The 57,036-nt window shown below is 58.2% G+C and carries 50 protein-coding genes and 10 tRNA genes (1 of these 60 cut by a window edge); 49 read left to right on the forward strand and 11 right to left on the reverse strand.

What is annotated here, in order from left to right; translation table 11 throughout:
- The 7 genes from alaS to QRN22_RS08220 all read left to right on the forward strand — a co-directional run.
- A protein-coding gene (gene alaS / locus QRN22_RS08190) for an alanine--tRNA ligase (protein WP_042553123.1) crosses the window boundary here: on the forward strand, positions 1 to 913 show its 3' end. It extends 1,712 nt beyond the left edge of the window; only the last 913 of its 2,625 coding nucleotides appear in the window; the start codon falls outside the window, past its left edge; the stop codon is at positions 911 to 913.
- Between the two features lie 111 nt (positions 914 to 1,024).
- A complete protein-coding gene (locus tag QRN22_RS08195) occupies positions 1,025 to 2,263 on the forward strand; it encodes an aspartate kinase (RefSeq protein WP_042553122.1) in 1,239 nt (412 codons plus the stop codon).
- A 181-nt stretch (positions 2,264 to 2,444) separates the two neighbouring features.
- Positions 2,445 to 2,630 (forward strand): carbon storage regulator CsrA, encoded by a 186-nt coding sequence (gene csrA, locus QRN22_RS08200; RefSeq protein WP_013792214.1) that lies wholly within the window; start codon positions 2,445 to 2,447, stop codon positions 2,628 to 2,630.
- A gap of 61 nt (positions 2,631 to 2,691) precedes the next feature.
- Positions 2,692 to 2,782 (forward strand) — tRNA-Ser (locus QRN22_RS08205).
- Positions 2,783 to 2,852: 70 nt separating this feature from the next.
- Positions 2,853 to 2,929 (forward strand) — tRNA-Arg (locus tag QRN22_RS08210).
- Between the two features lie 110 nt (positions 2,930 to 3,039).
- Positions 3,040 to 3,116, forward strand: a tRNA-Arg gene (locus QRN22_RS08215).
- A gap of 108 nt (positions 3,117 to 3,224) precedes the next feature.
- A tRNA-Arg gene (locus QRN22_RS08220) sits at positions 3,225 to 3,301 on the forward strand.
- Positions 3,302 to 3,343: 42 nt separating this feature from the next.
- Here QRN22_RS08220 and bamE read toward each other — a convergent pair.
- Positions 3,344 to 3,835 (reverse strand): outer membrane protein assembly factor BamE domain-containing protein, encoded by a 492-nt coding sequence (gene bamE, locus QRN22_RS08225; protein WP_042553121.1) that lies wholly within the window; start codon positions 3,833 to 3,835, stop codon positions 3,344 to 3,346.
- Between the two features lie 320 nt (positions 3,836 to 4,155).
- Here bamE and mgtE point away from each other — a divergent pair, with 320 nt between their 5' ends.
- A complete protein-coding gene (gene mgtE, locus QRN22_RS08230) occupies positions 4,156 to 5,604 on the forward strand; it encodes a magnesium transporter (protein WP_042553120.1) in 1,449 nt (482 codons plus the stop codon).
- A 66-nt stretch (positions 5,605 to 5,670) separates the two neighbouring features.
- On the opposite strand, the gene QRN22_RS08235 is transcribed toward mgtE, so the two are convergent.
- Entirely contained in the window at positions 5,671 to 6,000 is a 330-nt protein-coding gene (locus QRN22_RS08235; RefSeq protein ID WP_042553119.1) for an Arc family DNA-binding protein, read from the reverse strand.
- 471 nt (positions 6,001 to 6,471) lie between these two features.
- On the opposite strand from QRN22_RS08235, the gene phnN reads away from it, so the two are divergent.
- A complete protein-coding gene (gene phnN, locus QRN22_RS08240; RefSeq protein ID WP_042553118.1) occupies positions 6,472 to 7,029 on the forward strand; it encodes a phosphonate metabolism protein/1,5-bisphosphokinase (PRPP-forming) PhnN in 558 nt (185 codons plus the stop codon).
- Positions 7,030 to 7,065: 36 nt separating this feature from the next.
- On the opposite strand, the gene QRN22_RS08245 is transcribed toward phnN, so the two are convergent.
- From QRN22_RS08245 to QRN22_RS08255, 3 genes are all read right to left on the reverse strand, one after another.
- The gene (locus QRN22_RS08245; protein ID WP_042553117.1) at positions 7,066 to 7,251 is read right to left on the reverse strand and encodes a PA3371 family protein; all 186 of its coding nucleotides are present in this window, start codon (positions 7,249 to 7,251) and stop codon (positions 7,066 to 7,068) included.
- A 187-nt stretch (positions 7,252 to 7,438) separates the two neighbouring features.
- On the reverse strand, positions 7,439 to 7,675 hold the full coding sequence (locus tag QRN22_RS08250) for a hypothetical protein (RefSeq protein ID WP_042553116.1): 237 nt from the start codon (positions 7,673 to 7,675) through the stop codon (positions 7,439 to 7,441).
- A 177-nt stretch (positions 7,676 to 7,852) separates the two neighbouring features.
- Positions 7,853 to 8,320, reverse strand: coding sequence for an Lrp/AsnC family transcriptional regulator (locus tag QRN22_RS08255; RefSeq protein WP_042553115.1), 468 nt, complete (start codon positions 8,318 to 8,320; stop codon positions 7,853 to 7,855).
- 202 nt (positions 8,321 to 8,522) lie between these two features.
- Between QRN22_RS08255 and QRN22_RS08260 the strand changes: the two genes are divergently transcribed.
- The 4 genes from QRN22_RS08260 (at position 8,523) to QRN22_RS08275 (ending at position 14,716) form a co-directional block, all read left to right on the forward strand.
- Positions 8,523 to 11,990 (forward strand): indolepyruvate ferredoxin oxidoreductase family protein, encoded by a 3,468-nt coding sequence (locus tag QRN22_RS08260; RefSeq protein ID WP_042553114.1) that lies wholly within the window; start codon positions 8,523 to 8,525, stop codon positions 11,988 to 11,990.
- A gap of 88 nt (positions 11,991 to 12,078) precedes the next feature.
- Positions 12,079 to 12,153: transfer RNA gene (locus QRN22_RS08265), tRNA-Arg, on the forward strand.
- 376 nt (positions 12,154 to 12,529) lie between these two features.
- Entirely contained in the window at positions 12,530 to 13,189 is a 660-nt protein-coding gene (locus tag QRN22_RS08270; protein WP_042553113.1) for a YceH family protein, read from the forward strand.
- A 195-nt stretch (positions 13,190 to 13,384) separates the two neighbouring features.
- Complete coding sequence (locus QRN22_RS08275) at positions 13,385 to 14,716, forward strand: MFS transporter (protein ID WP_042553112.1); 1,332 nt, start codon at positions 13,385 to 13,387, stop codon at positions 14,714 to 14,716.
- A gap of 2 nt (positions 14,717 to 14,718) precedes the next feature.
- On the opposite strand, the gene QRN22_RS08280 is transcribed toward QRN22_RS08275, so the two are convergent.
- The 4 genes from QRN22_RS08280 to flgA all read right to left on the reverse strand — a co-directional run bounded on the left by QRN22_RS08280 (position 14,719) and on the right by flgA (position 17,382).
- Positions 14,719 to 15,468, reverse strand: a complete 750-nt coding sequence (locus tag QRN22_RS08280) for a flagellar brake protein (RefSeq protein WP_042553111.1) — start codon at positions 15,466 to 15,468, stop codon at positions 14,719 to 14,721.
- Between the two features lie 80 nt (positions 15,469 to 15,548).
- Positions 15,549 to 16,016, reverse strand: a complete 468-nt coding sequence (locus QRN22_RS08285) for a flagella synthesis protein FlgN (protein ID WP_042553110.1) — start codon at positions 16,014 to 16,016, stop codon at positions 15,549 to 15,551.
- A gap of 106 nt (positions 16,017 to 16,122) precedes the next feature.
- Entirely contained in the window at positions 16,123 to 16,458 is a 336-nt protein-coding gene (gene flgM, locus QRN22_RS08290; protein WP_042553109.1) for a flagellar biosynthesis anti-sigma factor FlgM, read from the reverse strand.
- A 165-nt stretch (positions 16,459 to 16,623) separates the two neighbouring features.
- Entirely contained in the window at positions 16,624 to 17,382 is a 759-nt protein-coding gene (gene flgA, locus QRN22_RS08295; RefSeq protein WP_042553108.1) for a flagellar basal body P-ring formation chaperone FlgA, read from the reverse strand.
- Between the two features lie 79 nt (positions 17,383 to 17,461).
- On the opposite strand from flgA, the gene QRN22_RS08300 reads away from it, so the two are divergent.
- The 28 genes from QRN22_RS08300 to QRN22_RS08435 all read left to right on the forward strand — a co-directional run bounded on the left by QRN22_RS08300 (position 17,462) and on the right by QRN22_RS08435 (position 48,687).
- Positions 17,462 to 18,397, forward strand: coding sequence for a chemotaxis protein CheV (locus QRN22_RS08300; protein ID WP_042553107.1), 936 nt, complete (start codon positions 17,462 to 17,464; stop codon positions 18,395 to 18,397).
- 106 nt (positions 18,398 to 18,503) lie between these two features.
- On the forward strand, positions 18,504 to 19,331 hold the full coding sequence (gene cheR, locus QRN22_RS08305) for a protein-glutamate O-methyltransferase CheR (protein ID WP_042553174.1): 828 nt from the start codon (positions 18,504 to 18,506) through the stop codon (positions 19,329 to 19,331).
- A gap of 284 nt (positions 19,332 to 19,615) precedes the next feature.
- A complete protein-coding gene (gene flgB / locus QRN22_RS08310) occupies positions 19,616 to 20,026 on the forward strand; it encodes a flagellar basal body rod protein FlgB (protein WP_042553106.1) in 411 nt (136 codons plus the stop codon).
- An 11-nt stretch (positions 20,027 to 20,037) separates the two neighbouring features.
- Complete coding sequence (flgC, locus tag QRN22_RS08315; RefSeq protein WP_042553105.1) at positions 20,038 to 20,481, forward strand: flagellar basal body rod protein FlgC; 444 nt, start codon at positions 20,038 to 20,040, stop codon at positions 20,479 to 20,481.
- 14 nt (positions 20,482 to 20,495) lie between these two features.
- Positions 20,496 to 21,170 carry a flagellar hook assembly protein FlgD gene (gene flgD / locus QRN22_RS08320; protein ID WP_042553104.1) on the forward strand — a complete coding sequence of 225 codons (675 nt, stop codon included), beginning with the start codon at positions 20,496 to 20,498 and terminating at the stop codon, positions 21,168 to 21,170.
- Between the two features lie 43 nt (positions 21,171 to 21,213).
- Positions 21,214 to 22,695 (forward strand): flagellar hook protein FlgE, encoded by a 1,482-nt coding sequence (locus QRN22_RS08325; RefSeq protein ID WP_042553103.1) that lies wholly within the window; start codon positions 21,214 to 21,216, stop codon positions 22,693 to 22,695.
- Positions 22,696 to 22,891: 196 nt separating this feature from the next.
- Complete coding sequence (locus QRN22_RS08330; protein WP_042553102.1) at positions 22,892 to 23,632, forward strand: flagellar basal body rod protein FlgF; 741 nt, start codon at positions 22,892 to 22,894, stop codon at positions 23,630 to 23,632.
- Between the two features lie 47 nt (positions 23,633 to 23,679).
- Positions 23,680 to 24,465, forward strand: coding sequence for a flagellar basal-body rod protein FlgG (flgG, locus tag QRN22_RS08335; RefSeq protein ID WP_042553101.1), 786 nt, complete (start codon positions 23,680 to 23,682; stop codon positions 24,463 to 24,465).
- Between the two features lie 62 nt (positions 24,466 to 24,527).
- A complete protein-coding gene (gene flgH / locus QRN22_RS08340) occupies positions 24,528 to 25,241 on the forward strand; it encodes a flagellar basal body L-ring protein FlgH (RefSeq protein WP_042553100.1) in 714 nt (237 codons plus the stop codon).
- An 11-nt stretch (positions 25,242 to 25,252) separates the two neighbouring features.
- Positions 25,253 to 26,350 carry a flagellar basal body P-ring protein FlgI gene (locus tag QRN22_RS08345; protein ID WP_042553173.1) on the forward strand — a complete coding sequence of 366 codons (1,098 nt, stop codon included), beginning with the start codon at positions 25,253 to 25,255 and terminating at the stop codon, positions 26,348 to 26,350.
- 12 nt (positions 26,351 to 26,362) lie between these two features.
- Positions 26,363 to 27,580 carry a flagellar assembly peptidoglycan hydrolase FlgJ gene (flgJ, locus tag QRN22_RS08350; protein ID WP_042553099.1) on the forward strand — a complete coding sequence of 406 codons (1,218 nt, stop codon included), beginning with the start codon at positions 26,363 to 26,365 and terminating at the stop codon, positions 27,578 to 27,580.
- Between the two features lie 6 nt (positions 27,581 to 27,586).
- Positions 27,587 to 29,626, forward strand: a complete 2,040-nt coding sequence (gene flgK / locus QRN22_RS08355; protein ID WP_042553098.1) for a flagellar hook-associated protein FlgK — start codon at positions 27,587 to 27,589, stop codon at positions 29,624 to 29,626.
- A 150-nt stretch (positions 29,627 to 29,776) separates the two neighbouring features.
- Positions 29,777 to 31,021: a flagellar hook-associated protein FlgL gene (flgL, locus tag QRN22_RS08360; protein WP_042553097.1), complete on the forward strand. Its 1,245-nt coding sequence runs from the start codon at positions 29,777 to 29,779 to the stop codon at positions 31,019 to 31,021.
- Between the two features lie 76 nt (positions 31,022 to 31,097).
- Positions 31,098 to 32,015 carry a GNAT family N-acetyltransferase gene (locus QRN22_RS08365; protein WP_179538696.1) on the forward strand — a complete coding sequence of 306 codons (918 nt, stop codon included), beginning with the start codon at positions 31,098 to 31,100 and terminating at the stop codon, positions 32,013 to 32,015.
- Complete coding sequence (locus tag QRN22_RS08370; protein ID WP_042553095.1) at positions 32,005 to 32,742, forward strand: class I SAM-dependent methyltransferase; 738 nt, start codon at positions 32,005 to 32,007, stop codon at positions 32,740 to 32,742. Before QRN22_RS08365 ends, QRN22_RS08370 begins: the two co-directional genes overlap by 11 nt.
- The gene (locus tag QRN22_RS08375; protein WP_156152676.1) at positions 32,723 to 34,111 is read left to right on the forward strand and encodes a hypothetical protein; all 1,389 of its coding nucleotides are present in this window, start codon (positions 32,723 to 32,725) and stop codon (positions 34,109 to 34,111) included. Before QRN22_RS08370 ends, QRN22_RS08375 begins: the two co-directional genes overlap by 20 nt.
- 36 nt (positions 34,112 to 34,147) lie before the next feature.
- On the forward strand, positions 34,148 to 35,275 hold the full coding sequence (locus QRN22_RS08380; RefSeq protein ID WP_082045752.1) for a DegT/DnrJ/EryC1/StrS family aminotransferase: 1,128 nt from the start codon (positions 34,148 to 34,150) through the stop codon (positions 35,273 to 35,275).
- Between the two features lie 24 nt (positions 35,276 to 35,299).
- Positions 35,300 to 35,719 (forward strand): sugar 3,4-ketoisomerase, encoded by a 420-nt coding sequence (locus tag QRN22_RS08385; protein WP_082045750.1) that lies wholly within the window; start codon positions 35,300 to 35,302, stop codon positions 35,717 to 35,719.
- Positions 35,712 to 39,431 carry a glycosyltransferase gene (locus tag QRN22_RS08390; RefSeq protein ID WP_197076986.1) on the forward strand — a complete coding sequence of 1,240 codons (3,720 nt, stop codon included), beginning with the start codon at positions 35,712 to 35,714 and terminating at the stop codon, positions 39,429 to 39,431. Before QRN22_RS08385 ends, QRN22_RS08390 begins: the two co-directional genes overlap by 8 nt.
- Positions 39,432 to 39,684: 253 nt before the next feature.
- Positions 39,685 to 40,845 (forward strand): flagellin, encoded by a 1,161-nt coding sequence (locus tag QRN22_RS08395; protein WP_042553091.1) that lies wholly within the window; start codon positions 39,685 to 39,687, stop codon positions 40,843 to 40,845.
- Between the two features lie 80 nt (positions 40,846 to 40,925).
- The gene (locus tag QRN22_RS08400) at positions 40,926 to 41,306 is read left to right on the forward strand and encodes a flagellar protein FlaG (RefSeq protein ID WP_042553090.1); all 381 of its coding nucleotides are present in this window, start codon (positions 40,926 to 40,928) and stop codon (positions 41,304 to 41,306) included.
- A gap of 78 nt (positions 41,307 to 41,384) precedes the next feature.
- On the forward strand, positions 41,385 to 42,803 hold the full coding sequence (gene fliD / locus QRN22_RS08405; RefSeq protein ID WP_042553089.1) for a flagellar filament capping protein FliD: 1,419 nt from the start codon (positions 41,385 to 41,387) through the stop codon (positions 42,801 to 42,803).
- Positions 42,804 to 43,190, forward strand: coding sequence for a flagellar export chaperone FliS (fliS, locus tag QRN22_RS08410; RefSeq protein WP_042553088.1), 387 nt, complete (start codon positions 42,804 to 42,806; stop codon positions 43,188 to 43,190).
- A 244-nt stretch (positions 43,191 to 43,434) separates the two neighbouring features.
- Positions 43,435 to 43,815 (forward strand): flagellar export chaperone FliS, encoded by a 381-nt coding sequence (gene fliS, locus QRN22_RS08415; protein WP_042553087.1) that lies wholly within the window; start codon positions 43,435 to 43,437, stop codon positions 43,813 to 43,815.
- 26 nt (positions 43,816 to 43,841) lie between these two features.
- Positions 43,842 to 44,138, forward strand: a complete 297-nt coding sequence (locus tag QRN22_RS08420; protein ID WP_042553086.1) for a flagellar protein FliT — start codon at positions 43,842 to 43,844, stop codon at positions 44,136 to 44,138.
- Positions 44,139 to 44,373: 235 nt separating this feature from the next.
- Positions 44,374 to 45,846: a sigma-54 dependent transcriptional regulator gene (locus QRN22_RS08425; RefSeq protein ID WP_042553085.1), complete on the forward strand. Its 1,473-nt coding sequence runs from the start codon at positions 44,374 to 44,376 to the stop codon at positions 45,844 to 45,846.
- Between the two features lie 223 nt (positions 45,847 to 46,069).
- Complete coding sequence (locus QRN22_RS08430) at positions 46,070 to 47,275, forward strand: sensor histidine kinase (protein ID WP_042553084.1); 1,206 nt, start codon at positions 46,070 to 46,072, stop codon at positions 47,273 to 47,275.
- 2 nt (positions 47,276 to 47,277) lie between these two features.
- Positions 47,278 to 48,687, forward strand: a complete 1,410-nt coding sequence (locus QRN22_RS08435) for a sigma-54-dependent transcriptional regulator (protein WP_042553083.1) — start codon at positions 47,278 to 47,280, stop codon at positions 48,685 to 48,687.
- Between the two features lie 353 nt (positions 48,688 to 49,040).
- Here the strand turns inward: QRN22_RS08435 and QRN22_RS08440 are convergent.
- Together QRN22_RS08440 and QRN22_RS08445 are read right to left on the reverse strand one after the other, a co-directional pair.
- Positions 49,041 to 49,116 (reverse strand) — tRNA-Asn (locus QRN22_RS08440).
- Between the two features lie 67 nt (positions 49,117 to 49,183).
- Positions 49,184 to 50,380 (reverse strand): amino acid aminotransferase, encoded by a 1,197-nt coding sequence (locus QRN22_RS08445; protein WP_042553082.1) that lies wholly within the window; start codon positions 50,378 to 50,380, stop codon positions 49,184 to 49,186.
- Between the two features lie 187 nt (positions 50,381 to 50,567).
- On the opposite strand from QRN22_RS08445, the gene uvrB reads away from it, so the two are divergent.
- From uvrB to QRN22_RS08485, 8 genes are all read left to right on the forward strand, one after another.
- Complete coding sequence (uvrB, locus tag QRN22_RS08450; protein ID WP_042553081.1) at positions 50,568 to 52,583, forward strand: excinuclease ABC subunit UvrB; 2,016 nt, start codon at positions 50,568 to 50,570, stop codon at positions 52,581 to 52,583.
- Positions 52,580 to 53,101 carry a nucleoside 2-deoxyribosyltransferase gene (locus QRN22_RS08455; RefSeq protein WP_042553080.1) on the forward strand — a complete coding sequence of 174 codons (522 nt, stop codon included), beginning with the start codon at positions 52,580 to 52,582 and terminating at the stop codon, positions 53,099 to 53,101. Before uvrB ends, QRN22_RS08455 begins: the two co-directional genes overlap by 4 nt.
- 79 nt (positions 53,102 to 53,180) lie before the next feature.
- Positions 53,181 to 54,794, forward strand: a complete 1,614-nt coding sequence (locus QRN22_RS08460) for an FMN-binding glutamate synthase family protein (protein ID WP_042553079.1) — start codon at positions 53,181 to 53,183, stop codon at positions 54,792 to 54,794.
- A gap of 131 nt (positions 54,795 to 54,925) precedes the next feature.
- Positions 54,926 to 56,407: a glutamate--tRNA ligase gene (gltX, locus tag QRN22_RS08465; protein ID WP_042553078.1), complete on the forward strand. Its 1,482-nt coding sequence runs from the start codon at positions 54,926 to 54,928 to the stop codon at positions 56,405 to 56,407.
- A gap of 146 nt (positions 56,408 to 56,553) precedes the next feature.
- Positions 56,554 to 56,629, forward strand: a tRNA-Ala gene (locus QRN22_RS08470).
- 58 nt (positions 56,630 to 56,687) lie between these two features.
- Positions 56,688 to 56,763 (forward strand) — tRNA-Glu (locus QRN22_RS08475).
- A 49-nt stretch (positions 56,764 to 56,812) separates the two neighbouring features.
- Positions 56,813 to 56,888, forward strand: a tRNA-Ala gene (locus tag QRN22_RS08480).
- Positions 56,889 to 56,935: 47 nt separating this feature from the next.
- Positions 56,936 to 57,011 (forward strand) — tRNA-Glu (locus QRN22_RS08485).
- Positions 57,012 to 57,036: the final 25 nt, after the last annotated feature.

Genomic DNA, 57,036 nt, shown 5'->3' on the forward strand with positions numbered 1-57,036 from the left:
GTTGCGTCAGGTCCTTGGTGAGCACGTGCAGCAGAAAGGCTCGCTGGTGGACAGTCAGCGCCTGCGCTTCGACTTCAGTCACTTCGAGGCGATCAAGCCGGAGCAGCTCAGGGAGCTGGAAGAAATCGTCAACCGCGAAGTGCGCCGCAATACGCCCGTGCAGACCGAAGAGATGGATATCGAAAGCGCCAAGGCCAAGGGTGCCATGGCGCTGTTCGGTGAGAAGTACGGCGACAACGTGCGCGTGCTGACCATGGGCGATGGCTTCTCGGTCGAGCTGTGTGGCGGCATCCACGCCAGCCGTACCGGTGATATCGGTGTGTTCAAAATCGTCAGCGAAGGCGGTGTGGCGGCGGGTGTACGGCGTATCGAAGCGGTTACCGGTGCTGCCGCGTTCGCCTACCTCAATGGTGCGGAAGAGCAATTGAAGGAGGCCGCGTCGCTGGTCAAGGGCAGTCGCGACAACCTTCTCGACAAGCTCGCTGCGGTGATCGATCGCAATCGCCAGCTGGAAAAGGAGCTGGACCAGCTCAAGGCCAAGGCTGCCAGTGCAGCAGGCAGCGACCTGGCCGGTTCGGCCGTGGAGATCAAGGGCGTCAAGACGCTCAGCGCGCGCATCGATGGCCTGGATGGCAAGGGCTTGCTGGCGCTGGTCGATCAACTGAAGAACAAGCTCGGCAGCGCAGTGATCCTGCTCGGCGGCGTGCAGGACGACAAGGTCGTTCTGGTGGCCGGTGTGACGCAGGATCTGACTGGCAAGCTGAAGGCCGGTGACCTGATGAAACAGGCCGCTGCTGCCGTCGGCGGCAAAGGTGGTGGTCGGCCGGACATGGCGCAGGGTGGTGGGGTCGATGCGGCCGCACTGGACGGCGCTCTGGCGCTGATCGGCCCGTTCGTCGAGCAGGGCCTCTAAGGCCCGTAACGCAAGCGTGGCCAGATCGCCCGCCGTGCCCGGCGAGCGGTCTGGTGGTGTGCGGTGTTGTCTGTTTAATGGGCGCCCTTCATGGGCTGAGGCAGCTTTGAAATGGCTTTGATCGTACAGAAATTCGGCGGTACTTCCGTCGGCACCGTCGAGCGTATCGCGCAGGTCGCCGAGAAGGTGAAGAAATTCCGCGAAAAGGGTGACGACATCGTCGTCGTGGTATCGGCCATGAGCGGCGAGACCAATCGCCTTATCGAACTGGCCAGGCAGATCAGCGATGACCAGCCGATAGCCCGCGAGCTGGACGTGATGGTGTCCACCGGCGAGCAGGTGACCATCGCGCTGCTGGCCATGGCCCTGATCAAGCGTGGCGTGCCGGCGGTGTCCTACACCGGCAGCCAGGTACGCATCCTGACCGACAGCGCGCATACCAAGGCGCGCATCCTGAGCATCGACGACACCAATATCCGTGCCGACCTGAAAGCGGGTCGCGTGGTGGTGGTGGCCGGCTTCCAGGGCGTCGACGAGCAGGGCAACATCACCACCCTCGGGCGTGGTGGTTCCGACACCACTGGCGTCGCTCTGGCGGCGGCCCTGAAGGCCGATGAGTGCCAGATTTACACCGATGTCGATGGTGTCTACACCACCGACCCGCGGGTGGTGCCGAAAGCCCAGCGCCTCGAGAAGATCACCTTCGAAGAGATGCTGGAAATGGCCAGCCTGGGCTCGAAAGTCTTGCAAATTCGCTCGGTGGAATTCGCCGGTAAATACAACGTCCCGCTGCGCGTTCTGCACAGCTTCCAGGAGGGCCCGGGCACCCTCATTACCCTTGATGAAGAGGAATCCATGGAACAGCCGATCATCTCCGGCATCGCTTTCAATCGCGACGAAGCCAAGCTGACCATCCGTGGCGTACCTGATTTGCCGGGCGTTGCGTTCAAGATCCTTGGCCCGATCAGCTCCGCCAATATCGAAGTGGACATGATCGTGCAGAATGTCGCGCACGATAACACCACCGATTTCACCTTCACCGTGCACCGCAACGACTACCAGAGCGCCCAACAGGTGCTGGAAGCCACTGCGCGCGAGCTGGGGGCCCGTGAGGTGGTCGGTGACGTCAACATCGCCAAGGTGTCCATCGTCGGCGTCGGCATGCGCTCCCACGCCGGTGTGGCCAGCCGTATGTTCGAGGCGCTGGCCAAGGAAAACATCAATATCCAGATGATCTCCACCTCCGAGATCAAGGTCTCGGTGGTCATCGAAGAGAAATATCTGGAATTGGCGGTGCGTGCCCTGCACACTGCGTTCGAACTCGATGCTCCGGCCCGTCAAGGCGACTGAGGCATCTGCAAGAGGCGCGGTCATTCCGCGCCTTTTGCTCTTTTGGTCGGTGTTGGTGGAACTTTCTTTCCGTCCGCGCTGGTCAAAACTCGGGTGCTGGCGGTTTCGTCTTGATTCTGGCCGGTGCTTTGCAACCGCTTAAAGACTTGTTGTCCGAAATTGAATCCGTAAGGAGAAAGGAATGCTGATTCTGACTCGCCGGGTCGGAGAGACCCTGATGGTGGGTGACGAAGTCACTGTCACCGTGTTGGGCGTTAAAGGTAATCAGGTGCGGATTGGCGTCAATGCGCCTAAGGAAGTCGCCGTTCACCGTGAAGAGATTTACCAGCGCATCCAGAAAGAGAAGGGCGAAGAACCAAACCACTAATTTTTATCGAAATTTTGGTTTGCAAACGGGGAAAACATGTTTATCATGCGCCCCGTGTTGCGGAGAGGTGGCCGAGTGGCCGAAGGCGCTCCCCTGCTAAGGGAGTACACCTCAAAAGGGTGTCGGGGGTTCGAATCCCCCCTTCTCCGCCATTATTTGGCAAATCAGGCTCAGGCCGGATTGGCAAACAAACCAGAGGTGATCTGGTCTAAAAACACCAACGGACTCATAGCTCAGCTGGATAGAGTACTCGGCTACGAACCGAGCGGTCGGAGGTTCGAATCCTCCTGAGTCCGCCATCTTGAATGGCTTGTAGCAGTACGGGCCATTTTGTTTCAACCAGCGGTGATCTGGTCTAAAAGCGCCAAGGGTCGCATGAAGGCGCATTGGCTTTCAGGTGATCTGCAACGGACTCATAGCTCAGCTGGATAGAGTACTCGGCTACGAACCGAGCGGTCGGAGGTTCGAATCCTCCTGAGTCCGCCATATTGAATGGCTTGTAGCAGTACGAACCATTTTGTTTCAACCAGCGGTGATCTGGTCTAAAAGCGCCAAGGGTCGCATGAATGCAACGGCATTCAGGTGATCTGCAACGGACTCATAGCTCAGCTGGATAGAGTACTCGGCTACGAACCGAGCGGTCGGAGGTTCGAATCCTCCTGAGTCCGCCATACCCAAAAGGGCCTGCAGTGATGCAGGCCCTTTTTCTTTGTCTAGCGTTTTCCCATTACGCAGTCATTCTGGTCGAAACTGACCGTGCGCCGCTCGCTGTTGTCCTTGCTGGTGTAATGGTAGGTCGTCTGGCCGTTGCGTTGGCTGATGCGCTGCGGCTTGCCTAGCGCGCTCTCGACGTCCTTGCGGGTCATGCCGGTGCGTATCTGCTTCCTGATGATCGCTTCGCGTCTGGCGCTGCCTATGACGGCATTGCCACAGCCGTCCTGCTGCTCGCCGATCACGGTCAGCGTCTTTTCAGAGGGTTCCGTTGCGCTTTTCGGTGTGGGCTCTGGGCGCGTCAGTGGGGTGACGACGCTCCCGGGGTTGGGGTTGTGGGTGTCCTGAATTCGCTGCTGCTGACTTTCGCTGCAGCCATATTGGCTGAAGGTGATATGGCCATCGCCATGTTCGCAGCGAAACACGCTAGACGCGGGCAGTGTGGTTGGGCAGAGCAGAATGGCGTAGACGGCTGTGCAGCGTATCCATTGCATGGTGACGTCCTCCCTGACGTGTTCTGGCAAGCTTAGTCGCTGCTCTGCCCGTTGCCACGTGCCTTCTGCCTGATGACGTGCGTCGCAGTATTCGAACTCATGCGGACGGGTTCAGGAAAACGCTGCAAGCGCTTGTCTTGCCATGCCTTTGTCACGTACATGGCTGATTAGCGTGTTATTATTCGTCTGTCAGCCCCGCCGGGGCTTGTGGATCCTCACCATGGACTTACCCAGTAGTAACTCAGAATTCCAAGTGTGCAATCACGTATTGACTGATTGACCCTCGCGGGCGCGCGCCGCCGCTGGGGGCGGAGTGTGCCATGTCAGAAGTAGAAACCAAGAAGCCGCAAGAAAGCCTGCAGGACCGACTCGCTCAGGTGGTCGAGTTGCTGCAGCGGCACAGACTGGTCGAAGACCTTACCCATCGCCAGGAAGGCCACCATCAGGACCGCGTCGAAGGTCTGGTGCATCGGCAGAACCTCGCCGAGCTGCAGCGCAAGCTCGATGATCTGCACTCCGCCGACGTCGCTTACATTCTCGAAGCCCTTCCGTTGGAAGATCGTCTTGCCATCTGGCAACTGGTCAAGGCGGACCGTGACGGCGACATCCTGCTCGAAGTGTCCGACGCCGTGCGTGAGACGCTGCTCGCCGACATGGAGGATCATGAGATCCTCGCGGCGGCCAAGGAGATGGATGCCGACGAGCTGGCGGATCTGGCATCCGAACTGCCGCGTGACGTCGTCCATGAGCTGATGGAAACCCTCGACGCTCAGCAGCGCGAGCGGGTGCGTTCCGCGCTCTCCTATGAAGAGGAGCAGGTCGGTGCGCTGATGGACTTCGAGATGGTCACCATCCGCGAGGACGTCAGCCTGGAGGTGGTGTTGCGCTACCTGCGTCGCCTCAAGGAGCTGCCGGGGCATACCGACAAGCTGTTCGTGGTCGACTACGACGGGGTGCTCAAGGGCGTGCTGTCGATCAAGCGTCTGCTGGTCAACGACCCGGAGAAGCAGGTTGCCGAGGTCATGGCCAATGACCCGGTCAGCTTTCATCCCGATGAGGACGCCTATGACGCTGCTCAGGCTTTCGAGCGTTACGACCTGATCTCTGCGCCGGTAGTCGACAAGAACGGCAAGCTCATTGGCCGCCTGACCATCGACGAGATGGTCGACCTGATCCGTGAGGAAAGCGAAAGCGAAGTCCTCAACATGGCGGGTCTGCGTGAAGAGGAAGATATTTTCGCATCGGTCTGGAAGTCGGTGCGCAACCGCTGGGCCTGGCTGGCCGTCAACCTGATCACTGCGTTCATGGCCTCGCGTGTCATCGGCCTGTTCGAGGGCTCCATCGAGAAGCTGGTGGCACTGGCGGCCTTGATGCCGATCGTGGCGGGTATCGGTGGTAATTCGGGCAATCAGACCATCACCATGATCGTCCGCGCGATGGCGCTCGATCAGGTCAGTACCGGCAACGGCAATACATCGCGGCTTATTCGCAAGGAACTGGGCGTTGCATTGATCAATGGCCTGGTCTGGGGTGGGGTGATCGGGGTGGTGGCCTACGGTCTGTACGACAGCTGGTCGCTGGGCGTGGTGATGACTGCGGCAATGACGCTCAACCTGCTGTTGGCTGCGCTGATGGGGGTGCTGATCCCCATGACGCTGATGCGCTTGGGGCGTGACCCGGCGATGGGCGCCAGTGTGATGATCACTGCGGTAACCGACAGCGGTGGTTTTTTCATCTTTCTCGGGCTGGCTACGCTGTTTCTCCTCTGATGGGGAAACAGCTTTTCTGAAGCAACAAAAAAACCGGCCTGGAGCCGGTTTTTTGTTTTCGCAGATTCAGTCGTCGTTGCCGGCGGCCATCTCAGCGTCGTGCGCGATCAGTGCGACGAGTGCATTTTGCTGGCGACGCGATAGCTGGCGGAAGCGCTGCAGCAGTTCCCGCTCGTGCAGGGAAAGCTCCGGGCTGTCCAGGCGCACATCGGCCTCGTCGTCCAGTACGCCTTCCTGAAGCATGCTCTGCTCCAGGCGGGCGATGATCTCGGAGTTCATGCTGCGGTGGTGTTGGCGGGCGACATCAGCGATGCGCTCGCGCATGCCGTCGGGCAACCGAACGACGAACTTGTCAGCCGTACGGCTGGAGTAGATAGCCTGTTTCATAGGGCGCATACATCAACCAATTAGTTCAAGGAAACGAAGCCGTAATGGCATATAGCTACGAGATTGTCGTTACTTCGACCATCCCAAGCGGCAGCCGTTCAACCGCGGCCAGCATTTTGTCTGGTGATCGTGCTTCTTGTCAGCAAATAATTGACGCCAATTACGTGTCGTATTCTGGCCTGGGTAAAGGCTTTTTGCCAGCACCAATTATCGAAATTATTTTCAAATGCGCTGTAAGTCCCATTTAGCGGGCCTCAATTGTCAAATCACGGATACGCCATGATGGCTTTGGCCAGAGTGAAACAGCGGTTTTGCGGGGGAACGTATATGTGTATGTATGTGACGGGCGACGAGTCCGCGGCAAACCAGCTGGCTTGCAAGACCGGGCGCATCATAGCGCCCCATCTGGTTCATGCAGTGAACTACTTCGCTATGATGGGAGATTGTCTGCAGTGACAGATGCTACGGAGGTCGTTGCGAATGGCGGGTAGGCTGATCTATCTCATGGGGCCTTCGGGGGCGGGCAAGGACAGTGTGCTCGACGCCGCGCGGGGAGTGCTCGACGCTCGAGGCTGCAAAGTGGTCAGGCGGGTGATCACGCGCTCCGCCGAGGCTGTCGGGGAGGATGCTATCGCCGTTTCACCCGAAGCGTTCACGGCACGTCTGCAGTCCGGTGACTTTGCCATGAGCTGGCGAGCCAATGGATTGTGGTATGGCATCTCAAAGGAAATCGACGTCTGGCTGTCCGCCGGCCATCAGGTACTGGTCAACGGTTCTCGTGGGTATTGGGAGGAGGCTCGGCAGCGTTATCCGCAACTGTTGGCCATCCTGTTGGAGGTTGACCCCGACGTACTGCGCTCGAGGCTGCTGCGTCGTGGTCGAGAAACGCTGGATGAGATCGAAGCCAGGTTGGCGCGCAATGCCAGGTTCGTTGGTGGTGGGCATGGCGCGATTGTTCTGGATAACTCGGGCCCCATAGAGCAGACGGTTGCCAGGTTGGTGCAACTGATCGATACGCCAATCCAATTGCCCGAGTAGCGCGCATCCAACGGCTTCGCGGTGGAGGGTTGGCGGCTAGCGAAGGATCGGATCGAACTTGACCCGTTTGCCGATCAGCAAGGCGACCGTCAGTGATACCACACTGATCGGTAGCGCGATCCGTGCGGCTGCAGTCAGCCATTCGGCTTGGCCAGGGGCCATCCACAGCAGGCTTGCCGATACCACTGCCATCAGCAGAAACAACAGGGCTGGTTTGGACATCATGCTCTCCTCGCGTTCTGCGGTTGGCATTCAGAAAAATGGGTCATGGGGGCCATTCTGGTCATCTCTGGAGATCTGCGGCGGAATGCGATCGGAAAGTCCGTCGATCAGCCAGATTGCCACACAGGCGATAGTGGCCAGCAGCAATACGAAACCTGGGAAAAATACGCTCCACATGGCCCGGCACTCAGAAGGTGAAACGCTGTTGCGGGCGGGGTTGCCACTCGCTGTTGGTCAGGGGCTTGGCCTCGAACTGGCCAGGCTCCACCTTGGTCGCGTGCTGAAACTGTACGGGTGTGGCGCGCATTTGCTGGACCAGCTGCATAGCCGTGGCCTGCTGCTGATTATTTTGAAAGTTGGCGAATGCGGCGCCTGCTAGCAGGGTCAGAGCGATGGCGGTGGCCAGGGCGATGAAGCTGTTCATGGTGGGGTTCTCGCATTCGGATTCTATGCGAGTAAAAGAGCAGTTCCCGTGCCAATCTTTTTAAATAAAAAAATACTTATAAATCAATCACTTAAATAGCTATTTACGGCTTGTTGCCGTGCATGTTGCAAGGTCGCTCGACTGCCGCATTGCAAAATGCATGAACGTCGCCAGGCGTCAGTCCAGGGGCAGCTCCGTCGTGCGCTTCACTTCGCTCATCGCAATGCCTGAATGCGCCTCCTGAACGTGTGGTCGCTGCAGGAGTTGGTCGCGCAAAAAGCGCTCATAGCTGGCGATATCCCGTGCCACCACTTTGAGCAGATAGTCAGAGCTGCCCGCCATGGTGTAGCACTCCAGAACCTGCGGATAGCCGGTTATCGCCTGCTCGAATTCGTCGAGATTGCTGCGTCCGTGTGCCGACAATTTGATGCTGACGAAAACGGTGATGTTGAAACCTAGCCGTTTATGGCTGAGCAGTGCGACCTTGCGTTCGATGAAGCCTTCCTCCTGCAGGCGGTTGATGCGTCGCCAGCAGGGGGACTGGGACAGCTCCACTTTCTTGGCTATCTCGGCGGCGCTCAGGTCGGCATTGCGTTGCATCAGGCGCAGGATGCGGCGGTCGATGGCGCTCAATGGCTCGTGCATGTTCGTTTCCGGTTAGTCGTTTTTATTGGAACGTTCATGCTCAGTATTGGCATTGGCGGCGCAAATGAGAAAGAAAAAATCGCTGCGCTCCGGTCTATGCTTAAGGTAGCCATCCATACAGTGATCCTGATGGATGTGGACAGGTGGTACCTACCGTTGCCACTTGAAAAGGTCGCCATAAAAACAACAGGAGCGCCGCCCTATGTCTTTGGCCGAAATCCGCCTGGACGACAAGTACCGTCTCGCCACGGGTCATCTGTACCTCACCGGCACCCAGGCGCTGACTCGCCTGCCCATGTTGCAGAAACAGCGTGATTGCGCTGCGGGCCTGAATACGGCCTGCTTCATTTCCGGTTATCGCGGATCGCCGCTGGGTGGGTTGGACAAGAGCCTCTGGGAGGCTCGCGAGTTTCTGCAGCAGAACGCCATCCACTTTCAGCCCGGCGTCAACGAAGAGCTCGGTGCTACCGCGGTCTGGGGTAGCCAGCAGACCAACCTGTTTCCTGGCGCCCGCTACGATGGGGTATTCGCCATGTGGTATGGCAAGGGCCCGGGTGTCGACCGCAGTGGCGATGTGTTCAAGCACGGCAACTCGGCGGGTGTCTCGCCCCATGGCGGTGTGTTGCTGTTGGCGGGTGACGACCACGGCTGCAAGTCGTCGACCATCGCACACCAGAGCGAGCATGCCTTCATTGCCGCTTCGATTCCGGTGCTCAACCCCGCCAACGTTCAGGAAATCCTCGATTACGGCATCATCGGCTGGGAGCTTTCGCGCTACAGCGGCTGTTGGGTCGCACTGAAAACCATCGCCGAGAACGTCGACTCGTCTGCCGTGGTGGATGTCGACCCGCAGCGGGTCAAGGTCAGCCTGCCCGATGATTTCGAGCTGCCGGAAGAGGGCGTGCACATTCGCTGGCCGGACCCGCCACTGGCCCAGGAAAAACGTCTCAACGTCTACAAGATCTACGCGGCCCGCGCTTTCGCCCGCGCCAACGGCCTGAACAGGGTCATGCTCGACTCACCCAACCCGCGGCTGGGGATCATCACCACGGGCAAATCCTATCTGGACGTACGCCAGGCCCTGGAGGATCTGGGGCTGGATGACGCGCTCTGTTCGCGGATCGGCTTGCGGGTGCTCAAGGTCGGCATGAGCTGGCCGCTGGAGCCGGTGTCCGTGCACGACTTCGCCGATGGGCTTGATGAGATTCTGGTGGTCGAGGAAAAACGCAGCATCATCGAGGATCAATTGACCGGTCAGCTCTACAACTGGCCTGTCGGCAAACGGCCGAGGGTGGTGGGCGAGTTCGACGAACAGGGCCAGTCGCTGTTGCCCAACCTGGGTGAGCTGACGCCAGCGATGATCGCTCGGGTCATCGCCCGGCGGCTGTCTCCCATCTACACCAGTGATGTCATCGAAGCGCGACTCGGCTTTCTCGATGCCAAGGAAAAGGCCCTGGCGGCGCGCAGCTACAGCACCGTACGTACCCCGCATTTCTGTTCGGGTTGCCCGCACAACAGCTCTACCAAGGTGCCGGAAGGCAGCCGAGCCATGGGCGGCATCGGCTGCCATTACATGACCCAGTGGATGAATCGCAGCACCGAGACCTTCACGCAGATGGGCGGAGAAGGGGTGACCTGGATCGGTCAGGCGCCGTTCACCGATACGCCACACGTGTTCCAGAACCTGGGTGACGGCACCTATTTCCACTCAGGGCATCTGGCCGTGCGCGCTGCCGTCGCGGCAGGCGTCAACATCACCTACAAGATTCTCTACAACGATGCGGTGGCCATGACGGGTGGTCAGCCGGTGGACGGCGAGTTGCGCGTCGATCAACTGAGCCAGCAGGTATTCGCCGAGGGTGTGAAGCGCATCGCGGTGGTCAGCGACGAGCCGGACAAGTACCCGAGTCGCTCGACCTTCGCGTCGATCACCACCTTTCATCACCGTCGCGAGCTGGATGCCGTGCAGCGTGAAATGCGCGAGTGCAAGGGGGTTTCGGTGATCATCTACGATCAGACCTGTGCGACCGAGAAGCGCCGCCGGCGCAAGCGCGGCAAACTGGTCGATCCGGCACGGCGGGCTTTCATCAACTCCGCCGTATGCGAGGGCTGTGGCGACTGCAGCGTGAAATCCAATTGCCTGTCGGTGCTGCCGCTGGAGACGGAACTGGGGCGCAAGCGGGAGATCGACCAGAACGCCTGCAACAAGGATTTCAGTTGCCTGGACGGCTTCTGCCCCAGTTTCGTGACCGTGCACGGCGGGCAGTTGCGCCAGCCGCAGGCGGTCGGCGCGGGGGCGTTGTTCGTGGCGCTACCGGAACCGCGCCTGCCGTCGTTGCAGCGGCCCTGGAGCATTCTGCTGCCCGGTGTCGGCGGCAGCGGAGTGACCACCGTGGGGGCATTGCTGGGCATGGCGGCGCACCTGGAAGGCATGGGCTGTACCGTGCTCGATCAGGCGGGCCTGGCGCAGAAGTTCGGCCCGGTGAATACCCATGTGCGCATCGCCGCCCATCAGGATGATATCTATGCGGTGCGTATCGCCGCCGGTGAGGCGGATCTGCTGATCGGCTGCGACCTGGTCGTGGCGGCGGGTGAGGATGCCCTCGCCAAGCTCAACGAGCAGGTGTCCCACGCGGTCATCAACAGCCACGAGGCGGCCACGGCCGAATTCACCCGCAACCCCGATGCTCAGGTTCCGGGGCAGGCCATGCGCCAGGCGCTGAGCGATGCCGTTGGTGCGAGCAAGACCTGGTTCGTCGATGCCACTCATCTGGCGACTCGGCTGTTGGGCGATAGCATCGCCACCAACCTGTTCATGCTCGGTTATGCCTACCAGAAGGGCCTGATGCCAATCAGCGCCGAGGCCATCGACAAGGCCATCGAACTCAACAACGTGGCGGTCGCATTCAATCAGCAGGCATTTCTCTGGGGACGGCGCGCGGCGCATGACGCCGCAGCCGTCGAGCGACTGGTGCGGCCAGCGATTGCAGAGGCCCCGCGTTGCGAAACGCTGGAGGCCATCATCGAGGATCGGGTCACGCGTCTGACCGCTTATCAGAATGCGGCCTACGCCGAGCGCTACCGGCAGTTGGTGATGCGCGTTGGCGAGCGTGACAGCGATCCTCAGCGGCGCCTGAGTCGGGCCGTGGCGCGTTACTACTTCAAGCTTCTGGCCTACAAGGACGAATATGAAGTCGCACGCCTGTATAGCGACAGCGCTTTCAGCGAGGCATTGCGGGCGCAGTTCGAGGGTGATTTCCGCCTGCAGTTTCATCTGGCGCCTTCCTGGCTGAGCCAGACCGACAAGGTGACGGGCGAGCCTCGCAAGCGCAGCTTCGGGCCATGGATGCTGAGGGCATTCAAGGTGCTGTCGACACTGCGCTTTGTGCGCGGTACCTGGCTGGATCCTTTCGCACGCAGCGAGGAGCGCCAGCTGGAGCGCAGCCTGATCGACGATTACGAGCGCAGCGTGGGCAAGCTGCTGGAGGCGCTGAGCTCCACCAATTACCCGACGGCGCTGATGATCGCCGAGCTTCCAGAGCAGATTCGCGGCTACGGGCATGTCAAGGAGAAGGCGGTGCTAAGCGTGCGTGAGCAGGAGCGGCAGTTGCAGATACGCATGAAGGCGGGCGAGATTGCGGTAGTGAGGCTGTTCGAACCGGCGGCCTGATGAGCGATGGCATGTCAACGGCATGACAAATCTCGTCGTGATGGTTAACATGCCGGCCGGCTGCTGTAATGGGCGGTGGGTCGAACGGGTCTCCTTAGTTCAACGGATAGAATAAGCCCCTCCTAAGGGCTAGATGCTGGTTCGATTCCAGCAGGGGACGCCATGATCCGGCGCCGAGGATGGAGATGTGCCATCGCGGTTCAGCCATACCAGTTTGCGTTAGCCTGATAAAAATCAAAAAAAAGACCCGGCAAAAAGCCGGGTCAATAACCGTGATTAGCCTGATGAGGAGATAAACTGGAGCTTCCGACTGGATGCATTCAGATTATCAAGCCAGCTTCGCAGCTGACGAATTAGATAATAATGATTCTCGATCATTAGTCAATAGAAATACTTCTCATTTCTGATCCTGATTTTTCCTGGGCCATTTTTGCTCAGGAAAATCAGCGATTTGCACGCTGCTAAATTCTTTCGCAAGCGTGTCATCTTGCCGCCTTGCAGGCTACGCTAGGGGTCTTTCCCTCAGCCAGGTATGCGACATGTCCGATGAGCCTAACGATGTGCCCCGCCCAGAGCCGCTGACCAGCGCCGAGGCCCGGGTATTGGGTTGTCTGATCGAGAAGCAGGCCACGACCCCTGAAGCCTACCCCCTGACCCTGAATGCGCTGGTGCTGGCCTGCAACCAGAAGACCAGCCGCGACCCGTTGATGAACCTCACCCCTGGCGCTGTCGGTCAGGCCTCGCGAAGCCTGGAAGAGCGCGGTTTTGCGCGGTTGGTCATGGGCAGTCGCGCCGATCGCTGGGAGCAGCGGGTCGACAAGGCGCTGGAGTTGGTGGCGCCACAAGTGACCCTGATAGGCTTGCTGCTGTTGCGTGGGCCGCAGACGGTCAGCGAGCTGCTCACTCGCAGCAACCGCCTGCATGATTTCGACGATGCCGATCAGGTGCAGCACCACTTGGAGCGTCTGATCGGGCGAGACCTGGTCAGCCTGGTGGGGCGGCAGCCGGGGCAGCGCGAGGATCGCTATGCCCATCTGCTGGGGGATCCGGCTGAGCTGCAGGCGCAGTTGCACGAGCGTGCGGCGCAGGGGGAGCGATCGGTCACGGGATCTTCCGCGGATCGCCTGGAGGCACTCGAGGCGCGTATTGCCGAGCTCGAAGCCCGGCTGGCGGTGCTTGAAGGCAATGCTGCCGTTTGAGTGGCAATGCTGGTCGGGCGGTACCTGCAGGGGCTGCGATTCAGGCGGCGGAATAATGAACTGTTGCGGGTCACGCATTATCCATATGGCACTGCGACCGTCGGCTCCGGCCTGGATGGCTGCTTGTCCATCGGGTGTCGTTGATCGAGGTTGAGTCTCCTGCGGGAGCTGGTTACAAGGAGTCGTTGCAGTCCAATGCGTTTGATCTGGAAGTCTTTCAGTTCGCTGTACATCGCCACTGTCCTGATGCTGCTCGGCTCGGGCCTGCTGAGTACCTATCTGGCGCTTCGGCTGGCCGAGTCCGGGGAGGGCGTGTGGGCCGGTGCACTGATGGCGGCCAACTATTTCGGGCTGGTACTCGGTGGCAAGATCGGCCACCGGCTGATCGCCCGGGTCGGGCATATTCGCGCCTACGTCGCTTGTGCTGGTGTGGTCACTGCCGCGGTGCTGGGGCATGGCCTGCTCGACTGGCTGCCGGCCTGGCTGGTGCTGCGTGTGCTCGTCGGGCTGGGGATGATGTGTCAGTACATGGTCATCGAAAGCTGGCTCAACGAGCAGGCCGACACCAAGCAGCGTGGGCTGGTGTTCGCCGGTTACATGGCAGCGTCCTATCTTGGACTGGTGCTTGGCCAACTGGTCCTGGTGGTGCATCCGACCCTGGGGCTGGAGCTGCTGATGCTGGTGGCGCTGGCGTTCGCCCTGTGTCTGGTTCCCGTGGCGCTGACCCGACGCCTGCACCCTGCGGCATTGCATCCGGCACCTTTGGAGATGCGTTTCTTCTTCAAACGGGTGCCGCTGTCGCTGACCACCATCGGTGTGGCGGGCCTTATGATCGGCTCCTTCTATGGCCTGGCGCCGCTCTACGCGGCCGATATGGGGCTGGCGACCGAGCAGGTCGGTATCTTCATGGGTTGCTGCATTCTGGCGGGCCTGATCGTTCAGGCGCCGCTTGGCTGGCTGTCCGATCGTTTCGACAGGGTCAAGCTGATACGCGGCATGTCAGGGATCATGGTGGTGGTCGCCGCCCCCCTGGCCATATTGTCCGAAGCTCCCCTGTTGTTGCTGATTTCGGTGGGTTTCATCGTCAGCATGCTGCAGTTCAGTCTCTATCCGCTGGCCGTTGCATTCGCCAATGACCACGTGGAAACCGATCGACGTGTGTCGCTGACCGCCATGCTGCTGGTGACCTTTGGCGTCGGTGCCTGTATCGGCCCACTACTGGTCGGTGTGCTGATGCGCTTTTTCGGCGCCAACATGCTCTACGCGTTCTTCTGTGTCTGCGGGCTGTTTCTGGTCTGGCGGGTGCGCTCGAACATCGTTACCCACCTTCACCAGGTCGATGATGCGCCACTGCAGCACGTGGCCATGCCAGTCAACATGACCGCTTCGCCGCTGGTGGCTGCGCTGGATCCGCGCGTCGATGAGCAGGTGGTGCAGGAGCAGATGCAGGAGCCTGTCGTTACCGATCCCGATGTACAGGGTGGCGACGATCTGCAAGACAGGCCTGCGCCATCGCCGCAGGCCTGAGCTTATAGAAAGGTATCGCTTTCAAAGCGTCGGGCTTCGCGTTGCAACTGGTAAACGAAACGCTCTACCAGTCGCTGCTGCAGCCCACTGAGGTTGGCGAAATGCAGGCCAGCGAAGGTCAGGTCGAGCTTGTCGTCATAGCGGGCATGGCGCAACTCCACGGCGGCCTCCAGGCGGCCGACTGGCAGTAGGGCGTAGAAACCTTCGTACACTTGTCCTGGCTGCAGTTTTTCGCTGGCGTTGCCGGGTAGGCGAACCTTGCACCCCGAGGCGGAGATGTCCAGCATCAGGCCTTCGAGCGGCGTGCGCAGTTTGGCACCGATGATTTCCACCTTGACCTGATCGGATTGCTTGAGAGCGGCCCGGAACGCATTGCGGCGCTGGTGGTAGAGCACCTCACCGGGAATACCGCCGACATAGCAGCGCTCGCCCTGATATTCACTCGCCTGCATGCCGGTTGGGCAATCCCAGGCAATGCGCACGCCGTCATGCAGCGATTCGACGCGAAAGGCTTCGCCATTCTGCATGTAGCGCTCACCATCGCTGGGCATCATTTCGTCGAGAACCAGCAGGTTCTGATCGCGGTCCACCTCGATCACATAGCTCTGGAAGCGCTGGTTGCGTTCATGGAACACGATCACCAGGGGATCATGGTGTTGTTGCAGAAGGCGTAGGTTGGCAACGATTTCCACGGGTGCCTTGAGCACTTTCGGGGGTTGCGGGCCACCATCCTGAACGAAGGGGTTGGACACGGTCCAGTGATCTCCGGGGCAAGGTACTACTGCGTCAATGATAATGCCATTTTGACATCATTGCGCATCTTGTCGTTATGTCAGGCCTGGCTCAGCGGGCGCTTGCCGCCGATCTTAGCGGTACTCCCGCTGCTGTCATAGAGCGATGGGGTCTCGTTTCCACGCAGGATGCCGAGCATTTTTTCTGCCGATTTCTGGCTCGAGCGGATGACCCGACCGTTGCGCAGGTTGGCACTCTGGCAGTTCTCGAGCAGGTCACTCAGGCGGTCGCTGGCGGCCATCAGCGCGGCACCTTGAGCGGAGCGTTGCGCGAGTGCCTGCAGGCCTGCGCGGTCAGCGCTCAGATGAAGACCAAGAAGAATCTGAGTGCGGGCCTTGCCATGTTGATCGAGACTGGCCAGCAGTGGCTGCTTGTCTGCCAGTACCTGCTGCAGACTGGGCAGATCGTTGTCGCTGAGAGCCTGGAATTCGCTCTCTATCAGCTCAAGCAATCGCTCTGCGTGGCCGATATCTTCGTTGAACAGGTCGAGCAGGGTCGTAGCGGTCATGAGCGGGCTCTCTGGGGTAGAACCTATCCGAGCTCTGCCAGCTTGGGTGCCGGCAAAACGTCAAAGCGGTTTCTGGGCGTCCAACACCCCAGCGCGAGCCCTGGGACTAGCGCTGGGACTCGAAGTTGAGCAGCTTGCTGGCGACGCGCTGGCTGTCGACCTGATAGCTGCCATCGGCGACGGCCTGCTTCAGCTTGGCTACCCGGTCGGTATCCACAACTGGCTGATCGCGCAGCTTGTCGACGGTTTTCTGCAACTGTTGCGCTTCGCTGCTCAGCTGAACGGATTCGCCGCTCTTGCTGCTGACAGCTGTTTTCTGGGCTGCGGCTTCGCTGCCACCGGCCTTGTTGTCGATGGCTTCGTTCTTGCCGCCCTGGGCGCTGCCGGCACGTGTGGTGCTGGCTGGCGTGCTGCTGTTGAGTCGGTTGAAATCGATGACCATGATGCAGAACCTCTGACGGAGTTTGGACGCTTGCCTAGTTTGTCGGCTATGCCCGAGAAAACTTTAGGCAAAAAAATCGCGTCGCTCGCACAGTCTAAAACACCCATCTGCGCCAGTCAGCCAATCCGTTCGCCAATCTGCCAGATAAATGAATACCCATGATACCTACATCGACACTTCGACTTGCCCGGGGCCTGTCACCCGAGCGCGAACCACGCGCTGCGAGCGCTGGTTGCGTACGCTTATCTGCTTGCCTATGGCGCCATCCGAGAGCGCTTCGCCGGGCATGCGCACATTGATGCCGCCGCTGCGCGCGCTGATTACGACCTGGTCACCGCGGCGGATGACCTCGGCCTGGCGGATATGCACGGGCGCCAGGACCTGGTCCGGTTGCATGGCGCGCGTGGCCTTTCTGCCGATCGCCTGCTCCATCTCGGTCAGGTAGCCCTGATTGAGCAGGCCGACATCACGTTCCGCCAGCATTATGTCGGCTTCGCCAAGCACGCCTTCGCGTTTGACCGGGCGTACCAGGGTGACCACTTCGCGATAAAGACGCACCTGGCCGGGTACGAATACCGTCCAGGGGGCCGCGCCGTCACAACGCACGCGCATGGTCACCCGGCCTACGGGTTCAGCGGGTGTTTCCAGGGTGGTGGTCAGTGGCTGATCGCATAATGGCAGGCGCAGGCGTGGGTCCAGACGGTTGATCTGCACCTCGTGGCGCGCCTGGATATTGCTGCGCTGCAAATAGTCCTCCACTGCCTGCTCAAGAAAGCGCTGGGTCTCGCCGATAAGCTGATCGGGCAGGGTGACTGAGGCAGTTGTCAGCGTGCTATAGCCGAGCGCCATCAAAGCAGGTAAAACTGCCAGGCAACGAAGGCTCTTGGCCATCGCGCGTCGAATAATTGTCGTTTGTGCATTCATGTCTGGTTGGAAGCAAGGCGCGTGCCGCCTGCTACGCTGACCAAATCAGATGCGTAATTGGAATCATGGGAGCCCGTACATGGCCGGTGTGATGGATTCGGTCAACCAGCGTACTCAGCTGGTTGGGCAGAATCGCCTGGAACTGTTGCTGTTTCGTCTCGACGGCCCACAGCTGTACGGGATCAACGTCTTCAAGGTGAAGGAGGTGTTGCAATGCCCGAAACTCACCATCATGCCCAAATCGAGCCCGGTGGTTCGGGGTGTGGCGAATATCCGCGGCGGTACCATCCCGATCCTTGACCTGTCCATGGCGACGGGCAAGCGACCGCTGGGTGATCTGCAGGGCAGCTTCGTCATCATCACCGAGTACAACACCAAGGTGCAGGGCTTCCTGGTGCGCTCGGTGGAGCGCATCGTCAACATGAACTGGGAAGAGATCCATCCGCCACCCAAGGGCACCGGGCGCGACCATTATCTGACGGCGGTCACGCGGTTGGATGACAAACTGGTCGAAATCATCGACGTGGAGAAGATCCTCGCCGAGGTGGCGCCGACTTCCGAGGTGATTTCCGTCGGCGTGGTGGATGTCGAGACCCAGACCAAGGCTGTCAGCCAGCACGTGCTGATCGTCGACGATTCGTCGGTGGCGCGTAAGCAGGTGATGCGCTGTCTGCAGACGGTAGGGGTCGAGGTCACCGCCTTGAATGATGGACGCCAGGCGCTGGACTTCCTGCGAGCGATGGTCGACGAGGGCAAGGTGCCGGAGCAGGAACTGCTGATGATCATTTCCGATATCGAGATGCCGGAGATGGACGGTTATACCCTGACCGCTGCGATCCGCTCCGATCCGCGCATGCAGAAGCTGCACATTCTCCTGCATACTTCACTATCGGGTGTATTCAACCAGGCGATGGTGAAGAAAGTGGGGGCCAACGATTTTCTGGCGAAATTCCGTCCGGACGATCTGGCCTCTCGCGTGGTCGAACGCATCAAGTCGAGCGATCACTCGGCATAACGCAGGAATTGCCCGGATTCACTGAACGGGCGGTGGCGGCAAAATCGACAGGTGGGCCTTGGCCTACCTGCCGCATTCGATTTTTTAGATGGGCGAGGCTCAGCGAGTGTCTTCAGGTAATTTGGATTTCGAACAGTTCCGGATCTTTCTGGAAAAAGCCTGTGGCATCGTGCTGGGTAGCAATAAGCAGTACCTGGTTTCCAGTCGGCTGAACAAGCTGATGGAGACCAACGGCATCAAGACCCTGGGCGAACTGGTGCAGCGCATGCAGACCCAGCCGCGCAGTGGTCTGCGCGAGCAGGTGGTCGATGCCATGACCACCAACGAAACCCTGTGGTTTCGAGATGCCTATCCGTTCGAAGTGCTCAAGAATCGAGTGTTGCCCGAGCTGATCAAGGCCTACCCTGGGCAGCGCCTGCGAATTTGGTCGGCGGCCTGTTCGTCGGGGCAAGAGCCCTATTCGCTGTCGATGAGCATCGATGAGTTCGAGCGCAGCAACATCGGCCAGCTCAAGACCGGTGTGCAGATCGTGGCCACTGATCTTTCGCCGACCATGCTCAACAACTGCAAATCCGGTGAGTACGACAGCCTGGCGATGGGCCGCGGTCTTGCCCAGGAGCGGCTGCAGCGTTACTTCGACCCCAAGGGGCCGGGGCGCTGGGTGGTCAAACCGGCGATCAAGAGCCGCGTCGAGTTTCGCCCGCTGAACCTGCTGGACAGTTACGCCAGCCTCGGCAAGTTCGACATCGTGTTTTGCCGCAACGTGCTGATCTACTTCTCCGCCGATGTGAAGAAGGACATCCTTACGCGCATCCATGCGATGCTCAAGCCAGGCGGTTATCTGTTCCTTGGCGCTTCCGAAGCCCTCAATGGTTTGCCGGAGAAGTACCAGATGGTGCAGTGCAGCCCAGGGATCATTTACAAAGCCAAGTGATTCAGCGATAGCGAAAAGGAGGCCCCACCGGCCTCCTTTTTTCATTCGGTTCGTTCTCCTCGCCTGACGGTGTTCCGTCACCCTCGCGTCAGAAAAGCGGCAAGCCCTGGTTCAATTGCCGCTCTCAGCTTGCCAATCGGCGGAAAAGCTTTGCCGCCCGCGCCTGCCGCTTCCCTTTGTTTTAGCTTATCCAGCTGATTTATAAGATAAAAAATAAATTGGCACGTGCTTTGCTGAGAACTTTGCACGAAAACCGGCTGGCCGATACGGCAAAGGTTCCTGAGATGAGCATCAGCTTCGATAACGCGCTTGGCATTCACGAGAAGGCACTGGGCTTCCGCGCTCAGCGTGCCGAGGTGTTGGCCAATAACATGGCGAATGCCGATACCCCCAACTACAAGGCGCGAGATCTGGATTTCGCCTCCGTGTTGGCCCAGCAGGCTGCCAAGAGCAGCGGCAGCGGCAACTCCGGTCTGAAAACCACCAACAGCCGGCATATCGCAGCAGAAGGCGTGCCAATGGGCGATGCGGCGTTGGCTTATCGAACGCCGACTGCGCCATCGATCGATCAGAACACCGTGGACGCTCAGGTCGAGCAGGCCAACTATGCCGAGAACTCGGTGGCTTTCCAGACCAGCTTCACGCTGCTCAACAGCAAATTCAAAGGGCTCGTCAGCGCCCTGCGTGGTGAATAAAGGAGCCCGATATGTCACTTACCAGCGTTTTCAACATCGCCGGAACCGGCATGAGTGCCCAGAGCACTCGCCTGAATACCATTTCCAGCAACATCGCCAACGCCGAAACGGTGTCTTCCAGCATCGATCAGACCTACCGGGCTCGTCATCCGGTATTCGCCACCGTGTTTCAGCAGGCCCAGGGTGGCGAGAACGGTTCGCTGTTCGCCGATCAGGATCAGTCAGGCGCGGGTGTTCAGGTACTGGGTATCGTCGAGGACCAGAGCAGCCTGATGCCACGTTACGAGCCTAACCACCCGGCCGCCGACGAAGCGGGCTACGTGTACTACCCCAACGTCAACGTGGTCGAGGAGATGGCGGACATGATTTCTGCCAGTCGTGCCTTCCAGACCAACGTGGAAATGATGAATACCGCGAAGCAGATGATGCAGCGCGTTCTGACCTTGGGTCAGTGAGCCGGGAGTGAGAGATGAGCACTGTTGATGGCGTCAGCTCCAGTTCGGTACTGGACAAGTATCAGGTCAAGCAGGATTCCACCACGCAGAACAAGGAGCTGGGCAAGGACCAGTTCCTCAACCTGCTGGTGGCGCAGCTGAACAACCAGAACCCGCTTGAGCCTCAGGGCAATGGCGAGTTCATCGCCCAGCTGGCGCAGTTCAGTACCGTTGAGGGCGTCGAGAAGCTCAACTCGAGCATGGAAACCATTCTCTCCGGCTATCAGTCTTCCCAGGCCCTGCAGGCTTCTTCGCTGGTCGGTCGCAAGGTGATCGTGCCGGTGGACAAGGCGGTGGTCGATACCAGTGAAAGCTTCAAGGCCAGTGCCGTGCTGCCAACCAGCAGCAGCAACGTGTACGTCAACGTTTATGACACTGCCGGTGCGGTGGTGAGCCGCATCAACCTGGGTGAGCAGCAGGCTGGCAACGTGAGCTTCATCTGGGACGGCAAGGATGCCAGCGGCAATGTGATGAAACCGGGTACCTACAGGTTCGAGGCGCAGGCGACCTACGGCAACGAAACCAAGGGGCTCTACACCTTGCTGCCGGCCAACGTCGACAGCGTCACGCTGGGCGGCAACGAATTGATGCTCAATCTTGCGGGGGTCGGCAATGTGCCACTTTCGCAAGTGCAGGTCATTGGTCAGTAATTAACAGGCTATAACTGCCGGGCTTTCGGCAAGGAGATTTTTCATGTCGTTCAATATCGGTCTTAGCGGCCTGCGCGCTGCAACCAGTGACCTCAATGTGACCGGTAACAACATCGCCAACGCCGGTACTGCGGGCTTCAAGCAGTCGCGTGCCGAGTTCGCCGACCTGTATGCCTCGTCGATGCTCAGCAGTGGCTCCAACCCGATCGGTAGCGGTGTGCTGCTCAGCGATGTGTCCCAATTGTTCAGCCAGGGCAACATCAACTACACGCAGAACTCGCTGGATCTGGCCATTCAGGGCAACGGTTTTTTCCGCACCAGCAACAATGGCGATATCAGCTACACCCGTGCCGGTTACTTCGGTACTGATCGTGAAGGCTTCATCGTCAATAATTTCGGCCATAACCTGCAGGGTTATGGCGTGGATGCCAACGGTAATTTGCAGAACGGCATCATCGGCAACCTGAAGGTGGAAACGGCTAGCCAGGCGCCGAGGGCTACGTCCACCATTACTCAGCCGTTCAACCTGAACTCGACCGAGAGCGTTCCGGTGCTGCGCCAGAGCGCCTATGACGGCGCCTATCAAACCGCGTTCAACGGCTCTTTGTTGCCGGGTAACCCGAACCCGACGCCTGCCGAGATCGCGGCCGCCACTGCGGCTGCAACGCCTGCACAGCTTGCGGCTGCCAATGCGGCGGGGGCTGCGGCGGGTACCACTGCAGCCAACGCTTCGTTCAACCCGGCGGATCCGACCAGCTACAACCGTTCCACCTCGGTCAATATTTACGACGCCCAGGGCAATGCGCACTCCTTCACCCAGTACTTCGTGAAGACCGGAGCGAACAACTGGGACGTGAAGATTCTGGTGGACGGTCGTAATCCGCTGGATCCGACCAGTACTCAGGCGCTTTCGGCAGGGGTGAGCTTCGACTCGTCCGGCAAGCTGCAGACCATCGATCCGGCAAGGCTGAGCACAGGGTTGTCGATGAACCCTGATGGCACCCTCAGCATGAATGGCTGGGTGCCTGCGGCGCCGACCAATGCCGAGGGTACGACCTGGGCAGCAAACGGTTCCACGGCCAGCGGGGCGGTGAAGTTCGATTTCCGTGGGTCTTCGCAGTACAACAGTACGTTTGCGGTCGCCAAGGTCGAGCAGGACGGTTATAGCACCGGGGAGCTGTCGGGCCTGGAAATTGACGAGACCGGTGTTCTGTTCGCTCGCTATACCAATGGCCAGACCAAAGTTCAGGGCCAACTGGTGCTGGCCAACTTCGCCAACATGCAGGGGCTTACACCGGTTGGCAAAACGGCGTGGGTTCAATCGTCGGCATCTGGTGAGCCGGTCATCGGCACGCCAAAAAGCGGCACCCTGGGGTCGTTGCAGGCTGGGGCGCTGGAAGATTCCAACGTCGAGCTGTCGGATCAGCTGGTCAACCTGATCGTTGCCCAGCGCAACTATCAGGCCAACGCCAAAACCATCGAGACCGAGAGCGCCATCACGCAGACGATCATCAACCTGCGTTGATGCCCGCGTCAGGGAGTCGTTGCCGCTAGCGGCAACAACTCGCCAAGCGACAAATTACAGGCTCCCTCGGGAGCCTGTTTCGTTTATATAAATCCAATAAAATCATTAGGTTGCGATTTTTTGTGGTTGGTGGCACGTGAATTGCTTTTAAGCTCTTGTCAGAGTCGCGGGCGAGTTGCCCCACCTCGGAGGAAACATGGACAAGATGCTGTACGTCTCCATGACTGGTGCCCACAACAACACGTTGGCCCAGCGTGCCCACGCCAACAATCTGGCGAACATCTCCACGAGCGGTTTTCGCCGCGATTTCGAGCAGGCGCGCTCGATGCCGATTTTTGGAGAAACGCAGCCTAGCCGTGTGTTCGCCATGAGCGAGCGACCCGGTACCGATTTCACGCCTGGCTCCTTGCAGGAAACCGGTCGTGATCTGGATGTGGCGATTGGTGGCAAGGGCTGGTTGGCCGTGCAGTCGCCCGATGGCACCGAAGCCTATGTGCGTACTGCGAGCCTCAACGTGGATGCCATGGGCATGCTGCGCACCGGTAATGGCATGCCGGTAATGGGCAATGCCGGGCCGATCGCCGTGCCGCCCGAGCAGAAGATCGAGATTGGCCAGGACGGCACCATCAGCATCCGTGCCCTGGGCGAGGCGCCCAATGTGTTGGCTGAGGTCGACAGGTTGCGGCTGGTGAACCCGGACCTCAAGCAGATGCAGAAGGGCAGCGACGGCATGATCCGTTTCAACGGCCCGCAGCCACCGGAAGCCGACGCCACCGTTCAGATCACTTCGGGCTTTCTCGAGTCCAGCAACGTCAATGCCGTCGAGGAAATGACCTCGATTCTGGCGCTGTCCCGGCAGTTCGAGCTGTCGGTAAAGATGATGCGTACCGCAGAAGACAATGACACCGCCATGGCGCGTGTCTTGCAGATGACCTGATAACCAAACGCGCGGCGCCATGAATCCGGCGCCCGAGGAGAAACGCTATGCTTCCGGCACTTTGGGTCAGCAAGACCGGCCTGTCCGCTCAGGACATGAACCTGACGACCATTTCCAACAACCTGGCCAACGTGTCCACCACGGGCTTCAAGCGCGATCGCGCCGAGTTCGAGGACCTGCTGTACCAGATCCGTCGCCAGCCCGGCGGTCAGTCCAGCCAGGACAGCCAGCTGCCTTCCGGCCTGCAGCTCGGTACCGGTGTGCGTATCAATGGCACGCAGAAGATCTTCACTGCCGGTAGCCTGCAGACCACCGAGCAGCCGATGGACATGGCGATCAACGGCCGCGGCTTCTTTCAGGTACTGATGCCCGATGGCACGGTGTCCTACACCCGTGACGGCAGCTTTCACCTGAACTCCGATGGCCAGGTGGTGACGTCTCAGGGTTTCGCGCTGGAGCCGGCCATCGTGCTGCCACCGGAAGTGCGTACCTTCACCGTGGGTGAGGACGGCACCGCGTCGGTGACCACCACCGGCAACCCGCAGCCGCAGATCGTCGGCAACATCCAGATCACCGACTTCATCAACCCGGCGGGTCTGGAAGCGATCGGCAACAACCTGTTCCTGGAGACCGCCTCCAGCGGTGCGCCGCAGGTCGGCACGCCCGGCCTCAACGGCTTGGGTACGACCCTGCAGAACACCCTGGAAAACTCCAACGTCAGCGTGGTCGAGGAGATGGTCAACATGATCACCACTCAGCGCGCCTACGAGATGAACTCCAAGGTCATCTCCACCGCTGACCAGATGCTGTCCTTCATCACGCAGAACCTTTAAGAAACCCGGGGTAGGGCAGCAGCTCACCCCCTGATACGCCTGAACGCTGTGAGGTAGTGGTTATGAACCGCTTGGTGTGTGTGTTCTCGATTCTCGGCAGCGTAGTGCTGAGTGGCTGCGTGGCGCCGGTCGCCAAGCCCAACGATCCGTACTACGCACCTGTGTTGCCACGCACGCCGCTGCCGGCCGCGCAGAACAATGGCTCGATCTTCCAGTCGGGCTTCGAGAACAATCTGTACGGCGACCGCAAGGCGTTCCGCGTGGGTGATGTGATTACCATCAGCCTGAGCGAGCGCATGCAGGCCAGCAAGAACGCCAGCTCGCAGATGTCCAAGGACAGTAATGCCAATATCGGCCTGACGTCGCTGTTCGGCGGTGGCGTATCGATCGACAACCCCAGCTCCAGCCTCAATCCGCTGAAGGCCGAGAACCTGGGACTCAGTGCCCAGTACGGCGCCCAGCGTGACACCAATGGTTCCGGCCAGGCCGGGCAGAGCAACAGCCTGACCGGTTCGATCACCGTGACCGTGGCCGAAGTACTGCCCAACGGGTTGCTGGTCGTGCGCGGTGAGAAGTGGATGACCCTCAACACCGGTGACGAGCTGGTGCGCATCGCCGGTCTGGTTCGTTCCGACGACGTTGCTCGTGACAACACCGTGGCCTCGACCCGTATCGCCGATGCACGCATCACCTATTCCGGTACTGGCGCCTTCGCCGATGCCAGTCAGCCAGGTTGGCTGGATCGCTTTTTCGTCAGCCCGCTGTGGCCGTTCTGAGGTTCATGATCATGCGCAAATGGATCATCACCGTTGCAGCTCTGCTGCTGGCCTCGACCGCTCAAGCCGAGCGACTCAAGGACCTGGCCAGTATCCAGGGTGTGCGTAGTAACCAGTTGATCGGTTACGGCCTGGTCGTGGGCCTCAATGGCAGCGGCGACCAGACTACCCAGACGCCGTTTACCGTGCAGACCTTCAACAACATGATGGCGCAGTTCGGCATCAAGGTGCCGGAAGGCGGCAACGTGCAGTTGAAGAACGTCGCTGCGGTGTCGATCCACGCCGACCTGCCGCCTTTCGCCAAGCCCGGGCAGACCATCGACATCACCATTTCCTCGATCGGCAACGCCAAGAGCCTGCGCGGCGGCAGCCTGTTGATGACGCCCCTCAAGGGGATCGACGGCAACACCTACGCAATCGCCCAGGGCAACCTGGTGGTGGGCGGTTTCGATGCCAGCGGCGCCGATGGTTCGCGCATTACCGTCAACGTGCCTTCGGCCGGTCGCATCCCCGGTGGCGCCACGGTGGAGCGTCCGGTGCCGAGCGGCTTCGATCAGGGCAACACCCTGACACTGAACCTCAACCGTCCGGATTTCACCACGGCAAAGAACATCGTCGACCACATCAACGAGCTGCTCGGCCCAGGTGTGGCACAGGCGCTCGACGGCGGCTCGATTCGCGTCAGCGCGCCGCTCGATCCGAGTCAGCGCGTCGACTATCTGTCGATTCTGGAAAACCTCGAGGTCGACGTCGGTCAGGCGGTTGCCAAGGTCATCATCAACTCGCGCACCGGCACCATCGTCATTGGCCAGAACGTGCGTGTGCAGCCAGCAGCCGTGACCCACGGCAGCCTGACGGTGACCATCACCGAAGACCCGATCGTCAGCCAGCCGGGCGCGCTGTCCGGCGGCGAGACTGCGGTAGTGCCGCGTTCGCGTGTCGGCGCCGACGAAGAAATGAAACCGATGTTCAAGTTCGGCCCCGGTACCACCCTCGACGAAATCGTGCGTGCGGTGAATCAGGTAGGCGCTGCGCCTTCCGATCTGATGGCCATCCTGGAGGCGCTCAAGCAAGCCGGCGCTCTGCAGGCCGACCTGATCGTGATTTAAAAGGAGCGGGACATGGATACACGACTCGCGGCCGCCGGCACCACCACTCTCGACACGGGCGCCTATACCGATCTCAATCGCCTCAACCAGTTCAAGGTTGGCGGCGACAATGAGGAGAACATTCGCAAGGTCGCGAAGGAGTTCGAGTCGCTGTTCCTCAATGAAATGCTCAAGACCATGCGTTCGGCCAACGAGGTGTTCGGCGAAGGCAACTTCATGAACAGTAACGAGGCCAAGACCTACCAGGACATGTACGACCAGCAGTTGTCGGTGACCATGGCCGGCAACAAGAACGGTATCGGTCTGGCGGACGTGATGGCGCGGCAAATGTCGAAGATGCGCAGCGTCAGCGATCGACCCAATCCATTCGCTCAGGTCGATGCGCCGGTGCCTGCTGCGCCGAGCAAACCGCTGGCTCGCACTGAACAGACCGCTGCGCCTATGCAGGTCGAAAAGGCCCAGGGTTCCGCCGAAGGCGAACGCAACGACATGGCCTTGCTCAATCAGCGTCGTTTGTCGCTGCCGGGCAAACTGGCGCAGCGGATCCAGGCTGGCATCGTGCCGGGCGCCGAGGCGGCCAGTGCCTCCACGGCTGCGGGAACGCCCGCGGGCGATGCGGTGGGCAAACCCCTGGCCAAGGGCGACTGGTTGCCGGCCAAAGCCTATGCCGCACCGGCCGAACGCAGCCTGAACATCAATGGCAGCGAAGAAATCGCCAGCCGCACGACCTTCAAGTCGGCCAAGGAATTCATGGAAACCATGCTGCCGATGGCCGAGAAGGCCGCGGCCAAGCTGGGCGTCGACCCTCGCTATCTGGTGGCGCAGGCAGCACTGGAAACCGGTTGGGGCAAGTCGATCATCAAGCAGGGCGATGGCAGTAGCAGCCACAACCTGTTCGGTATCAAGACCCACAACAGCTGGGGCGGCGATTCCGCGCGGGTGATGACCACCGAATACGAGAACGGCAAGCCGGTGAAGGAGGCCGCGTCCTTTCGTGCCTACGAATCCTATGCCCACAGCTTCGAAGACTACGTGAGCTTTCTGCAGAGCAACGGGCGTTATGAAAAGGCCCTGAGCTCGACCGCCAACCCCGAGCAGTTCGCCCGTGAGTTGCAAAAAGCCGGCTATGCCACCGATCCGCAGTACGCCAAAAAGGTGTCGCAGATCGCTCGCAAGCTGTCGACCTACCAGATGATCGCCGCCAACGGCGCGCCCTCCAACCAGGGATGATGAAGCATGGCTGACTTATTGAGTATTGGCCTGTCAGGCCTGTCGGCGAACAAGACCTCGCTGGCGGTCACTGGCCATAACATCACCAATATCAACACGCCGGGATTCTCTCGTCAGGATACGATTCAGGCTACGCGTACGCCGCAGTTCAGCGGGGCCGGCTATATCGGCTCCGGCACTACCTTGGTCGACATCCGCCGCAGTTACAGTGAGTTTCTCACTACCCAACTGCGCAGCAGCACCGCGCATAGCAGCGATGTCGCCGCTTACAAGAGCCAGATCGATCAGCTCGACTCGTTGCTGGCCGGCACCACCACGGGCGTCACGCCGTCGCTGCAGAAGTTCTTCTCGGCCCTGCAGACCGCTGCCGAAGACCCTTCCAATGTGCCCGCTCGGCAGTTGGTGCTTTCCGAAGCCGAGGGGCTGAGCCGGCGCTTCAATACCGTTTATGACCGCTTGAGCGAGCAGAACAGCTTCGCCAACAAACAGATGGGCGCCGTGACCGAGCAGGTCAATCGGCTTGCCACCTCCATTGCCAGCCTCAACGAATCCATCGCGGTCGCTCAATCCAATGGCAGTCAGCCCAATGACCTGCTCGACGCCCGTGAAGAGGCGGTACGCCAGCTGTCGACCTTCATCGGCGTCAATGTCGTGGCGCAGAACGATGGCACGCAGAACGTCTTCATTGGCTCGGGTCAGCCTCTGGTAATCGGCAGCAATGCTGCACGCCTGGAGGTGGTGCCTGGTAGCAACGATCCGAATCGCTCCGAGATACAGTTCATCGTTGGCGCCGCGCGGCAGACCATCACCACACAGGTTACCGGTGGGGAGTTGGGCGGCATCTTGCGGTATCGCGAGGAGGTGCTGGACAGCACCTTCAATTCGCTGGGGCGCCTGGCATTGGCGGTGAGTGATCAGGTCAACAGTCAGTTGGGGCAGGGCCTGGATCTGAAGGGGCAGGTGGGTGCCAAACTGTTCGGTGATTACAACGCGGAGTCACTGGCCCGCTTGCGCGTACTGTCGTCGTCCAGCAACAGCAGCAATGCGTCACCGATCCTGAACATCACCAACAGTTCGCTCTTGACCACCAGCGACTATCGACTGGAGTTCGACGGCAGCAATTACACGGCGCGGCGCCTGAGTGACAACCAGCCGATGACCGTCACCCAGAACCCTCCCGGCACCCTGAGCTTTCAGGACAGTGCCGGACGTAACCAGGGGTTCCAGATCGTTGTCGGCACTCCTGCACCTGCCGCGGGTGATTCGTTCGTGCTGCAGCCGACGCGCATTGGCGCCTCGACCATATCCACCGTGCTGGACCAGGCCGACCAGCTGGCGTTCGCTGCACCGGTTCGCGCCGAGGCCAATCTGCAGAACCGCGGCAACGGTGTGATCAGTCAGCCGACGCTGCAGTCCACGGGTAGCAATATCGACCCGGCAGCGTTGCAGGCCGCATTTCCTCCGCTGACACTGACTTACGATTCGGCTGCGGGCGGTTTCAACGGGTTGCCTGCTGGTGCGACGCTGACCCGCGTCGATAACAAGGGGCAGCCGATCACTCCGGCGCCGACCCCGCTCTTCGAGCCGGGCCAGCAGAATAACTACCAGTTGACCCTGGCCGATGGCACCAGCGTCAACATGAGCGTCAGCGGCCGTCCGGAAAACAGCGACCGCTTCAACATCGCCTTCAACCAGAACGGTGTTTCGGACAACCGTAACGCTCTGGCGCTGGTTGGCCTGCAGAACAAGCAGGTAATCGGTGTCGACCCCACGGTAACCGGCATTACCACCGGCTCCAGCTTCACCGACAGTTACGGCGACCTGATCGAGCGCGTCGGCACCCTCACTGCCCAGGCCCGCCAGGACAGCGAGGCGACAACTGCTATCCTCAAACAGGCGCAGGACAACCGCGATTCGCTGTCGGCGGTCAACCTGGACGAGGAGGCGGCCAACCTGATCAAGTTCGAGCAGTACTACAACGCGTCCGCCCAGGTGATTCAAGTTGCGCGCTCTTTGTTCGATACCCTGATCGGGGCATTCAGGTAGTGGCGTGAACGCGCCTAGCGGGTAGGGTGGGCTTCAGCCCACAAACACACAATACGATCAACCATCCAGCAATGGCCAGATGGTGAACAAATCCCCAAGAGGGTGCGGCTCAGGCAAACGCCAGTCACCGCCAGAGAAGACGAGGCAGCTATGCGCATTTCCACTGTTCAGGCGTTCAACAACGGCGTGCAAGGCCTGCAGCGCAACTACGCCAATGCCATACGCACTCAGGAACAGATCAGCACCGGCAACCGCATCCTCACCCCCGCGGATGACCCGGTCGCCTCGGTACGCCTGCTGCAGCTCGAGCAGCAGCAGAATGTGTTGACTCAGTACAACGACAACCTGACGGCAGCGAAGAACAGCCTGAATCAGGAAGAGGCCACGCTCAATTCGGTAAACACCGTCATACAGCGCGTTCAGGAACTTGCCGTGCGAGCAGGCAATGGTTCGCTGGGTGTCGAGGAGCGCAAGTCCATCGCTGCCGAGCTGCGCGAGCGCGAGGACGAGTTGCTGGGCCTGATGAACACCAAGAACGCCCGTGGTGAGTATCTGTTCTCCGGGTTCCAGGGCAAGGCTGAGCCTTTCACTCGTAACGCCGATGGCACTTATTCCTACCAAGGGGATGAAGGGCAACGCAAACTGGAAATTGCCAGCTCCCTGAGCGTGGCTATCAGCGATAACGGCAAAAGAGTATTCCAGAACGTCACCAACGCTGGCCGTCTGGATGCGGCCGTCACCGCGCAGCCCGGCTCTACCCTCCGTGCTTCAACGCCTCTGGTGCAGGACGAAGTGGCATTCAGCGCAACGCCTGCCTTCCCTGAGGGGGGGATAGATATCGTTTTCGGCAACCCCGATGCCAACAGCTACGAGATCTTCGCTGCCGGAACCACTACGCCGGCGCTGGGTACCGGATCCATGGACGAAGAGCCTGGCTCGACTGACAAGCTGGTGTTCCGCGGCGTAGTGGTCAATTTCGACGGTGCGCCCGCAAGCGGCGATACCGTAACCGTCACTTCTGACCCTAACCGGCAAAAGCAAGGCTTGCTCGATACCATAGGCAGCCTGCGCAAGTCTCTCGAAGACGCACCAGCGACCGAGGAGGGCAGTCGTCTTGCCCGTGACGCCGTGGCGCAAGCGATTACCAATCTGTCGCATGCCAGCACCACGGTCGACAGCACACGTGGTGAAATCGGCGCACGCCTGAACGTTGTCGAGAACACCCTCACCGATAACGAAGACGTTGGCCTGATCAATAAGTCGGTACAGGCCGAGCTACGCGAACTGGATTATCCCGAAGCGCTTTCGCGCTTGTCGTTCCAGACATTGATTCTCGAGGCTGCGCAACAGAGTTATGTGAAGGTGAGTAGTCTGAATCTGTTCAACAAGCTTTGATTGAGCGATCGGGTGTTGGCTTTGAAAATTAAATATTTAAGATTAAATATTTTGCGACTGTTCAGGAGCAATGATTGTGTTGGCAGTTAATGAGTATCTTCCTCAAGAGTCGCTGAATTTTTTTAATACCAGTATTTTTTTCAAGCTCCATGCCACGTCTAATAGTTATTATTTTCAGTGGCTGGTACATGAAAGGCCGGTGTTAACCCTGAATCTGTCAGAAACAGAAGAAGGTTGCTATATTAGTCCGGTGCGTGGCACCTATGGTGGGATAGATGGTATTACGAATGTTCGGCACTCAGAGAGTATCGCTTTTATTAACGAAGTAGAGCGCTTTTTGACTGAGCGCGGGGCTAGTAAGGTAAGAGTTTTATTACCGCCAAGTTTTCATGATCTTCATGGCGTGTCTTTACAGCAATTCTTGCTAGAGTCTCAAGGCTATCACAGCGTATTTTGCGATATTAACTATAGCGCACCGGTAGATGCCGTCGCTTTTGAAGCGCGGACATGTTCCGATAGCAAACGGCGCTTGAAAAACTTGAGGTCAAGCGGACTCTCTGTCACGCGAGGGGGCTCAGAGATGCTTGAAAAGGTATATGGTTTGATAGAAATTCATCATTCCGCTAAGGATTTCCGTTTAAGCATGACAATGGAACAATTGGCTTTAATGCTGAATGTATATCCTGATAATTTTGAGCTTTTCTGTGGTGAGCTGGATGGGGTCTGTATAGCTGCAGTTATTGGTGTTCATTTGAATGATAATATTTTTTATATATTCAAAATTGCTGACTTGCCTGGCTATGCAAATTTTAGCCCCTCAATCGCGATGGTACAGGCTTGCTACGATCAAGCCTATCAGCGTGGATGTAAATTCCTAGATTATGGGATTTCCTCAGTCGCTGGGGTTCCAAATTTGGGCCTTATGAATTTTAAACGTGGCCTAGGCTTCAGTGAAACGTTGAAAGTGACAATGGAGAAGTCCCTTGGATCGTGATATTGAGCGCTATGCTGCTAGTTATTCTGAAATGCCGTTCGAACCTGTCCAGGCTGAATTTCGGCGCGCTTTTGTTTTAGAGCAAATTGAGCGCATGGCGCCGCGTTCTATACTTGAAGTCGGATGTGGTTGGAATCCTCTGTTCATGGATGTCCAGAGTAAAATTAAAATATGCACAGTTGAACCTTCACAGCAGTTCTATGACCATGCATGTAGTTTGATCAAGGGGCACGGTAACGCAAGGCTCATACAAGGTTTCTTGGAAGAGGTTGCTCTGGAAGATATTGGGACTTTTGACTTGGTAATTTTGAGTGGCGTGCTTCATGAGGTTTCGCAGCCTTTAGCGCTTCTTGAGTCAGCTAAAAGATTTTGCTCCGCTCACAGTCAGCTGCACGTCAATGTTCCCAATGCTAAATCTTTTCATCGTTTACTTGCCTTGGAGATGGGGTTGATAGAAAGCCTCTACCAGCTATCTGAAAGTCAGCGGGCCTTGGAGCAAAACAATACTTTTGATCTAGATAGCCTATCTGCTCTTCTACAGGACGCTGGTTTCGTTGTTGGGGATGCCGGAAGTTACTTCGTCAAACCATTTACGCATAAACAGATGCAGTCTCTGATTGATCGAGGAATTATCAGTCGTACAATGTTAGACGGCCTAATGAGGTTGTCGAAACATTTTCCTAATAATGGGTCTGAGGTATATGTAAATGCCCGCCTTGCACTATGATCAAGTATTGATCGGTAACAATCTCGCTGTAATGGTTGCTGCATTGGCCTGTGCTGATGCAGGACAGCGGGTTTTATTGGCGACTGATGGTCTGATTCTAGGAGGACACTTTGCTGGGATTATTGCGGGGGGGAAGCTTTTTGACTTGGGCATGGTTGCCTTAGACCTGAAAGTATCAGGTAAGCAGCTTAATGATGTGCGTTACTATGATCCGGCTATTCGAAATCATAATGCTCATTTTGCCTCTTCAATAAAGGCATTCTTAGGAAGCCTTATCGATATACGTCGTGTCAACTGTCCTCAGGTTTGGCTTGAGGGACGCCGGTATCCTGATTATCTGTTGAGTAATAAGCTTGATGCTTTTCGAGGTGATGTCCTTGTACAAGAAATCACCAATGACCCGCATGGCCAGTCGACGCATTTACATGCGTCCAATAAGGTTTCCGATCCAAATTATCGCGACCTGAGTTATGCTAGCGCATCTGTTTATAATCATGGCAAATATATACATAATCGTTATATTGAACCGGTTTGCCAGAAAATTCTTGGCTGCTCCAGCGAATCAATATCTGCTAGCTTCCATCGCTTGGGATGGTTGCCCCTCTATTATCCCGAGACGCTAAATGAAGTCATTCGGGGGGAAGCCTGTAGCTTGCCTGAATATCCATTTTGGACGACGGATCAAGGTTGTGTCGCTGAACTGGTAAGATTTATTGCTCGCGCATTAGAGTCCCATTCGTTAGTGGATATTGATCGTTCTAGAATGTTGGCGGTTGATTCAACTCAGCAAACACCACGTCTGCGTTTAGAAAGTGGTTTGCCCATTGATTGTCAGCGTTTAGCGGCGGGGCTAGCGGATAGGAGACTGGCTGAGTTAACAGGAGTGCCAGTTATACGTCATTTGCAGCGCATAGATGTGCGTGTGGTTTTTCTCTTGATACACCGAGATAGCATGCCAGCTTTTTTTCCTTGTTTATTTATTGCTGATGAAAAGGTTGCTGCTTATCGAGTCACAGATCAAGACTCGATGGCCGGGCTTGATCCGCAGTGGCATAGGGTGTCTGTGGAGTTTAATCAAGACCAGTTCGTAAAATACTACCCTGACCCGGTTAAAGCCGATGAGGCAGTCTTGCATGAGTTGCTATACCTTTCAGTAGTATCTGAGTTGCGGTCTGCGCATATAGTTAGGACATTGGTAGCGCCCAAGGCTCTTCCTCTTCCTAGCTTGGACAATCTCCCATATCTTGATCAGCCGGTTTTCGATCTAGAGAGGCTTGGGCGCGTCGAGCTTACGGGTAGTTTATTAGGCGCGGCTCTGGCTTCGCTCAATGATCAGATTATTCAAGGAATGAAAATCGCTGCACGCTGATGCAAATCTGACGTGATCACATATAAGGGGGTATTCATGAGTGTGCAGAGCCAGAGAGTTTTACCATTTTTAGATCTGCTTGCTTTGAATCAGCGCTTCAAAGAACAGTTTATAGACGTAACAGAGCGTGTGCTATGTAGTGGGCGTTTTATTTTAGGTATGTACTGCTTGGATTTTGAGAAGGTGTTTGCGAGCTATTGCGGTGTAGCTCACGGCGTAGGTGTTGGCAATGGGCTTGAGTCTCTACAATTGATTTTGAAAGCGTTACTTGAACTTGACCGAATAAAGGTCGGTGATGGTGTTATTGTTCCTGGCAATACTTTTATCGCTACTGCTCTCGCAGTCACTAATAATTCCTTGCGGCTTCAGTTGGTGGAGCCTGATGCTGAATCCTTTAACTTGGATATTAACGAAGTTGAAGCTGCGATTGATGAGCGTACACGTGTAATTATCGCAGTGCACTTATATGGGCGTCTTGCGAATATGAGCGCACTGCGTGAGCTTGCAGAGCGACGTGGGCTTTTGCTAATCGAAGATGCTTCTCAAGCTCATGGTGCTAGCTTTGAAGGCCGTAAGGCTGGTAGCTGGGGAATTGCCGCAGGTTTTAGCCTTTTCCCAGGTAAACCGCTTGGTGCGCTGGGTGACGCGGGTGTAATTGTTACTGATGATCCGGAACTGGCCGAGACCGTTCGAGCTTTGCGCAATTATGGTAGTTACATCAAGTACCAACATGAGTATCTTGGGTCGAACTCTAGGCTCGACGAATTACAAGCTGCATTTTTGCTAATAAAGCTCGACCATCTTGATGCTGACAACCGTGAGAAGGCAAATATTGCCGAAATCTACTGTCAGGGTATAAAAAATAATGCCATATCTCTGCCACGGACGCCTAGTGCCGATGAGGTGCACGCATGGCATATCTTTACAGTACGCAGCACTAAGCGGTCGGCGTTGCAGGCTCATTTATTCAAGGAGGGAATAGAAACACTCGTCCATTATCCATTGCCTATTCATAAGCAGCCTGCTTATTCCGAATATAATCACCTTGCCTTGCCAATAACAGTAGAACTTTCCAATCAGGTGCTAAGTTTGCCCATTTATCCAGGCTTATGTGAGTCAGATATTCAGCGCGTCGTTGCTGCGTGTAATAGTTTTATTGGCTAGTAATTGGTCGATAGAGGAGAGGCTATGTCTCTACAGAACTGCAGAATAATAGATTTACCAAAGATAGAAGATAAACGTGGTAATTTGACTTTTATTGAAGGTGGGCGTCATGTTCCATTCGATATTGGTCGAGTCTATTATTTGTACGATGTTCCTGGTGGTGCTGATCGGGGGGGGCATGCGCATAAAAAATTGCATCAGTTGTTGGTTGCAATTTCAGGAAGTTTCGACGTTACCCTGAGTGATGGGAAGGCAAGCTTCAAGTATAGCTTGAACCGTTCTTATTATGGATTGTATGTTCCTCCGATGATGTGGCGCGACATAGATAACTTTTCCAGTGGCTCGGTATGCTTGGTTTTGGCTTCGGACTATTACTCTGAAGATGACTATTTTCGCGATTATGGTGCTTTCAGTCAGGCCGTTTTGGAACGTTCAGATGCTTAAAATAATTTCGAACTCTCTTGATGCAAACCCGGCTAAGCTACCTTTGGTTACAGTTTGTATTTGTACCTATAATCATGAGAAGTATGTTGCCGAGGCCATTGATTCAGTTTTGCAGCAAACGTATCAGAATATTGAAATCCTTTTGCTTGATGATGCTTCAACTGACAATACGGCATTGATTGTTAAGAGCTATGCAGATAAAAATCCTGAAAAAATAAAAGCTATTTTCCTAGACGTTAATGGTGGTGCTTCTGCCGCCTGTAATCGTGTTTTTTTCTTGGCTGCTGGTGAGTTTGTCGCTTTTCTAGGATCCGATGATCGGATGCGGCCTCTCCGTATCGAGAAACAGGTGGAGTTTCTACTACAAAACCCAGGATGCGTGGGTGTATTCACCGATATCTGTGTAATTGATCAGCAAGGCCGTTCCTTTGAAAGAAGTGTTGTATACGAAAATTTTTTCAATAGGTCTTTGGCGGATTTGCGAATAAATTTACTTAGTGGAAATTTTCTAAATTCACCTTCAGCCATGGTTCGCCGTGACGACATGAGGGCAACGGGCGGATACAATCCTCTTCTGCGTTATGTTCATGACTATGATTTTTGGGGAAAGCTTTTGGCAAGGGGGGAGCTCGGAAAGATTCCCCAAGTATTAACTGACTATAGAGTACATGGTCATAATTTGAGTGTCGGCGTTACGGGGGAAGGCGGTGTCCGGCTCAATATGGAAATAGTCTCGGTTATTATTGGCTTTGTCCGTACTTGGACGCTAGAGATGCTCGCTGGCATACCAGTGTTAACAAGTTTTCAAAAAAGAGACTTGCTGCTGGAACTTATCCAAGTACTTGAGTTGGTGGATCGGAAGTACTTGAAAGTTCCTGCTAATGGCTGCGCGCTGGCTTACGATCTTTCTCTCCAAGTCGCTTGGATAGATTCAGTAAAAGCCCGGCAGGCACAGGCGCGTATTGAAAAAATATTTTCGCAGGGTTTTTCATCTGTAGAGTTGCCCTTTTCAGGTGAAACCCCAATATGGCTTAAATCTCCTGCCCGGAGCTTGGGTGTCAACTTCAATTCTGGACTATCACTTGACAATTGGTTGGCTCGGCGGGTTTTGACCCCCGTTCAGGTAAGGTTGATCGAAGACGTAAGTCGGGGTCAGCAAGTTAGTCTTTCTTTGTTTATCTTTTGGTCTGGCGAAAATGTCGCCTTATTAAGGCAGACAATTGATAGTCTGGCGAACAGTTCTTCATTAGTTAGAATCAATCCCCTTGTGGTTCTTGCGTCTGATAGTGGTTTTCATTCTGAGTGTGCTGAATTTAAAGATATTGAATTTATTAGTTCCACTGTTGACAGTTTTCATGCGCTGAATGCTTGCATAAGCAGTTGCACGTCTGATTGGGTTCTGCAAGTCCAGGCAGGAGAAGAACTTCGGCCGAGCGGTTCTACTATGCTAGGTTTGGAGTCTTCTGCTGCAAATGCATGTAATGCTCTGTTCTTTGACGAGGTTTATAGTCAGGATGGTTCTGTGTGTGGAATAGCTTTACGTCCTAGCTTTAACCTTGACTATTTTCTCAGTTTTCCCTCTGCGTTATCGCGTCATTGGTTGTTGAGGCCTGCTGTAGTAAATGAGCTTGGTGGCTTCTCAGACCATTGTGGAGGGAGTCATGAGTTCGATCTGATCCTTCGTATGCTCGCAAAATTCGGCACCGATGGGATAGGTCATATAGCTGAGCCGTTGGTTCAATGTAGCTCGCCGTGCTTGATCGATAGTGGGTATGAACGACGTGCTTTAGTTAGCCATCTTAAGCAGCGTGGCTACGAACACTGCTCTGTTGGTGCAGACAAGCCAGGTCGCTACCGGATCGATTACGGTCATGCGCACACACCGCTTGTGTCTTTTTTGATTGTTGCTGGTGATCGCCTCCACTCATTGCAGCGTTGTATTGAGAGCATCCTTGAGAATACTCGCTATCCTTATTATGAATTGCTCATTATTCAATATTATGGCCAACCCGCCGAAGTGAGTTCTTGGCTGAGCGTTTTGGAAGGGCTTGGAGAAACTCGTATTCGTATTATGACGGCTGGAGGCCATAAAGACTCTCGCCAGATGCTGATTAACCAAGCTGCGTTTCAGGCTAATGGTGATTACGTACTGCTTTTTTCAGCCGATGCGGCGGCAGTTAGTGAGGAGTGGTTGAGCGAACTGCTGAATCATGGGCAGCGTCCAGAGGTCGGTTGTGTTGGTCCCAAGTTCCTGTCGTCGGATGGGAAAATAGCGCAGGCTGGTCTGATTCTTGGTTTGACAGGTCCGATCGGCTACCCCGATGTTGGGGAGTCCTTAGATGCACCGGGCTATATGCAGCGGCTTCAGGTTGTACAAAACAGTAGTGTTATAGGCCACGAATGTTTGCTGGTAGAAAAAAAACTTTATTTAGCATTAGGAGGGCTGAGTGAAAGTTCGATTTCTTTTCGTCATGCTGGTGCAGATCTATGTTTGAAGGCTCGTCAGGCGGGTTATCTGACCGTGTGGACACCCTTTGCGCAGTTGATGCTTGATCGTGTCGACACCACGTTCGATAGCGTTGCAGACCAGGACGCTATGTACGCCAAATGGCTACAGCAATTGCGGCACGACCCGATATACAACCCAAATTTCTCGCTGGCGCAACCTGGGGGCTTTAAGCTTGCCGATACTGCGCTTTCGTGGCGCCCCTTGGCTTCGTGGAAGTCCTTGGTAACTGTCCTTGCTCATCCTTCCGATAACTATGGTTCGGGCCACTACCGAGTGATACAGCCATTCACTGCATTGCAGGAAGCAGGGCTTATTCAAGGTGCGCTGTCTTCCGGCTTAATGCACGTGACGGATCTCGGGCGCTACGACCCGGATGTAGTCGTTTTGCAGAAGCAGATTGGTAATGACCGTTTCGAGGCCATGCGTCGCATGCAGGCGTTTTCACGAGCACTCAAGGTCTACGAACTCGACGACTACCTGCCGAATCTGCCTGTAAAAAGTGTTCACCGGGCGCAGATGCCCAAGGATATTCTGAAATCCATGCGGCGCGGGCTGAGCTATGTAGATCGTTTCGTAGTGTCCACCCAGGCCCTGGCCGAGGCCTGTGGCGGCCTGCACGATGATATCCGGGTAATCGAGAACTACCTGCCACCTGCCTGGTGGAAAGGGCTTGCCAGCCCGCGCAGCCGGTCCGGTAAACCCAGGGTCGGCTGGGCGGGTGGCATAAGTCACACCGGTGATCTGGAAATGATTGCCGATGTGGTGCAAGCGTTGGCCGATGAAGTCGATTGGGTGTTCATGGGCATGTGTCCGGAGAAGCTTCGGCCCTTCGTCAAGGAGATTCACCAGGGGGTCGATATCCTGGCTTATCCGCGTGCACTGGCTGCGCTCAATCTGGATCTGGCGGTGGCTCCGCTGGAGGAGAATCCGTTCAACCAGTGCAAGAGCAATCTGCGCTTACTGGAATACGGAGCCTGCGGCTTTCCCGTCGTCTGCAGCGACGTGCGCAGTTATGAAGGATCGCTTCCCGTCACCCGTGTGAAGAACCGTTACCGGGATTGGGCGGAGGCCATCAGGATGCATGTCGCCGACCTCGATGCATCGGCTCATGCAGGCAGTGCCTTGCACCAACAGGTCATGCGTGACTGGATGCTGGAGGGCGGCAACCTGATTGCCTGGCGGCATGCTTGGTTGCCTGACTGAAGGCGCACGTAGCGGCGCGATTCATCGGACTCAAGAATTCGTGAAGCGCGCCGACATGCTGTTCAGGATAAGGTTGAAGAGTCATGGCTCCCAGGCTGTCAAGGGAGTCGCAAAAAAATTCAACTTCTCTCCTAAAGCTTCGCAGATTCAGGTCGATAAAGAGTATGAAAGCGAACTCAATGTTGCCTGAGCATTGCAGGCCAGAGTCGCAAGCCCAGGCAAACACGTTAGTGTCCGATGGAGGACAAACATCATGGCTTTGACCGTAAACACCAACATTGCGTCGTTGAACACTCAGCGCAACCTGAACACTTCGTCCAACGCGCTCAACACCTCCCTGCAGCGTCTGTCGACCGGTTCGCGCATCAACAGTGCCAAGGACGATGCGGCTGGCCTGCAGATCGCCAACCGCCTGACCAGCCAGGTGAACGGCCTGAACGTGGCGGTGAAGAACTCCAACGACGGCATCTCCATGGCGCAGACCGCTGAGGGCGCACTGCAGCAGTCGACCACCATCCTGCAGCGTATGCGTGACCTGTCCCTGCAGTCGGCCAACGGCTCGAACAGCGAAGGCGAGCGTAAAGCACTGAACTCGGAAGTGACCGAGCTCAAGAAAGAGCTTAACCGTATCTCCAACACCACTACCTTTGGTGGCAAGAAGCTGCTGGATGGTAACTTCGGCACCACCACCTTCCAGGTAGGTAGCGCAGCCAACGAAACCATCAGCGTGAAGATCGACGAGATGAGCACTTCGTCGCTGAAGGGTAAGTATTACGAAGGGACCATCGCTTCGGGTAGTGGCACTGCGACTGCTTCTGGCACCGTTACGGTTTCCGGAACTGTGAATGGTACAGATTTCTCGGTTGACGTAACCGTGGCCAGTGGATCAACAGGGGAGCAGTTCAGTCAGGCTGTTGCTACTGCTATCAACGATGCCAACATCGGGGTCGGTGCTTTCGTGGACGACACTGGAGCCACCACTCTGATTTCTGGTCAGAACACAGATGGTACGGCGAATGCGCTTTCTGCTTTGAGTGTTAGCGGTACCGTGGCTGGTATCACTGCTGGTGCTTATGCTAGTGGCACAGCTGTCACCGAAACAGAAATGACCAACATCGACGTCAGCACCGTACAAGGTGCCCAGGAGTCGGTAATCGTCATCGACCAGGCTATCCAAGCGATCGACAAGCAACGTGCCGACCTCGGTGCTGTGCAGAACCGCTTCGAGAACACCATCGGTAACCTGCAGAACATCGCAGAGAACGTTTCGGCTGCACGTGGTCGGATTCAGGATACGGACTTCGCGGCAGAAACCGCGAACCTGACCAAGAACCAGATCCTGCAGCAGGCCGGTACTGCGATCCTGTCTCAGGCCAACCAGCTGCCGCAGGCGGTGCTCAGCCTCCTGCAGTAAGCCAAGTCGGCTAGGCTGCTCTAAACTCCGGGGGGAAGTGCATAGCGCTTCTCCCCGTTTTGCCTTGCGAGGTAAAAGAAATGGACATCGCAATAAATAGTTTGTCGCCAGTACTGGCAAAGCCCACAGGTACGTCTGTACCTGCTGCGTATGCCGGGGCGGCAGCTTCTTCAGAAGCGTCTAGTGACCAGCCTGCTGTGCGTCAGGGGCAGGCCGCGGCTGAAGATGCGGGGCAGATGTACGAGCAGGTGGATAATGCTGTCACGTCCATCCAGAGTTTCGTACAGAACATTCGGCGTGATCTCAATTTCAGCGTCGACGACTCGAGCGGCAGGGTTGTGGTCAAGGTCACCGACCGTGCTTCAGGTGATGTCATTCGCCAATTGCCGTCTGAAGAGGCATTGCGTTTGGCAGAGAGTCTGGAAGAGGTGCGCAGTCTCCTGTTCAAGGCCGAGGCCTGACATGGCTCGGTTTTTGAATGCAGGATGGGACTGAATGAACTTTCACGCATGAGCGTCAATATCGTGACGGAGTAGATTATGGCTATTGGTGGAGTTTCGACAGGCATCAACTCAGGGCTGCCCATCTCTGATTTGGTTACGGCGATGGTCAACGCCGAGAAGGCGCCCAAGGAAGCGCAGCTGGCGCGCCTGTCGACGTCGACGACCACCAAGCTGTCTGGCTTGGGGCAACTGAACAGCGCGCTCGGCGAATTCCAGACCTCGCTCAAGGATCTCAACAGCGCGACGCTGTTCGAGAAACGTACTGCCACGTCATCCAACACCAGTGCGCTGACGGCCACTGCCGGTAAGACGGCATCAGCTGGCAACTACCAGGTGACCGTGGACAGTCTCGCTTCGGCCAGCAAGGTAGCGACGAAAGCTCTGGACGGCACCTTCAAGAGTGGAGCTGGCGACGAGACGCTGAGTGTCAAGCTCGGCGAAAGCGGTACCGCTATCGATGTGAAGATTACCGCAGGGTCTGACCTTGCCAGTATTCGTGACCAGCTCAATACCGCGTTGAAGGGGAAGGGCGTAACCGTCAGCACGATCAACGATCCTGCCAGTGGCAAGTCTCGCCTGGTTTTCAGTGGTAACGAGACGGGCGAGGGCAAGGACGTCATCGTTTCCGGCAGTGGCGATCTTGCCGGTCTCAGTGTCGATGGTCGTAACAAGCTCGCTACGGGTGATGACTCCGCTGCCGGATTTATCGTCCAGGCGGCCAATGCCAAGTTCTCCATCGATGGTCTTGCGCTTACCAGCCCGACCAACTCGATCAAGGGTGCGATCGCTGACGTCAGCTTCGAGTTGCTTGCGGCAACCGAAAAGGACAAGCCACTGACCCTCAAGGTCGGTGAGGACAATGCCGGCGTCAAAGCAGGTATCAAGAAATTCGTCGATGCCTATAACAAGCTGATCAATACCACCAACGATCTGACCCGCGTCACCAAGGTCGGTGAGGATGGAACGCCGTTGGTCGGTGGTCTTGTAGGGGACTCGACCGTTCGAAATCTGCTTGGCGGTATTCGCAACGAGTTGGTGAACCCTGTTGGCGGTGATGGTGTGAAGGTGCTGGCGGATCTGGGCATTACCACCCAGAAGGACGGTACGCTGAAAATAGAGGACACCAAGCTCGATGCCGCACTGAAAAGCAATTTCGATGCGGTCGGGTCATTTTTCCTTGGTGATACCGGCTTGGCGAAGCGTCTCGATGGTCAGGTCGCTGCATACAGCCAGACGGGCGGCATCCTTTCGCAGCGTATGCAGGCGTTGGAGTCCACCCGAACCGATATCAAGAAGCAAACCGAAGATCTCAAGCTGCGTGTCGATAGTATGCAGAAGCGCTTGCTTGCTCAGTTCAACGCGATGGACGCTCTGGTCGGTCAGTTGAATGGTACCAGCAGTCAGTTGCAGAACACGCTTTCCAGTCTGCCCGGTGTAGTGAAGAAGAGTAGCTAAATGAACGGTCCTATCGATACTTACAACAGCGTCAAAACCAGTCAGGTCGTTACGCCTTATCAGGCGGTACACCTCCTTCTAGATGGCGCCATCGAGCGAATCTCACTGGCGCTGCTGGCACAGCAGCAGGCTAATCCCGGGTTACGCGGTGAGGCGGTCAGCGGCACGATCTCCATCATCTCGGTACTGCAGTCGAGCCTGGACAAGGAGCTCGGCGGCGAGCTGGCGCAGAATCTCGACAACTTGTATGACTACATCAACCGCCGATTGGTTGGCGTAGCGCTCGACGAGACGCCGCGCAGGTTGGAAGAAGTGCAGGAATTGCTCACGCAGATCCGTGATGCCTGGAAAGCGATTGGCCCAGAGGTCGAGCCCACTGCAAGCTGAGCCGCTCTGCCGCGATCGGCCATACTGCCTTCCTCAGAGTGAGCAGGCCGCCTACTCATGGCGGTTGAGTCGTTGCGCTCCAGCGCGAGCCACCATTTCTGGTTGTCTGAGCGTGTGCGCTCTTCGGTGACAGCCAGTTTCATGGTGTGACTTGGAATCTACATTAATGATTAATCCCCGCTAAAGCTCACGCCCGCCATGCCGATACATTAAGTATTCCCGCTGTACACTGGAGTACATCAGCATGAACGCCATGGCCGCTATGCGTCAGTATCAAAACGTCAACACTCAGGCTCAGGCCGTCGATGCCAGTCCGCATCGTCTGATCCAGATGTTGATGGAAGGTGGCCTGACTCGTCTGGCTCAGGCGCGTGGTGCCATGGAGCGTGAGCAGTTCGCGATGAAGGGTGAACTGATCGGCAAAGCCATTGGCATCATCGGTGGCCTGCGTGCTGGTCTGAACCTGGAGCAGGGTGGCGAACTGGCCGAGAATCTGGATAACCTGTACGACTACATGACCCGTCGTTTGCTCGAAGCTAATCTGAAGAACAGCGTCGAGCCGCTCGATGAAGTTGCCGGTCTGCTGCGTAATGTAAAAACCGGCTGGGACGCAATCGCCCAGTGACAGGCACGCGTGAAAGGAGCATCCCCGTGAATACATCTGTTCAGCGCTTGCAGAGCACCGGTAGCGCCATGCGTCAGGCGTTGTCCACCCAGGACTGGGCTGCCATCGGTGAACTGGACCTGCAATGCCGCCAGGCTGTTGAAGAGGCAATGGTCGATGCCGCGGATGACGACGGCGCCCTGCGCGCTCGTATGCAGGAACTGTTGGATCTGTACAAGGATTTGGTGAGTGCCTGTCAGGCCGAACGTCAGCGGCTGGCCGGTGAGTTGATTCAATTGAATCAATCGCAACAAGGCGCTAAGGTCTATCAGCTGTTCGGCTGATCTGCCTAATCAGATCATGGGCCGAGGCGATCTGCGCCTTGCCCGTCATCGCATGACTTCACCCCTGCACCGGGATGAATCCACCAGCTGTCGCGAAATATCACCCCGCCAATTTTTTAGTTAACAAAAAAACACGCCATAAAATTGACTAAGCGCCAATAATTGTCTTAACTGCTGGCCAAATGCTGGCGCTAAAAGGCGTTAGGTGGCTTTTTCTTTCTGGGCCAGACCAACTATGTGGCGTGAAACCAAACTCCTGCTGATTGATGACAACCTCGAGCGACGCCGTGATGTATCGGTGATCCTCAATTTTCTCGGCGAGGATCATCTGGCCTGCGGCAGTGGCGATTGGCGCGAGATGGCCGATCAGTTGGAATCCAGCAGAGTCGTGCTTGGCGTATTGCTCGGCGAGGTCCGGCTCAAGGGTGGAGCCCTGGACCTGCTCAAGCAGTTCGCTGCATGGGATGAGTTTCTCCCTGTGCTGTTGATCGACGAGCATGCCATCACCGAATGGCCGGAAGAGTTTCGCCGTCGCGTGCTCGCCACGCTGGAAATGCCGCCCAGCTACAACAAGCTGCTGGATTCTCTGCACCGTACCCAGGTGTACCGCGAAATGTACGACCAGGCTCGCGAGCGTGGTCGGCAGCGTGAGCCGAACCTGTTTCGCAGCCTCGTAGGCACCAGTCGGGCCATTCAGCAGGTGCGGCAGATGATGCAGCAGGTGGCCGATACCGAAGCCAGCGTGCTGATCCTCGGCGAGTCGGGCACCGGCAAGGAAGTGGTTGCGCGCAACCTGCATTACCATTCCAAGCGCCGTGAAGCGCCCTTCGTGCCAGTGAACTGCGGCGCGATTCCCGCGGAATTGCTGGAAAGTGAATTGTTCGGCCATGAGAAGGGGGCCTTCACCGGCGCAATCACCAGCCGTGCCGGGCGTTTCGAGCTGGCCAATGGCGGTACGCTGTTCCTCGACGAGATTGGCGACATGCCGCTGCCCATGCAGGTCAAGTTGCTGCGTGTGTTGCAGGAGCGCACCTTCGAGCGTGTGGGCAGCAACAAGACCCAGAATGCCGATGTACGAATCATCGCCGCGACGCACAAGAACCTCGAGAACATGATCGAGGGTGGAAGTTTCCGTGAGGATCTGTATTACCGTCTCAACGTGTTCCCCATCGAGATGGCGCCGTTGCGTGAGCGCATCGAAGATATTCCGTTGCTGATGAACGAATTGATTTCGCGCATGGAGCACGAGAAGCGCGGCTCCATTCGATTCAATTCGGCAGCGATCATGTCGCTCTGCCGACATGACTGGGCGGGCAACGTTCGTGAGCTGGCCAACCTGGTCGAGCGCATGGCGATCATGCACCCCTATGGGGTCATCGGCGTTGGCGAGCTGCCGAAGAAGTTCCGCCATGTGGATGATGAAGACGAGCAAATGGCGGCCAGCCTGCGCGAGGAGCTCGATGAGCGTGCGGTATTGACCTCCGCTTCGCCAAGCCTGGGGTCGTCGGCCATGCTGCCTGCCGAGGGGCTGGACCTGAAGGATTACCTCGGTAATCTGGAGCAGGGTCTTATTCAGCAGGCGCTGGATGACGCTGGCGGGATCGTGGCGCGTGCTGCCGAGCGGCTGCGCATTCGTCGTACCACCCTGGTGGAGAAGATGCGCAAGTACGGCATGAGCCGGCGCGAGGACGAGGCCGGCGACGAGTAGGTCGCTGGCCGAAGCGAGATGGCGGCTCAGCGATCTGCTGCCGCCTCTGGGCCAGATTCCTGGCAGTGCAAGAATGCACGACCTGTCAGTCAGTCGATTGACGGCGCCCCGCTCAATGAATCCCTATCTGCCTGAAAATAAAGGTTTTTATTTTCAGGCATGAGTATTGCTATCTCCTTGGCAACTGACCGTTCCATGACGGCTCGCCACGCGAGAGAGCGCAATGAAACCAAGCCCGCATCTACATGCCCAGATCGAACCCACGACGCCCGCGCGGGCGGAACGTGGGGATCTAGAGCAGTCGCTGGCCTTGTTCGAGCAGATGTCGAGTCGGCTTGGCAGCTCTTACAGCCTTCTGGAAAATCGCGTCAATGAACTGACTGGTCAACTGGCCCAGGTCAGTGAGCAGCGCGTTCAGGAGTTGAACGAGAAAGAGCGCCTCGCTCATCGCCTGCAAAGTCTGCTGGATCTGCTGCCCGGAGGCGTGGTGGTGATCGATGGCCACGGCGTCGTGCGTGAGGCCAATCCCGTTGCCCGTGACATGCTCGGTGAGCCGCTGCTCGGCAGGCTCTGGCGTGAAGTGATCGCGCAGCGTTTTGCGCCTCGACAGGACGATGGTCATGAGATCTCGCTGACCGATGGCCGGCGTCTGTCGATATCCACGCGCTCGCTGCAGGGCGAACCAGGGCAACTGGTCCTGCTTACCGACCTGACGGAAACCCGTCGTCTGCAGGATCAGTTATCTCGCCACGAACGCCTGAGCGCCCTCGGGCGCATGGTTGCCTCCCTGGCGCATCAGGTGCGTACGCCGTTGTCCGCCGCGCTGCTATACGCCAGTCACCTGACCGATCAGGTGTTGCCGGTGGAGCAGCAGCAGCGTTTCGCAGGTCGCCTGAAGGAGCGGCTGCACGAATTGGAGCATCAGGTGCGCGACATGCTGGTGTTTGCCCGTGGTGAGCTGCCGCTGTCGGATCGTCTGTCCCCGGGCCAGCTGTTCGATGCGTTCAGGCGCTCAGGCGAGTCGCTGGTGCAGGGTGTGGACGTGCGCTGGCAGTGCGACGCCTGGCGCGGCGAGCTGTTGTGTAACCGCGACACGTTGGTCGGCACGCTGCTCAATCTGGTGGAAAACGCCATTCAGGCGGCGGGGCAGGGCGCGCGCCTCAAGGTTCATGCCTATGTGCGTGGCGACACCTTGCGCTTTTGCATCAGTGACAACGGGCCCGGTATCGACGCTGCAACCCTGGCGCGTCTGGGCGAACCGTTCTTCACCACCAAAACCACCGGAACCGGCCTTGGGCTGGCAGTGGTCAAGGCCGTTGCCAGAGCTCACCAGGGTGAGCTGCAACTGCGTTCGCGGCCAGGGCGTGGTACCTGTGCCTTGTTGATTTTGCCGCTGATCAAGTCAGCGCATCCCACGATTCAGGAGTGACCATGGCTGCCAAAGTCCTGCTGGTTGAAGACGACCGCGCGCTGCGCCAGGCCCTGGCCGATACCCTGGAGCTGGGTGGCTATGACTATCGAGCGGTCGACTGCGCCGAAGCGGCGCTGGTTGCCATCGCCGAGGAACCCTTCGGATTGGTGATCAGCGACGTGAACATGCCGGGCATGGACGGCCATCGGCTGCTGGCTGAGATTCGTGAGCGCCAGCCTCAATTGCCGGTTCTGTTGATGACGGCGTTCGCGGCTGTGGAGCGTGCGGTCGAGGCGATACGCCGCGGTGCGGCCGATTACCTGGTCAAACCGTTCGAGCCCAAGGTGCTGCTGGCGCTGGTCGCACGGCATGCCTTGGGCCGTGCGGGTGGGCTCGAGCAAGACGGGCCCGTGGCACGTGAACCAGCCAGCCTGCAATTGCTGGAGCTGGCTGCGCGGGTGGCACGTAGCGATTCCAACGTGCTGATCACGGGGGAGTCCGGTACCGGCAAGGAAGTGCTGGCCCGTTATCTCCATCAACAGTCGCCGCGCGCGGCTGGACCGTTCGTGGCCATCAATTGTGCAGCGATTCCGGACAACATGCTCGAAGCCACCCTGTTCGGTCACGAGAAGGGCGCGTTCACGGGAGCCGTTGCCAGTGCGCCGGGCAAGTTCGAACTGGCCGAGGGCGGCACTATCCTGCTCGATGAGATCTCCGAGATGCCGCTCGCCCTGCAGGCCAAGCTACTGCGTGTGCTGCAAGAGCGCGAGGTCGAGCGGGTCGGGGCGCGCAAGCCGATCAGTCTGGATATTCGGGTGCTTGCTACCAGCAACCGTGACTTGGCTGCTGAGGTCGCGGCAGGGCGGTTCCGTGAGGATCTGTTCTACCGCCTCTCGGTATTTCCACTGGCCTGGCGACCACTGCGTGAGCGTCCGGCGGATATCCTGCCCCTGGCGGAGCGACTACTGGCCAAGTACGTCGGCAAGATGAATCTGGCGCCGCTGCGCCTCTCCGCTCAGGCGGTCGCCTGCCTGACCAGCCATCCCTGGCCGGGTAATGTGCGTGAGCTGGACAACGCCATCCAGCGTGCGGTCATTCTTCAGCAAAATGGCGTCATCGAGCCTCACGACCTGTGCCTAACCGCGCCGATCGGCTTCGCTCAGCCGCCCCAGGTCGCCCAGCCGCAGTTGGCTGTGGTGCAGAGCATGGCAGCGCCATCTGCGCCTGAGCCTGTCGTGGCGGACGGGGCGCTGGGTGAGGATCTGCGCCGCCGTGAGTATCAGGTGATCATCGACATCCTGCGCGCCGAGCGAGGCCGCCGCAAGGAGGCCGCGGAGCGCCTCGGCATCAGCCCCCGTACGTTGCGCTACAAGCTTGCGCAGATGCGTGACGCCGGTATGGATGTCGAGGCCTATCTCTACGCGAGCTGAGCGCGAGCAAGCGCTCTGAAAGCGTGCCGTAGTCCTGCATGCGTTCTAGGCAGCTATCGTATGGTGGGTTACGCGCCAGCTACACCACCAAGCCAGGCGTCGCTACCCCCGCTGTAGGGTGGGCTTTAGCCCACCACATCGAATATCCGCTATCGCCAGCTTGTCCGTGGCGTGAACGAATCATCAGGTCGCTCCTCGCGCTTGGCGGTATTGGTGGGCTGAAGCCCACCCTAGATCTGAACGCGCTTCAGCGCGGCACCGTGGGAGTGAGCGAAGCGAATAGCCTGGGATGTAGTCCCTGGGAGAGTCGCAGGCAATAAAAAACCCGGCCGATTGGCCGGGTTTCTTGAATTTGGCTCCGCGACCTGGACTCGAACCAGGGACCCAATGATTAACAGTCATTTGCTCTACCGACTGAGCTATCGCGGAACAACGACGCGTATCCTACTGATTACGAAGGGGAAGTCAAGCATCTGCCTGCTTCCCCTCCAGCCACTCAAAGCACTTCGGCGATGGCCTTGGTGACGACTGGCAGGTTGCGGGTGTTCAGTGCGGCCACGCAGATGCGGCCGGTGCCCACGGCGTAGATGCCGAACTCGCTACGCAGGCGCTCGACCTGTTCGGTGGTCAGCCCCGAGTAGGAGAACATGCCACGCTGTTCGGCGACGAAGCTGAAGTCGCGCTTGGCGTTCAGGGCAGCGAGTTGCTCCACCATGGCCAGGCGCATGGTGCGGATGCGATCGCGCATTTCACCCAGTTCGGTTTCCCACATCACGCGCAGCTCAGGGCTGTTGAGTACGGCAGCGACTACGCTGGCGCCATGGGTCGGCGGGTTGGAGTAGTTGGTGCGGATCACGCGTTTGACCTGCGACAGCACGCGGCCGGTCTCTTCCTGGTCGCCGGTGACGATGGTCAGGGCGCCGACACGCTCGCCGTACAGCGAGAATGATTTGGAGAACGAGCTGGAGATGAAGAAGGTCAGGCCAGATTGGGCGAACAAACGCACCGCGGCGGCGTCTTCTTCAATACCGTCGCCGAAACCCTGATAGGCGATATCGAGGAAGGGCACATGTTCACGCTCGCGCACGATTTCCAGCACCGCTTGCCAGTCTTCGGGCGTCAGATCGACACCGGTAGGGTTGTGGCAGCAAGCATGCAGGACGACGATGGAGCGAGCCGGCAGGTTCTTCAGGTCTTCGAGCAGGCCGCCCCGGTTGACGCCATTGCTGAAGGCATCGTAATAGCGGTAGTTGCGCACTGGGAAACCAGCGGTTTCGAACAGCGCGCGGTGGTTTTCCCAGCTCGGGTCGCTGATGGCGACGGTCGCGTCGGGGAGCAGGCGCTTGAGAAAATCAGCGCCGGTTTTCAGGGCGCCGGTGCCGCCGATGGCCTGGGTAGTGATCACGCGGCCTTGCTGGATCAGTGGCGAGTCGTTGCCCAGCAGCAGTTTCTGCACGGCCTTGTCGTAGGCAGCGATGCCTTCGATCGGCAGGTAGCCACGGGGTGCGTGGGCGGCGGTCAATGCGGTTTCCGCTTCGATCACGGCACGCAGCAGGGGAATGCGACCTTCTTCGTTGGTGTAGACACCCACGCCAAGGTTGACCTTGTCCGTGCGTGTATCGGCGTTGAATGCTTCGTTGAGGCCCAGGATAGGATCGCGCGGAGCCATTTCGACGGCGGAGAACAGACTCATGAGGGCGGCAGCTCTGTAGTGAGGGTGGGTTTAGAAACCGATTTACGTTCTTAGAGCAACCCCGGCAACTGAGACTAGGGGTTGCGCAAGCGGGCCGTTAGTATAGCGGCCCATATTCTGTGTCGCGACAGCGTACACCAGGTATGACGCCAGCTCTTTCGCGGCGTCACAGCCTTTTGAGGTATTTATGTCCGAGTTCCAACTGGTCACCCGTTTCCAGCCCGCCGGCGATCAGCCCGAGGCGATCCGGCAGATGATCGAGGGCCTGGAGGCAGGCCTGTCGCACCAGACGCTGCTCGGCGTGACGGGCTCCGGCAAGACCTTCAGCATCGCCAACGTCATCGCCAAGGTACAACGACCAACGCTGGTGCTGGCGCCGAACAAGACCCTGGCCGCGCAGCTGTATGGCGAATTCAAGTCGTTCTTCCCGAACAACGCGGTGGAGTACTTCGTCTCCTACTACGACTACTACCAGCCCGAGGCCTATGTGCCGTCGTCGGACACCTTCATCGAGAAGGATGCGTCGATCAACGACCACATCGAGCAAATGCGCCTGTCGGCGACCAAGGCGCTGATCGAGCGCAAGGACGTCATCGTGGTCTGTACCGTCTCCTCGATCTACGGTCTGGGCAGTCCCGAGGAGTACCTGAAAATGGTGCTGCACCTCGACCGTGGCGACAAGATGGATCAGCGTGCGCTACTGCGCCGCCTGGCAGAGCTGCAATACACCCGCAACGACATGGATTTCGCCCGCGCAACCTTCCGGGTGCGCGGTGATGTCATCGATATTTTTCCGGCCGAATCCGACCTGGAGGCGATCCGCGTCGAGCTGTTCGATGACGAGGTCGAGAACATCAGCGCCTTCGATCCGCTGACCGGCGAAGTGATCAGCCGCCTGCCGCGTTTCACCTTCTATCCCAAGAGCCACTACGTGACGCCGCGCGACACGCTGCTCGAGGCGATGGAGAAGATCAAGGTCGAGCTCAAGGATCGTCTGGACTACCTGCGTGGCGCCAACAAACTGGTGGAAGCGCAGCGCCTCGAACAGCGCACCCGCTTCGATCTGGAGATGATCCTCGAGCTGGGTTACTGCAACGGCATCGAAAACTACTCGCGCTACCTCTCGGGGCGCGATTCGGGGGCGCCACCGCCGACGCTCTACGATTATCTGCCCGCCGAGGCCTTGCTGGTGATCGACGAGTCCCACGTCAGCGTGCCGCAGGTCGGCGCGATGTACAAAGGCGACCGCTCGCGCAAGGAAACCCTGGTCGAGTACGGCTTTCGCCTGCCGTCGGCGCTGGATAACCGGCCGATGCGTTTCGAAGAGTGGGAGGCAGCCAGCCCGCAGACCATCTTCGTCTCTGCCACGCCTGGGCCCTACGAGGCCGAACATGCCGGCCGGGTGATCGAGCAGGTGGTGCGGCCGACCGGTCTGGTCGACCCCGAAGTCGAGGTGCGCCCGGCGCGCACCCAGGTCGATGACCTGCTTTCGGAGATTCACAAGCGTGTCGCCCTCGAGCAGCGCGTGCTGGTCACCACGCTGACCAAGCGCATGGCCGAGGACTTGACCGACTACCTGGGCGATCACGGCGTCAAGGTGCGCTACCTGCACTCGGACATCGACACCGTGGAGCGGGTGGAAATCATCCGTGATCTGCGTATCGGCACCTTCGACGTGCTGGTCGGCATCAACCTGCTGCGCGAGGGCCTGGATATGCCCGAAGTGGCGCTGGTGGCGATTCTCGATGCCGACAAGGAAGGCTTCCTGCGCAGCGAGCGGTCGCTGATCCAGACCATTGGCCGCGCGGCGCGTAACCTCAATGGCCATGCCATCCTCTACGCCGATCGCATGACCGGCTCCATGGAGCGCGCCATCGGCGAAACCGAAAGGCGCCGCGAGAAGCAGGTGGCCTTCAACGAGGCCAACGGCATCGTGCCCAAGGGCGTCTTCAAGGACGTCAAGGACATCCTCGAAGGGGCCGTGGTGCCTGGCGCGCGCAGCAACAAACGCAAGGGCATGGCCAAGGCGGCGGAAGAAAGCGCCCGTTACGAAGCCGAGTTGCGCTCGCCTTCCGAGATCACCAAGCGTATTCGTCAACTGGAGGAGAAGATGTACCAGTTGGCACGCGATCTGGAGTTCGAGGCAGCTGCGCAGATGCGTGACGACATTCAGAAACTCCGTGAGCGGCTACTGGCGGTATGAGTGGAGTTGGCAAACCGCGTATCTACCTGGCCGGTTTCGACGTGTTCAGGCGCGATGCGGTCGAGCATGGCGAATACCTGAAGCGTCTGTGCCGTGAGCAAGGCATGCAGGGCCTCTATCCATTCGATAACGAGGTCGCGGCCGATCTCGCGCCAGCCGAATGCGCGGCGCAGATATATCGGTTGAACCTGGCGATGATCCGCGAGGCGGATGCCGTGCTGGCCAACCTGAACCTGTTCAGAGGCTTCGAGCCTGACTCCGGGACGGCCTTCGAAATCGGTGCAGCGGTAGCCCTCGGCAAGCCCGTCTGGGCCTACTTTCAGGCCCAGGGCAGCATGCGTGAGTGGTTGCCTGGAGACGCTCGGGGACGTGACGCCGAGGGCTTCCTGATCGAGGATTTCGGCCTGCCGCGCAACCTGATGCTGGCCTGTTCCTGGGCCGGCTGCAGCGACAGTGTCGAGCTGGCCGTGCCGGCGCTGCACGATTATCTGCTCGGCCTGGCTGCCAGCCGCCGCTGAACCGATGCGGGCTCGGCGACCGCTCATCCGCTGTCAGCGGTGTATGCTTGGGAAACCTTACTCAAGATAAGGATGTCCCGTGAGCCTGTCGCTGTTGAACCGTTACGCCTTTTTTGCTTTCTGTGTGCTCTTTACCCTGGCCAGCCTGCCATGGGTTGGCGCCCATGAATGGCTATGGATGTTCACCCTGATCGGTGCTTTTCTGAGCCTGGTTGGCATCACCGACGTGCTGCAGAGGCGCCATGCGGTACGCCGTAATTACCCGATTCTCGGCCATATCCGCTATCTGGTCGAAGCCATTCGCCCCGAGATTCGCCAGTACCTGCTGGAGGCCGACGAGGATGAGCTGCCATTTTCGCGAGCCCAGCGCTCGCTGGTCTATGCGCGAGCCAAGAACGACGGCGCCGACAAGCCGTTCGGCACCCTGATCAACGTCTATCAGTCCGGTTATGAGTTCATCAGCCACTCCATGCGCCCGGCAACGGTCAGCGATCCTTGCGGTTTCCGGGTGATGATCGGTGGGCCGCAATGCCGGCAGCCCTACGAGGCGTCGGTATTCAATATTTCGGCGATGAGCTTTGGCTCGCTCAGTGCCAACGCCATTCGTGCGCTCAACCAGGGCGCCAAGCGCGGCAACTTCTATCACGACACCGGGGAGGGCAGTATCAGCCCCTATCACCGCGAGCACGGCGGTGATCTGGTCTGGGAGCTGGGCAGCGGGTATTTCGGCTGCCGTACGGCGGCCGGTGCGTTCGACCCCGAGCGTTTCGCCACCCAGGCACAAAGTCCTCAGGTGCGGATGATCGAGATCAAGCTCAGCCAGGGCGCCAAGCCTGGCCATGGCGGCATCCTGCCCAAGCACAAGGTTACCGAAGAGATTTCCGCTACCCGTGGCGTGCCCATGGGGGAGGATTGCGTGTCACCCTCACGGCACAGTGCCTTTTCCACGCCGCTGGAGATGATGCAGTTCATCGCTCAACTGCGCGAACTGTCCGGCGGCAAGCCGGTGGGCTTCAAGCTTTGCCTGGGCCATCCCTGGGAGTTCATGGGCATTGCCAAGGCCATGCTGGAGAGTGGCGTCCTGCCGGACTTCATCGTCATCGACGGCGCAGAGGGCGGTACCGGTGCCGCGCCTCTGGAGTTCACTGATCATATCGGCGTGCCCTTGCGCGAAGGCCTGCTGTTCGTGCACAACACCCTGGTCGGCTGTGGTCTGCGCGACAAGATTCGCATCGGCGCCAGCGGCAAGATCGTCAGTGCATTCGACATCGCCAGCGTTCTGGCGCTTGGTGCCGATTGGGCGAATTCGGCCCGCGGCTTCATGTTCGCTGTGGGCTGTATTCAGAGCCAGAGCTGCCACACCAACAAGTGCCCGACCGGCGTGGCGACCCAGGACGCTTTGCGGCAACGTGCGCTGGTGGTGCCTGACAAGGCCGAGCGCGTACACAGTTTTCATCGCAACACCCTCAAGGGGCTCGCCGAGATGCTGGCGGCCGCAGGCCTGAGCCATCCGTCGCAGCTCGAAGCACGGCATCTGGTGCGGCGCATGTCGGCCAGCGAGATCAAGCTCTACTCGCAGTTGCATGTATTCCTCAAGCCTGGCGCGCTACTGAATGCGCATATCGAGGGTGAGTTCTACGGGCGCATGTGGCAGATGGCACGGGCAGACAGCTTCGAGGCCTATCCTGGCTAGGGTCTGCTCACGGCCGCGCGGGCGCCGCTCTGGAGCCATCGGGGCTGGCCCTGCTACTATTCGCACTTTCCGCGGAAACCCTTCAGGTCCTGCCTCATGCCGGTTTTCGCCCCATTGTCCCGGGATTTTCCATGACCACCGTCCGTACTCGCATCGCACCGTCGCCAACCGGCGATCCCCATGTCGGCACTGCCTACATCGCCCTGTTCAACCTGTGCTTCGCCCGTCAGCACGGTGGTGAGTTCATCCTGCGTATCGAAGACACCGATCAGGTGCGTTCGACCCGCGAGTCGGAACAGCAGATCTATGACGCTTTGCGCTGGCTGGGTATCGAGTGGAACGAAGGCCCGGACGTTGGCGGTCCTTATGGTCCATACCGGCAGAGCGAGCGCGGCGAGATCTATCGCAAGTACGCGCTGGAGCTGGTCGAGAAGGGCCATGCCTTCTACTGCTTCTGCACCCCGGAAGAGCTCGACCAGATGCGTGCCGAACAGACCGCCCGTGGCGAGACGCCGCGCTACGACGGTCGTGGCCTGCTGCTTTCCGAAGAGGACGTGCAGCGTCGCCTGGCTGCCGGTGAGCCCCATGTGATCCGCATGAAGGTGCCGAGCGAGGGTATCTGCGTGGTGCCCGACATGCTGCGCGGCGATGTCGAGATTCCTTGGGATCGCATGGACATGCAGGTGCTGATGAAGACCGATGGCCTGCCGACCTACTTCCTCGCCAACGTGGTCGACGACCACCTGATGAAGATCACCCATGTGCTGCGCGGCGAAGAGTGGCTGCCGTCGGCGCCCAAGCTGATCCTGCTGTACGAGTACTTCGGTTGGGAAAAACCGCAGCTGTGCTACATGCCGCTGTTGCGCAATCCGGACAAGAGCAAGCTGTCCAAGCGCAAGAACCCGACCTCGATCACCTTCTACGAACGCATGGGCTTCCTCCCTCAGGCGATGCTCAACTACCTGGGCCGCATGGGCTGGTCCATGCCGGACGAGCGCGAGAAGTTCACCCTGGACGAGATGGTCGCCAACTTCGATGTACAGCGTGTTTCCCTGGGTGGGCCGATTTTCGATCTGGAGAAGCTGTCCTGGCTCAACGGTCAGTGGATGCGTGATCTGAGCGTCGAAGAATTCGCCGCCGGTGTGCAGAAATGGGCGTTCAACAGCGACTACTTGATGCAGATCGCTCCGCATGTACAGGGCAGGGTGGAAACCTTCAGCCAGATCGCTCCCCTGGCCAGCTTCTTCTTTGCCGGCGCAGTGCAGCCGGACAAAGCGCTGTTCGCTCACAAGAAGCTCTCCGACGATCAGGTGCGCCAGCTCATGCAACTGATCCTGTGGAAGCTCGAGGCCCTGCGGCAGTGGGAGAAAGAGCGCATCACCGGCTGCATTCAGGCGGTGGTCGAACACCAGGAGCTGAAACTGCGCGATGCCATGCCGCTGATGTTCGCTGCCGTCACCGGGCAGGCCAGTTCGGTGTCGGTACTCGACGCCATGGAAATCCTCGGTCCGGATCTCACCCGTTTTCGTCTGCGCCAGGCCATCGAGTTGCTCGGTGGCGTGTCGAAGAAAGAGAACAAGGAATGGGAAAAACTCCTGGCCAGCATCGCCTGATACCTGGCCACCGGTCGTTTTCCCTGCCGATACACCGGGTTGGATAGGTAAGTGTTTGTTATGTCAGCGAAAAAAAACGCATCACCGGCTAAAATTTTGTTGACAGGGTGCGGGGCCGCACTTAACATGCGCCCCGTCCTCGAGATGGGGCTATAGCTCAGCTGGGAGAGCGCTTGCATGGCATGCAAGAGGTCGACGGTTCGATCCCGTCTAGCTCCACCAATCTCGATAGCCACAACCGGTTCCTCGGAACAGGTTGAGTTGTAAAGAAGGGCTTTGCGTCCCCTTCGTCTAGTGGCCTAGGACACCGCCCTTTCACGGCGGTAACAGGGGTTCGAGTCCCCTAGGGGACGCCATTATTTCCAGCTGCAGTGCTTCGGCATTGCAGCCAGACCGAAAGGTTCTGGGGCTATAGCTCAGCTGGGAGAGCGCTTGCATGGCATGCAAGAGGTCGACGGTTCGATCCCGTCTAGCTCCACCAATCCACGACAGGCCAGCCTAGTGCTGGCCTTGTTCTTCGAAGGTTTCGTCCCCTTCGTCTAGTGGCCTAGGACACCGCCCTTTCACGGCGGTAACAGGGGTTCGAGTCCCCTAGGGGACGCCATTTTTGCCCGCTCTGCGGGATTTTT

This window comes from Pseudomonas sp. MEJ086 (genome assembly GCF_030209025.1).
GTDB classification, from domain to species: domain Bacteria; phylum Pseudomonadota; class Gammaproteobacteria; order Pseudomonadales; family Pseudomonadaceae; genus Aquipseudomonas; species Aquipseudomonas fulva_A.

Excerpts from the sequence above, each read along its gene's own strand:
- QRN22_RS08195 (WP_042553122.1), top strand. The coding sequence starts at position 1,025 with ATGGCTTTGATCGTACAGAAATTCGGCGGTACTTCCGTCGGCACCGTC.
- csrA (WP_013792214.1), top strand. The coding sequence starts at position 2,445 with ATGCTGATTCTGACTCGCCGGGTCGGAGAGACCCTGATGGTGGGTGAC.
- bamE (WP_042553121.1), bottom strand. The coding sequence starts at position 3,835 with ATGCAATGGATACGCTGCACAGCCGTCTACGCCATTCTGCTCTGCCCA.
- mgtE (WP_042553120.1), top strand. The coding sequence starts at position 4,156 with ATGTCAGAAGTAGAAACCAAGAAGCCGCAAGAAAGCCTGCAGGACCGA.
- QRN22_RS08235 (WP_042553119.1), bottom strand. The coding sequence starts at position 6,000 with ATGCGCCCTATGAAACAGGCTATCTACTCCAGCCGTACGGCTGACAAG.
- phnN (WP_042553118.1), top strand. The coding sequence starts at position 6,472 with ATGGCGGGTAGGCTGATCTATCTCATGGGGCCTTCGGGGGCGGGCAAG.
- QRN22_RS08245 (WP_042553117.1), bottom strand. The coding sequence starts at position 7,251 with ATGTCCAAACCAGCCCTGTTGTTTCTGCTGATGGCAGTGGTATCGGCA.
- QRN22_RS08250 (WP_042553116.1), bottom strand. The coding sequence starts at position 7,675 with ATGAACAGCTTCATCGCCCTGGCCACCGCCATCGCTCTGACCCTGCTA.
- QRN22_RS08255 (WP_042553115.1), bottom strand. The coding sequence starts at position 8,320 with ATGCACGAGCCATTGAGCGCCATCGACCGCCGCATCCTGCGCCTGATG.
- QRN22_RS08260 (WP_042553114.1), top strand. The coding sequence starts at position 8,523 with ATGTCTTTGGCCGAAATCCGCCTGGACGACAAGTACCGTCTCGCCACG.
- QRN22_RS08270 (WP_042553113.1), top strand. The coding sequence starts at position 12,530 with ATGTCCGATGAGCCTAACGATGTGCCCCGCCCAGAGCCGCTGACCAGC.
- QRN22_RS08275 (WP_042553112.1), top strand. The coding sequence starts at position 13,385 with ATGCGTTTGATCTGGAAGTCTTTCAGTTCGCTGTACATCGCCACTGTC.
- QRN22_RS08285 (WP_042553110.1), bottom strand. The coding sequence starts at position 16,016 with ATGACCGCTACGACCCTGCTCGACCTGTTCAACGAAGATATCGGCCAC.
- flgM (WP_042553109.1), bottom strand. The coding sequence starts at position 16,458 with ATGGTCATCGATTTCAACCGACTCAACAGCAGCACGCCAGCCAGCACC.
- flgA (WP_042553108.1), bottom strand. The coding sequence starts at position 17,382 with ATGAATGCACAAACGACAATTATTCGACGCGCGATGGCCAAGAGCCTT.
- QRN22_RS08300 (WP_042553107.1), top strand. The coding sequence starts at position 17,462 with ATGGCCGGTGTGATGGATTCGGTCAACCAGCGTACTCAGCTGGTTGGG.
- flgB (WP_042553106.1), top strand. The coding sequence starts at position 19,616 with ATGAGCATCAGCTTCGATAACGCGCTTGGCATTCACGAGAAGGCACTG.
- flgC (WP_042553105.1), top strand. The coding sequence starts at position 20,038 with ATGTCACTTACCAGCGTTTTCAACATCGCCGGAACCGGCATGAGTGCC.
- flgD (WP_042553104.1), top strand. The coding sequence starts at position 20,496 with ATGAGCACTGTTGATGGCGTCAGCTCCAGTTCGGTACTGGACAAGTAT.
- QRN22_RS08325 (WP_042553103.1), top strand. The coding sequence starts at position 21,214 with ATGTCGTTCAATATCGGTCTTAGCGGCCTGCGCGCTGCAACCAGTGAC.
- QRN22_RS08330 (WP_042553102.1), top strand. The coding sequence starts at position 22,892 with ATGGACAAGATGCTGTACGTCTCCATGACTGGTGCCCACAACAACACG.
- flgG (WP_042553101.1), top strand. The coding sequence starts at position 23,680 with ATGCTTCCGGCACTTTGGGTCAGCAAGACCGGCCTGTCCGCTCAGGAC.
- flgH (WP_042553100.1), top strand. The coding sequence starts at position 24,528 with ATGAACCGCTTGGTGTGTGTGTTCTCGATTCTCGGCAGCGTAGTGCTG.
- QRN22_RS08345 (WP_042553173.1), top strand. The coding sequence starts at position 25,253 with ATGCGCAAATGGATCATCACCGTTGCAGCTCTGCTGCTGGCCTCGACC.
- flgJ (WP_042553099.1), top strand. The coding sequence starts at position 26,363 with ATGGATACACGACTCGCGGCCGCCGGCACCACCACTCTCGACACGGGC.
- flgK (WP_042553098.1), top strand. The coding sequence starts at position 27,587 with ATGGCTGACTTATTGAGTATTGGCCTGTCAGGCCTGTCGGCGAACAAG.
- flgL (WP_042553097.1), top strand. The coding sequence starts at position 29,777 with ATGCGCATTTCCACTGTTCAGGCGTTCAACAACGGCGTGCAAGGCCTG.
- QRN22_RS08375 (WP_156152676.1), top strand. The coding sequence starts at position 32,723 with ATGCCCGCCTTGCACTATGATCAAGTATTGATCGGTAACAATCTCGCT.
- QRN22_RS08380 (WP_082045752.1), top strand. The coding sequence starts at position 34,148 with ATGAGTGTGCAGAGCCAGAGAGTTTTACCATTTTTAGATCTGCTTGCT.
- QRN22_RS08385 (WP_082045750.1), top strand. The coding sequence starts at position 35,300 with ATGTCTCTACAGAACTGCAGAATAATAGATTTACCAAAGATAGAAGAT.
- QRN22_RS08390 (WP_197076986.1), top strand. The coding sequence starts at position 35,712 with ATGCTTAAAATAATTTCGAACTCTCTTGATGCAAACCCGGCTAAGCTA.
- QRN22_RS08395 (WP_042553091.1), top strand. The coding sequence starts at position 39,685 with ATGGCTTTGACCGTAAACACCAACATTGCGTCGTTGAACACTCAGCGC.
- QRN22_RS08400 (WP_042553090.1), top strand. The coding sequence starts at position 40,926 with ATGGACATCGCAATAAATAGTTTGTCGCCAGTACTGGCAAAGCCCACA.
- fliD (WP_042553089.1), top strand. The coding sequence starts at position 41,385 with ATGGCTATTGGTGGAGTTTCGACAGGCATCAACTCAGGGCTGCCCATC.
- fliS (WP_042553088.1), top strand. The coding sequence starts at position 42,804 with ATGAACGGTCCTATCGATACTTACAACAGCGTCAAAACCAGTCAGGTC.
- fliS (WP_042553087.1), top strand. The coding sequence starts at position 43,435 with ATGAACGCCATGGCCGCTATGCGTCAGTATCAAAACGTCAACACTCAG.
- QRN22_RS08425 (WP_042553085.1), top strand. The coding sequence starts at position 44,374 with ATGTGGCGTGAAACCAAACTCCTGCTGATTGATGACAACCTCGAGCGA.
- QRN22_RS08430 (WP_042553084.1), top strand. The coding sequence starts at position 46,070 with ATGAAACCAAGCCCGCATCTACATGCCCAGATCGAACCCACGACGCCC.
- QRN22_RS08435 (WP_042553083.1), top strand. The coding sequence starts at position 47,278 with ATGGCTGCCAAAGTCCTGCTGGTTGAAGACGACCGCGCGCTGCGCCAG.
- QRN22_RS08445 (WP_042553082.1), bottom strand. The coding sequence starts at position 50,380 with ATGAGTCTGTTCTCCGCCGTCGAAATGGCTCCGCGCGATCCTATCCTG.
- uvrB (WP_042553081.1), top strand. The coding sequence starts at position 50,568 with ATGTCCGAGTTCCAACTGGTCACCCGTTTCCAGCCCGCCGGCGATCAG.
- QRN22_RS08455 (WP_042553080.1), top strand. The coding sequence starts at position 52,580 with ATGAGTGGAGTTGGCAAACCGCGTATCTACCTGGCCGGTTTCGACGTG.
- gltX (WP_042553078.1), top strand. The coding sequence starts at position 54,926 with ATGACCACCGTCCGTACTCGCATCGCACCGTCGCCAACCGGCGATCCC.